The 56,986-nt window shown below is 37.1% G+C and carries 60 protein-coding genes and 1 tRNA gene (2 of these 61 cut by a window edge); 33 read left to right on the forward strand and 28 right to left on the reverse strand.

The genetic code is table 11. From position 1 onward, the window contains the following. On the reverse strand, nt 1–2,793 hold the 5' portion of the coding sequence (locus QEN48_RS03590; protein ID WP_280109034.1) for a PAS domain S-box protein. 96 nt of this gene lie to the left of the window's left edge; only the first 2,793 of its 2,889 coding nucleotides appear in the window; its start codon is at nt 2,791–2,793; its stop codon lies beyond the left edge, outside the window. Nucleotides 2,794–2,919: 126 nt separating this feature from the next. Beyond that, nucleotides 2,920–4,299: a PAS domain-containing sensor histidine kinase gene (locus QEN48_RS03595; RefSeq protein WP_280109035.1), complete on the reverse strand. Its 1,380-nt coding sequence runs from the start codon at nt 4,297–4,299 to the stop codon at nt 2,920–2,922. Nucleotides 4,300–4,404: 105 nt separating this feature from the next. Here QEN48_RS03595 and QEN48_RS03600 point away from each other — a divergent pair, with 105 nt between their 5' ends. Next, on the forward strand, nt 4,405–4,809 hold the full coding sequence (locus QEN48_RS03600) for a gamma-glutamylcyclotransferase (RefSeq protein WP_280109036.1): 405 nt from the start codon (nt 4,405–4,407) through the stop codon (nt 4,807–4,809). Between the two features lie 50 nt (nt 4,810–4,859). Here QEN48_RS03600 and QEN48_RS03605 read toward each other — a convergent pair whose 3' ends face one another. The 3 genes from QEN48_RS03605 to QEN48_RS03615 form a co-directional block, all read right to left on the reverse strand. Further along, the gene (locus QEN48_RS03605; protein WP_280109037.1) at nt 4,860–5,621 is read right to left on the reverse strand and encodes a carbon-nitrogen hydrolase family protein; all 762 of its coding nucleotides are present in this window, start codon (nt 5,619–5,621) and stop codon (nt 4,860–4,862) included. Nucleotides 5,622–5,788: 167 nt separating this feature from the next. After that, a complete protein-coding gene (locus tag QEN48_RS03610; protein WP_280109038.1) occupies nt 5,789–5,914 on the reverse strand; it encodes a hypothetical protein in 126 nt (41 codons plus the stop codon). 304 nt (nt 5,915–6,218) lie between these two features. After that, nucleotides 6,219–6,380, reverse strand: coding sequence for a ribbon-helix-helix protein, CopG family (locus QEN48_RS03615; RefSeq protein WP_280109039.1), 162 nt, complete (start codon nt 6,378–6,380; stop codon nt 6,219–6,221). A 142-nt stretch (nt 6,381–6,522) separates the two neighbouring features. On the opposite strand from QEN48_RS03615, the gene QEN48_RS03620 reads away from it, so the two are divergent. Next, entirely contained in the window at nt 6,523–6,978 is a 456-nt protein-coding gene (locus QEN48_RS03620) for a hypothetical protein (protein WP_280109040.1), read from the forward strand. Nucleotides 6,979–7,087: 109 nt separating this feature from the next. Here the strand turns inward: QEN48_RS03620 and QEN48_RS03625 are convergent, their stop codons facing one another. Further along, nucleotides 7,088–7,867, reverse strand: a complete 780-nt coding sequence (locus QEN48_RS03625) for an alpha/beta hydrolase (protein ID WP_280109041.1) — start codon at nt 7,865–7,867, stop codon at nt 7,088–7,090. Between the two features lie 151 nt (nt 7,868–8,018). Further along, nucleotides 8,019–9,020, reverse strand: a complete 1,002-nt coding sequence (locus QEN48_RS03630) for a uroporphyrinogen decarboxylase family protein (protein WP_280109042.1) — start codon at nt 9,018–9,020, stop codon at nt 8,019–8,021. Nucleotides 9,021–9,327: 307 nt separating this feature from the next. Between QEN48_RS03630 and QEN48_RS03635 the strand changes: the two genes are divergently transcribed. The 3 genes from QEN48_RS03635 to QEN48_RS03645 all read left to right on the forward strand — a co-directional run bounded on the left by QEN48_RS03635 (nt 9,328) and on the right by QEN48_RS03645 (nt 13,024). Then, nucleotides 9,328–9,576, forward strand: a complete 249-nt coding sequence (locus tag QEN48_RS03635; RefSeq protein ID WP_280109043.1) for a winged helix-turn-helix domain-containing protein — start codon at nt 9,328–9,330, stop codon at nt 9,574–9,576. Nucleotides 9,577–10,607: 1,031 nt separating this feature from the next. Continuing rightward, complete coding sequence (locus tag QEN48_RS03640) at nt 10,608–12,284, forward strand: PAS domain S-box protein (RefSeq protein WP_280109044.1); 1,677 nt, start codon at nt 10,608–10,610, stop codon at nt 12,282–12,284. Nucleotides 12,285–12,478: 194 nt separating this feature from the next. Then, nucleotides 12,479–13,024: a DUF5828 family protein gene (locus tag QEN48_RS03645; protein ID WP_280109045.1), complete on the forward strand. Its 546-nt coding sequence runs from the start codon at nt 12,479–12,481 to the stop codon at nt 13,022–13,024. A 167-nt stretch (nt 13,025–13,191) separates the two neighbouring features. On the opposite strand, the gene QEN48_RS03650 is transcribed toward QEN48_RS03645, so the two are convergent. Continuing rightward, a complete protein-coding gene (locus tag QEN48_RS03650) occupies nt 13,192–14,283 on the reverse strand; it encodes a putative sulfate/molybdate transporter (protein WP_280109046.1) in 1,092 nt (363 codons plus the stop codon). 431 nt (nt 14,284–14,714) lie between these two features. On the opposite strand from QEN48_RS03650, the gene QEN48_RS03655 reads away from it, so the two are divergent. From QEN48_RS03655 to QEN48_RS03690, 8 genes are all read left to right on the forward strand, one after another. Next, nucleotides 14,715–14,876 carry a hypothetical protein gene (locus QEN48_RS03655; protein WP_280109047.1) on the forward strand — a complete coding sequence of 54 codons (162 nt, stop codon included), beginning with the start codon at nt 14,715–14,717 and terminating at the stop codon, nt 14,874–14,876. A gap of 62 nt (nt 14,877–14,938) precedes the next feature. Further along, the gene (locus QEN48_RS03660; RefSeq protein ID WP_280109048.1) at nt 14,939–15,217 is read left to right on the forward strand and encodes a metalloregulator ArsR/SmtB family transcription factor; all 279 of its coding nucleotides are present in this window, start codon (nt 14,939–14,941) and stop codon (nt 15,215–15,217) included. Between the two features lie 15 nt (nt 15,218–15,232). After that, on the forward strand, nt 15,233–15,979 hold the full coding sequence (gene arsM / locus QEN48_RS03665; protein ID WP_280109049.1) for an arsenite methyltransferase: 747 nt from the start codon (nt 15,233–15,235) through the stop codon (nt 15,977–15,979). A 299-nt stretch (nt 15,980–16,278) separates the two neighbouring features. Next, the gene (locus tag QEN48_RS03670; protein ID WP_280109050.1) at nt 16,279–16,797 is read left to right on the forward strand and encodes an isochorismatase family cysteine hydrolase; all 519 of its coding nucleotides are present in this window, start codon (nt 16,279–16,281) and stop codon (nt 16,795–16,797) included. A 676-nt stretch (nt 16,798–17,473) separates the two neighbouring features. Further along, nucleotides 17,474–17,857 carry a hypothetical protein gene (locus QEN48_RS03675; protein WP_280109051.1) on the forward strand — a complete coding sequence of 128 codons (384 nt, stop codon included), beginning with the start codon at nt 17,474–17,476 and terminating at the stop codon, nt 17,855–17,857. A gap of 579 nt (nt 17,858–18,436) precedes the next feature. Next, the gene (locus QEN48_RS03680; protein WP_280109052.1) at nt 18,437–18,811 is read left to right on the forward strand and encodes a hypothetical protein; all 375 of its coding nucleotides are present in this window, start codon (nt 18,437–18,439) and stop codon (nt 18,809–18,811) included. Nucleotides 18,812–19,422: 611 nt separating this feature from the next. Beyond that, nucleotides 19,423–20,190 (forward strand): hypothetical protein, encoded by a 768-nt coding sequence (locus QEN48_RS03685; RefSeq protein WP_280109053.1) that lies wholly within the window; start codon nt 19,423–19,425, stop codon nt 20,188–20,190. A gap of 38 nt (nt 20,191–20,228) precedes the next feature. Beyond that, the gene (locus tag QEN48_RS03690) at nt 20,229–20,585 is read left to right on the forward strand and encodes a DUF4870 domain-containing protein (RefSeq protein ID WP_280109054.1); all 357 of its coding nucleotides are present in this window, start codon (nt 20,229–20,231) and stop codon (nt 20,583–20,585) included. A gap of 153 nt (nt 20,586–20,738) precedes the next feature. Here QEN48_RS03690 and QEN48_RS03695 read toward each other — a convergent pair whose 3' ends face one another. From QEN48_RS03695 to QEN48_RS03705, 3 genes are all read right to left on the reverse strand, one after another. Continuing rightward, nucleotides 20,739–21,272 carry a DUF2284 domain-containing protein gene (locus tag QEN48_RS03695; protein WP_280109055.1) on the reverse strand — a complete coding sequence of 178 codons (534 nt, stop codon included), beginning with the start codon at nt 21,270–21,272 and terminating at the stop codon, nt 20,739–20,741. Nucleotides 21,273–21,365: 93 nt separating this feature from the next. Then, nucleotides 21,366–21,713: a winged helix-turn-helix domain-containing protein gene (locus QEN48_RS03700; RefSeq protein WP_280109056.1), complete on the reverse strand. Its 348-nt coding sequence runs from the start codon at nt 21,711–21,713 to the stop codon at nt 21,366–21,368. A gap of 19 nt (nt 21,714–21,732) precedes the next feature. Further along, nucleotides 21,733–22,014: a hypothetical protein gene (locus QEN48_RS03705; RefSeq protein WP_280109057.1), complete on the reverse strand. Its 282-nt coding sequence runs from the start codon at nt 22,012–22,014 to the stop codon at nt 21,733–21,735. A 648-nt stretch (nt 22,015–22,662) separates the two neighbouring features. Here QEN48_RS03705 and QEN48_RS03710 point away from each other — a divergent pair. Further along, nucleotides 22,663–22,938: a hypothetical protein gene (locus QEN48_RS03710; protein ID WP_280109058.1), complete on the forward strand. Its 276-nt coding sequence runs from the start codon at nt 22,663–22,665 to the stop codon at nt 22,936–22,938. Nucleotides 22,939–22,992: 54 nt separating this feature from the next. On the opposite strand, the gene QEN48_RS03715 is transcribed toward QEN48_RS03710, so the two are convergent. Next, entirely contained in the window at nt 22,993–23,382 is a 390-nt protein-coding gene (locus QEN48_RS03715; RefSeq protein WP_280109059.1) for a carbonic anhydrase, read from the reverse strand. Between the two features lie 174 nt (nt 23,383–23,556). On the opposite strand from QEN48_RS03715, the gene QEN48_RS03720 reads away from it, so the two are divergent. From QEN48_RS03720 to QEN48_RS03745, 6 genes are all read left to right on the forward strand, one after another. Beyond that, complete coding sequence (locus QEN48_RS03720) at nt 23,557–23,874, forward strand: FeoA family protein (protein ID WP_280109060.1); 318 nt, start codon at nt 23,557–23,559, stop codon at nt 23,872–23,874. Continuing rightward, nucleotides 23,864–25,567, forward strand: coding sequence for a ferrous iron transporter B (locus tag QEN48_RS03725; RefSeq protein WP_280109061.1), 1,704 nt, complete (start codon nt 23,864–23,866; stop codon nt 25,565–25,567). Before QEN48_RS03720 ends, QEN48_RS03725 begins: the two co-directional genes overlap by 11 nt. 104 nt (nt 25,568–25,671) lie before the next feature. Further along, entirely contained in the window at nt 25,672–26,217 is a 546-nt protein-coding gene (locus tag QEN48_RS03730; protein WP_280109062.1) for a methyltransferase domain-containing protein, read from the forward strand. Nucleotides 26,218–26,220: 3 nt separating this feature from the next. After that, a complete protein-coding gene (locus QEN48_RS03735) occupies nt 26,221–27,219 on the forward strand; it encodes a lysylphosphatidylglycerol synthase transmembrane domain-containing protein (protein ID WP_280109063.1) in 999 nt (332 codons plus the stop codon). Nucleotides 27,220–27,359: 140 nt separating this feature from the next. Continuing rightward, on the forward strand, nt 27,360–27,854 hold the full coding sequence (locus QEN48_RS03740) for a metal-dependent hydrolase (RefSeq protein WP_280109064.1): 495 nt from the start codon (nt 27,360–27,362) through the stop codon (nt 27,852–27,854). A gap of 90 nt (nt 27,855–27,944) precedes the next feature. After that, nucleotides 27,945–28,346, forward strand: a complete 402-nt coding sequence (locus tag QEN48_RS03745; RefSeq protein WP_280109065.1) for a DUF5821 family protein — start codon at nt 27,945–27,947, stop codon at nt 28,344–28,346. 61 nt (nt 28,347–28,407) lie between these two features. On the opposite strand, the gene QEN48_RS03750 is transcribed toward QEN48_RS03745, so the two are convergent. Next, a complete protein-coding gene (locus tag QEN48_RS03750; protein WP_280109066.1) occupies nt 28,408–28,881 on the reverse strand; it encodes a winged helix DNA-binding protein in 474 nt (157 codons plus the stop codon). Between the two features lie 106 nt (nt 28,882–28,987). Here QEN48_RS03750 and QEN48_RS03755 point away from each other — a divergent pair, with 106 nt between their 5' ends. The 3 genes from QEN48_RS03755 to QEN48_RS03765 all read left to right on the forward strand — a co-directional run bounded on the left by QEN48_RS03755 (nt 28,988) and on the right by QEN48_RS03765 (nt 31,745). Then, nucleotides 28,988–29,551: a CBS domain-containing protein gene (locus QEN48_RS03755; protein WP_280109067.1), complete on the forward strand. Its 564-nt coding sequence runs from the start codon at nt 28,988–28,990 to the stop codon at nt 29,549–29,551. 1 nt (nt 29,552) lies between these two features. Continuing rightward, on the forward strand, nt 29,553–30,815 hold the full coding sequence (gene hxlA, locus QEN48_RS03760) for a 3-hexulose-6-phosphate synthase (protein WP_280109068.1): 1,263 nt from the start codon (nt 29,553–29,555) through the stop codon (nt 30,813–30,815). 177 nt (nt 30,816–30,992) lie between these two features. Beyond that, a complete protein-coding gene (locus QEN48_RS03765; RefSeq protein WP_280109069.1) occupies nt 30,993–31,745 on the forward strand; it encodes a nucleotidyltransferase family protein in 753 nt (250 codons plus the stop codon). A gap of 181 nt (nt 31,746–31,926) precedes the next feature. On the opposite strand, the gene QEN48_RS03770 is transcribed toward QEN48_RS03765, so the two are convergent. The 4 genes from QEN48_RS03770 to QEN48_RS03785 form a co-directional block, all read right to left on the reverse strand. Further along, nucleotides 31,927–34,425, reverse strand: a complete 2,499-nt coding sequence (locus QEN48_RS03770) for a nucleotide sugar dehydrogenase (RefSeq protein WP_280109070.1) — start codon at nt 34,423–34,425, stop codon at nt 31,927–31,929. Nucleotides 34,426–34,562: 137 nt separating this feature from the next. After that, nucleotides 34,563–35,381, reverse strand: coding sequence for an ABC transporter ATP-binding protein (locus QEN48_RS03775; protein ID WP_280109071.1), 819 nt, complete (start codon nt 35,379–35,381; stop codon nt 34,563–34,565). After that, nucleotides 35,375–36,385 (reverse strand): iron ABC transporter permease, encoded by a 1,011-nt coding sequence (locus QEN48_RS03780; protein ID WP_280109072.1) that lies wholly within the window; start codon nt 36,383–36,385, stop codon nt 35,375–35,377. The genes QEN48_RS03775 and QEN48_RS03780 overlap by 7 nt, the downstream gene beginning before the upstream one ends. Nucleotides 36,386–36,499: 114 nt before the next feature. Next, a complete protein-coding gene (locus QEN48_RS03785; RefSeq protein ID WP_280109073.1) occupies nt 36,500–37,558 on the reverse strand; it encodes an ABC transporter substrate-binding protein in 1,059 nt (352 codons plus the stop codon). A 246-nt stretch (nt 37,559–37,804) separates the two neighbouring features. Here QEN48_RS03785 and mch point away from each other — a divergent pair, with 246 nt between their 5' ends. Further along, nucleotides 37,805–38,707: a methenyltetrahydromethanopterin cyclohydrolase gene (gene mch, locus QEN48_RS03790; protein ID WP_280109074.1), complete on the forward strand. Its 903-nt coding sequence runs from the start codon at nt 37,805–37,807 to the stop codon at nt 38,705–38,707. Nucleotides 38,708–38,710: 3 nt separating this feature from the next. Beyond that, on the forward strand, nt 38,711–39,718 hold the full coding sequence (gene purM, locus QEN48_RS03795) for a phosphoribosylformylglycinamidine cyclo-ligase (protein WP_280109075.1): 1,008 nt from the start codon (nt 38,711–38,713) through the stop codon (nt 39,716–39,718). A 43-nt stretch (nt 39,719–39,761) separates the two neighbouring features. On the opposite strand, the gene QEN48_RS03800 is transcribed toward purM, so the two are convergent. Next, the gene (locus tag QEN48_RS03800; RefSeq protein WP_280109076.1) at nt 39,762–40,259 is read right to left on the reverse strand and encodes an HIT domain-containing protein; all 498 of its coding nucleotides are present in this window, start codon (nt 40,257–40,259) and stop codon (nt 39,762–39,764) included. Nucleotides 40,260–40,292: 33 nt separating this feature from the next. On the opposite strand from QEN48_RS03800, the gene QEN48_RS03805 reads away from it, so the two are divergent. Beyond that, nucleotides 40,293–41,183, forward strand: a complete 891-nt coding sequence (locus QEN48_RS03805; protein WP_280109077.1) for a formylmethanofuran--tetrahydromethanopterin N-formyltransferase — start codon at nt 40,293–40,295, stop codon at nt 41,181–41,183. An 83-nt stretch (nt 41,184–41,266) separates the two neighbouring features. Here QEN48_RS03805 and cobT read toward each other — a convergent pair whose 3' ends face one another. Next, complete coding sequence (gene cobT / locus QEN48_RS03810; RefSeq protein WP_280109078.1) at nt 41,267–42,340, reverse strand: nicotinate-nucleotide--dimethylbenzimidazole phosphoribosyltransferase; 1,074 nt, start codon at nt 42,338–42,340, stop codon at nt 41,267–41,269. Between the two features lie 203 nt (nt 42,341–42,543). On the opposite strand from cobT, the gene dapB reads away from it, so the two are divergent. Together dapB and QEN48_RS03820 are read left to right on the forward strand one after the other, a co-directional pair. Beyond that, complete coding sequence (gene dapB, locus QEN48_RS03815; protein WP_280109079.1) at nt 42,544–43,434, forward strand: 4-hydroxy-tetrahydrodipicolinate reductase; 891 nt, start codon at nt 42,544–42,546, stop codon at nt 43,432–43,434. Further along, nucleotides 43,419–43,922, forward strand: coding sequence for a hypothetical protein (locus QEN48_RS03820; protein ID WP_280109080.1), 504 nt, complete (start codon nt 43,419–43,421; stop codon nt 43,920–43,922). Before dapB ends, QEN48_RS03820 begins: the two co-directional genes overlap by 16 nt. Before the next feature lie 255 nt (nt 43,923–44,177). On the opposite strand, the gene tfe is transcribed toward QEN48_RS03820, so the two are convergent. The 4 genes from tfe to QEN48_RS03840 all read right to left on the reverse strand — a co-directional run bounded on the left by tfe (nt 44,178) and on the right by QEN48_RS03840 (nt 47,011). Beyond that, on the reverse strand, nt 44,178–44,690 hold the full coding sequence (gene tfe / locus QEN48_RS03825) for a transcription factor E (RefSeq protein ID WP_280109081.1): 513 nt from the start codon (nt 44,688–44,690) through the stop codon (nt 44,178–44,180). Between the two features lie 490 nt (nt 44,691–45,180). Continuing rightward, nucleotides 45,181–45,696, reverse strand: coding sequence for a tRNA (cytidine(56)-2'-O)-methyltransferase (locus QEN48_RS03830; protein WP_280109082.1), 516 nt, complete (start codon nt 45,694–45,696; stop codon nt 45,181–45,183). Nucleotides 45,697–45,709: 13 nt separating this feature from the next. Continuing rightward, nucleotides 45,710–46,465, reverse strand: a complete 756-nt coding sequence (locus tag QEN48_RS03835; RefSeq protein ID WP_280109083.1) for a MarR family transcriptional regulator — start codon at nt 46,463–46,465, stop codon at nt 45,710–45,712. A 54-nt stretch (nt 46,466–46,519) separates the two neighbouring features. Beyond that, nucleotides 46,520–47,011, reverse strand: coding sequence for an ArsR family transcriptional regulator (locus tag QEN48_RS03840; protein ID WP_280109084.1), 492 nt, complete (start codon nt 47,009–47,011; stop codon nt 46,520–46,522). A gap of 257 nt (nt 47,012–47,268) precedes the next feature. On the opposite strand from QEN48_RS03840, the gene QEN48_RS03845 reads away from it, so the two are divergent. Beyond that, nucleotides 47,269–47,340: transfer RNA gene (locus QEN48_RS03845), tRNA-His, on the forward strand. Nucleotides 47,341–47,605: 265 nt separating this feature from the next. Here QEN48_RS03845 and QEN48_RS03850 read toward each other — a convergent pair. From QEN48_RS03850 to QEN48_RS03860, 3 genes are read right to left on the reverse strand one after another with little or no spacing between them, the layout of a single operon-like run. Next, a complete protein-coding gene (locus QEN48_RS03850) occupies nt 47,606–47,740 on the reverse strand; it encodes a hypothetical protein (protein ID WP_280109085.1) in 135 nt (44 codons plus the stop codon). 21 nt (nt 47,741–47,761) lie between these two features. Beyond that, nucleotides 47,762–48,925: a tRNA uracil 4-sulfurtransferase ThiI gene (gene thiI / locus QEN48_RS03855; RefSeq protein WP_280109086.1), complete on the reverse strand. Its 1,164-nt coding sequence runs from the start codon at nt 48,923–48,925 to the stop codon at nt 47,762–47,764. Nucleotides 48,926–48,973: 48 nt separating this feature from the next. Beyond that, the gene (locus QEN48_RS03860) at nt 48,974–49,354 is read right to left on the reverse strand and encodes a DNA polymerase ligase N-terminal domain-containing protein (RefSeq protein WP_280109087.1); all 381 of its coding nucleotides are present in this window, start codon (nt 49,352–49,354) and stop codon (nt 48,974–48,976) included. Between the two features lie 383 nt (nt 49,355–49,737). Here QEN48_RS03860 and mtnP point away from each other — a divergent pair, with 383 nt between their 5' ends. The 4 genes from mtnP to QEN48_RS03880 all read left to right on the forward strand — a co-directional run bounded on the left by mtnP (nt 49,738) and on the right by QEN48_RS03880 (nt 54,972). Then, nucleotides 49,738–50,586: an S-methyl-5'-thioadenosine phosphorylase gene (gene mtnP, locus QEN48_RS03865; protein ID WP_280107585.1), complete on the forward strand. Its 849-nt coding sequence runs from the start codon at nt 49,738–49,740 to the stop codon at nt 50,584–50,586. A gap of 63 nt (nt 50,587–50,649) precedes the next feature. Further along, nucleotides 50,650–51,948 (forward strand): amidohydrolase, encoded by a 1,299-nt coding sequence (locus tag QEN48_RS03870; protein ID WP_280107586.1) that lies wholly within the window; start codon nt 50,650–50,652, stop codon nt 51,946–51,948. Between the two features lie 5 nt (nt 51,949–51,953). Beyond that, nucleotides 51,954–53,180: an adenosylhomocysteinase gene (locus QEN48_RS03875; protein ID WP_280107587.1), complete on the forward strand. Its 1,227-nt coding sequence runs from the start codon at nt 51,954–51,956 to the stop codon at nt 53,178–53,180. A gap of 148 nt (nt 53,181–53,328) precedes the next feature. Then, nucleotides 53,329–54,972, forward strand: coding sequence for an NAD-binding protein (locus QEN48_RS03880; protein ID WP_280107588.1), 1,644 nt, complete (start codon nt 53,329–53,331; stop codon nt 54,970–54,972). 127 nt (nt 54,973–55,099) lie between these two features. Here QEN48_RS03880 and QEN48_RS03885 read toward each other — a convergent pair whose 3' ends face one another. Both QEN48_RS03885 and QEN48_RS03890 read right to left on the reverse strand, forming a co-directional pair. Beyond that, a complete protein-coding gene (locus QEN48_RS03885) occupies nt 55,100–56,179 on the reverse strand; it encodes a glycosyltransferase (RefSeq protein ID WP_280107589.1) in 1,080 nt (359 codons plus the stop codon). Next, nucleotides 56,176–56,986 carry the 3' portion of a glycosyltransferase family 4 protein gene (locus QEN48_RS03890; protein WP_280107590.1) on the reverse strand. It continues 188 nt past the right edge of the window, so 811 of the gene's 999 nt are visible here — the last part of the coding sequence; its start codon lies beyond the right edge, outside the window; its stop codon occupies nt 56,176–56,178. The genes QEN48_RS03885 and QEN48_RS03890 overlap by 4 nt, the downstream gene beginning before the upstream one ends.

The following is a 56,986-nucleotide window of genomic DNA, read 5'->3' on the forward strand; positions in this document are numbered from 1 at the left end:
GTTGTAGTGTTTTATTATTTGTTTTACTAGGTATAGTCCGAGTCCGGTGCCTTTGTTTTTTCCTTTTGAGTAGCCTTTGTTGAAGATTTTTTGTTTTTCTTGGTCTGGGATGCCTTTTCCGTTGTCTTCTATGGTTATGGTTATTTTTGTTTTTTGGTTTTTTGTTTTTATTTTGATTTTGTTGGCGTTGGAGTGTTTTATTGAGTTTTCTATTATGTTGGTGAATACTTGGTTTAGTAGTGGGCCGGCGTTTATTGTTGTTTGGTTGGGTAGGTTGTTGTGTATTGTTGTTTGTATTTCTGGGTTTTGTTGTTGGATTTTTTTGAGTGTTTTGTTTAGGTTTATTGGTTTTGGTTTTTCTTGTCTGGCTTTTTGTAGTGATTTTATTTTTTCTGTTATTTTGTTGCTTTCTTTTAGGTTGTTTTGGGCTTTTTTGAGGTGTTCTTTGGTTTTTGGTGGTATTTCTTGTTCTTGTATTAGGTTTAGGTATCCTTGGGCGATTTGGTTTTTGTTTTTTACGTCGTGTCTTAGTAGGTTGTGTAGGAATTTTTCCCAGTCTTTTCTTTTCTTTTGTTCTGTTATGTCTTCGGCGGAGCATATTACGTATTTGACTTCGTTGTCTTCGATTTTTGGTGATTTGGTTATTGATAGTAGTTTTTTTCTCTTGTTTTTGGTTTTTATCCATTCTTTTGTTTGGATTGTTTTCTTTTGGTTGAATACTTTTTTATTGCTTTCTATGCAGGTTTTTATTTCTTGTTTTGTTAGGGGTAGTTGGTGGATTGGTTTGTGTTCTATCTCTTTTTTTCCTTTGTTTAGGAATTTTGCGTGGGCTTTGTTTACTTTTCCGTATGTTTCTGGGTCTTTTAGGTACCAGATTTGGTGGTCGATGTTTTCGAGTAATAGGTTTTTTTCTTCTTCAATTTGTTTGCGTTCTGTGATGTCCCACCAAGCTCCAACAACCTTTATCACGTTGTTTTTTCTTGAAATAACGGTTTGGTGGTTGTTTATCCAGTGATAATCACCATTTTTATCTCTGAATCTATATTCATCGATCGAGCTGTCTTTTTCTTTTATTTTTTGTATTTTTGAGTTGAATATCTCTTTGTCTTCGGGGTGGATGCATTCTTGGTTTAGTTTTCTATTTTCTATGAACTCTTTTGGTTTGTAGCCTAAGACTTCCTGTACTTTTTCGTTTACATATGTGATTTTTTGTTCACCGTCTTTTATTATGTAGGAGTATATAACGGCTGGTGTATTTGATATAAGGGTATCTAAACGTTTTTTATTTTCCTTTATTTCTTTTTCTTGTTTTTTACGGTCTGTTATATCTATTAATTGCTCCACGACATGTTCAATCTCTCCATCGTCGTTGAGTATTGGGTTGCTACGGCAATATAGATATAAATCAAGTTCAGGTACATATTTCTCTATCTGCTCTAACTCCCCGGTATTAACGGCTTTTTTCGTTGCACATTCTTTACATTCTTGTTCCCGACCTAACAACTCATAACATTTCTTTCCTTTAGCCTCACCAGCCTCGATATCTAGTTTTTCGTATCCTGCTTTGTTGTATCGATTGATTGTGTGGTCGGGGTCTTGTATCGCTAATATGTCTGGGATTCCATCTATTATTCCTTTAAGAAGGTTTTTTTGGTTTTTTAATTCTTTCTCTGTTTCTTTTAATTCAGTTATGTCATCTACAATGATTTGAGCACCGGTTATATCTCCATCATCCTTAAATGGAGCGATATATATCTTGCTCCAAAACTTCTCACCCCATTTAGAGGTATACTCCATCTCGAAGTCAACAGTCTCTCCACTATCTAAACAATTCTCTAAAACCTCTGAAAAACCATGTTTTTTCAATAAACTGAAGTCAAGTAGGTTTATCTCCTTGGTTTTATCTATATCTGGAGAGTTTAATTGCTCTAACAACCGATCATTGATATACTCGATCTCCCCCTCCTTGTCACAGGTAAGTATTCCAACAGGGGCTTTTTCAGCAAGCCTTTGATACCTATCCCTACTCTCACGCAACTCTATTTCCGTTTCCTTGATATCTGTAATATCTCTAACCCATTCAACAAAAAACTCAACCTCACCCATTTCATCCAGAACTGGGATAACACGTAGATCGATAATCTCATTATCTGAGAGCCTAACTTGTTTCTTGATCGGTTCTTTAGTTTCAAACACCTCTATAGCCCTACAATCCGGACATACATCATCGAACCCTCGATAGGTCTTATAACACTTTGAACCCAAAACCTGTTTTTCTTCGGAGACAGCACCCCAACCATTCCAATTACTATAAACAATATTCATGTCAGGGTCATGGATTGAGATAAAATCAGGGACCAGACCCAACATTTTCTGGAAACGCTGCTCCCTCTTCTCAAGGGCCCTATCCGTCTCCAAATAATCAACTTCCTGCTCAATAGCCTTAGCAACCAAACTAAACAACGCATTAGGATCACCACCCTTCTGGAAATATCGGTCGGCACCTAAATTCAATGCATCAATAGCAACCTCCTCACGACCCTGACCGGTAACCATGATAAACGGTAAATCCAAACCCCGTTCTTCACGAAGAACCTTTAAAAAATCTAGGCCATCCATCTCAGGCATCTGATAATCACTAACAACAACATCAATAGACCCATCAACCAAATCTAAAGCATCATCAACACAACAAACAGTAGTAACATCAACACAACCCTTCTTCTCCAAGAAAATACTACCTAAATCCAAAAAACCAGGGTCATCATCAACAAACAAAACACTAACACTCATACCAAAACACCAAAAAACAACAGACTACGATACAAACCAAAAACCCCATTACCACCTAACATAAAACATAACAAATATAAAAAACTATCTAAAAACACCACCAAAACAAAATCACAACAAAATGGTTTAGGGTTTCTTTAAATATAAATCGAACCTAACCCCACCATAACTTGAATCCTTTACCTTTACTTTTCCACCATAGCTCTCTAACACCATCTTAACCAGATATAATCCATTACCTGTTCCTTTCTTTTCTCCCCATGAATAACCTTTTTCAAAAACCTTATCCCTAACTTTAGGTGGTAATCCATCGCCATCATCTTCGATAACACAGACCACCTGTTCATCCAAAACCCTTACATCTATATTTATAAAACTACCGTTAGAGTGTTTTATTGAGTTTTCTATTAGGTTTGAGAAAACCTGATTTAGAAGGGGGCCACCTAAGACCATTGTTTCTTCAGATATGTCTAAATTAATCTTCATGCCTCTTCCCTTGTTTTTCTCCACAACCCTTCTTAACAATTGGTTTAAGTCAATTACCTCGGGTTCTTGTTTTTCAACCTCGGTAAGAGACCTTACCTTCTCGATAATTTCAAGAGTTTCTTTAACCCCTTTCCTAGCCTTTTCAATATAACTTTTTACTTCGGTAGGCAGGTCTTGAGTATCAATAAGCTCTAGATATCCACTGGAAATCTGAGTTTTATTCCGAACATCATGTCGGAACAAGGAGTTAATGTATTCCTCACGCATTCTAGCCTTCTTCTTATCAGTTATATCTTTAGAGACAACAATAACCCCCATTAACTCTTCAGTAACCGGATTTTCAACAGGACTATATGTGTTGGCCACCCACTGACCTCCAATAGACCTATGCTCTCTTTCAACCTGCCGACCAGACCTAAACACCTCTTCAACACATTCTTTATACAAATCAGAACAACTATCAGGATATAATCTAAATAAACTTTTTCCAACAACCAACTCTTCATCCACCCTTGAAATCAAGTCCTCACCAACCAACCTTTCTAAATAAGCATTATTAGCAAAAACAAAACAAAAATCCAGGTCCACCATATAAACCGAGTCACCAGAAGCTTTGACACCAACCTCATACCGATTCAACCTCCTCTCAACACGCTCCTTATCCCGCTTTAACCTACTTAAATAGAGGTTCATTCGACCAATAAGAACACTAACCAAAACAAAAATAACAAAAAAAATACCTAAATTCAACAACGAAATAAACAACCGATCAAAAAACAACTGACCATACAATAAAACCGAAATAACAAACAAAAACCCAGTTGCCAAAAACCCAGGAACAACACTCCACCTACCAACAAAAAAACAACTGGTCAAAACCAAAGGCACAAACAACAAAAACAAAGAATAACCATAAACATCAAAATCACCAATCAAAACAACAAAAACACCAAAAACTAGAAACACACCAACAGAAACCAACAACCTCCCAACAAAACCTAAATCCCTAACAGAAAACAAAAAATCACCTAAAAACATCCAAAAAACCAATACAGAAATAAAAACCCAAAAAACATAAAACTAACCACCCAAAAACCCAAAACAAATAGAACCAAACAAAATAAAATGACCTACAACCTATTCGTATACGGAACACTCATGACCCAATACCTAGACCCAACCACCAACCAAATAAAAACCCATCCAAGACACCAAATACTCAACAAACACCAAAAAGAGATAGTAGAACTCAAAGAACACTCATTATACTGGCATCCAAACCAAACATACCCATTCATCATAAAAGAACCCAATGGAACTGTGATAGGTGAATTATACTACAATATAAATAAAGAAACCATCAAAAAAACCGACAAAATCGAAAATACAGACACCAAACTATTCCAAAGAAAAACAATAAAACTAAAAACAAAATCAAACCAAAACCAAGAAATACAGGCCCAAACCTACATCGCAGGCCCCAAACAAGCCATAAAACTAAAAACAATAATCCCACAAAAAAACAGATAAAACCCCATACAAACAAAATACAACAAGTTTATTTTGGGTTTTTTGTTGTTTTAGATGTTTAAGTCTTTTTTGAAATCTACTATTGCTTTGAATTCATCTTTTTTTATATAATCAATTTTAATTATCTCTATCTCTCTTGAACTATTTAACTCGGTTATTGTTTCTCCATATGGGTTTGTAACCCTGGATTTACCGAAATATGAGAATTCACCAACACTACCAACCCGATTAACTCCAACAGTCCAGAACTGGTTGTCAAGGGCTCGAGCACTTGTAGCCACCCTCCAAGCCTCAATGAATGGAGCCGGCCAATTCGATGGAATAAAAACAAGATCCGCCTCCTCTTCCCCCAGAAACCTAGATAGTTCGGGAAAAATAGCATCATAACAAACCATTAACCCAATCCGCCCAAACTCAGTCTCAACAACAGGCGGCTTATCAACACCAGGAGTTACGACATCCCTTTCATCAACAAATAAATGAACCTTCCGATACTTACTCAACAACCCATCAGGCCCAACAACCACCCCAGTATTATAGAGCTCCCCACCATCACTCTCAACCAGAGAACCAATTAAATAAACATCATCTCTAACCGCAATCTCAATCAACCTATCAACTGTAGGTCCAGGAACCGATTCACCAAGCTCATTAAACCGATCAGGAACACTACCAGTTGAAAAATACTCAGGCAAACAAACAAAATCACACTCACCAGAAATATCACCAACCACCCTATCCACATAACTCAAATTAACCTCTTTATCCCCCGCCTCAATATCCATCTGAACCAAACCAACACTAACAACCATAAAAAACCACCAAACCAACTTTAAATAAACAAATATAAATACATACCTCAAAACCAACCAAAAAACCCACTAAACCAAAAAAATAAAGAACCAGTCCTCAAACAAACCCCTAAATACCTAAAACCCCCACAAAAACATCAAAACAAGTATATCAGAAATATAACTCTTTAATCCTTTTTTGTCTCTTTCTGTTCATTATGATGTATTTCTTTATGCAATCTATACTCTTCATCTGTTTCAAAGTAGTTTCCACACTCCCTACAAATAATCCCATCAATAGACCTATGAGGCATATTTCTCCCACACCAACAATATACAACAAAGAACCTATTAAATCTCCCACCAAAAACCCCTCTCTTTAACCCCCCCCTATACAAAAAATAACATCATACACCAAAAACATCTCTAAAAACCTAAACCAATAAGCCAGAACAAAAATAGAGAAAACAATATAAGAAAAAAGGCGAAGAAATGGATTTAGAGAGACCTTATCTGACGGAAAGGGAGTCTTAGCCCTGAGTAGATAAATAGAAAGTGAAATAAAGTTTTTAAAATAAGTAAAAATATCCCTAAAAAGAGGTTTTACTAAGCATTTTTTTAGTTTTGGTTTTCTATGGTTTTTAGTAGTTTTTTAACAGCTGTTTCTATGACTTCATCTTTACTTGAGTATTCGGTTGTTTCGATTAATTCCTCTATTCTCTCTAAAACTTTTTCATTAAACTCAATATCAATTTCTACGTATTCAATAGATCTATTCATAATAAAGTTTTATTGTATAGATGTTATAGATAAATCCATCGATTAGAGAGACCTAAATAATTAAAGAGACATAGAAATTTTGGTTTTTTATTTGGTTAGCTTTATCTTTTTGGAGCATTTATTTTGGTTTAGGTGTGGTTTAATGCGGAAGACTTGGGTTGTTTTATTGGTTTTGTTGTTGGTGGGGGCGGGTGTTTTTGTAGCCGGCTGTATAACTGATAGGCCTGAAGATACTGTCGAAAGTTTTTATTTAGCAATTGAAGAAGAAGATAGTGAAAGGTTTGAAGAATTGCTACATGAAGCCAGTCCATTGCAACCTGAATTCATTGAAGTATTAGGGTTTTTGAACGTAACAGTCGATGAGATTGAAGAAATTACGTTGGAAGAAGTTAAACAAGATACACCACTCTTAGATTATTTTTTCGATGACCCTGAAGAGTTCGAACAATACATCGATATGGCATTAAACGAAACCGGATTAACCGAAGAAGATGAAGAATACGCAATTGTAACAGCAACAATAACAATAGGTAACGAAGAAATAACAGTTCAACACATACTCATAGAACAAAACGATGAATGGAAAATCTATATCTAAAAACCTAACTAGGTTGATAGACTTAACTAAATAAAAAAAGAGTATTTTTTTTAGTTATTTTTTTATTTTTTTTTGTGGTTTGAGTTGTTTTATTTGTTTGTTTTTTTATTTAGTGGTTTTTTTGTAGGTAGGTTTTTATTGCTTGGTTTGTTTTTTCTGGGTTATCTTGGTTTGTTAGGTGGCCTGCATTGGGTATATTTTTGTTTTCTCCGTTTGGGAGTGTTTTTAGCCATTTATCTGTTTTTTTAGTTAATGTTTTGCTTTCGTTTTGTCCTGTTATTATTAGTTGTGGTTTGTTGTTTTTTGTCGGTTTGGTTTGTTTTATTGCTTGTATTAGTCCTTTTTCTTGGTTGATTATTGTTTTTTTACCGTTTTCTAAGGCTTTTTGTTTTGAGTATTGTTTTGTTTTTGGTTTGTTAGAGGTGAAGTTGCTGAATATTGATGAAAATAACCTATGGGGGGTTATTTTGAGTAGGTAGGGATGTAGTTTTATGAGGTTTGTTTCTATTTTATTAAATCCATGTATGGGTGCTCCACCGATATGTATTAACCCACTAACTCTATCTGGATATTTTTTAGTGGTGTGTTGGCTTATCATGCTTCCTAAGGACTGGCCTACTAAAACTGCTTCACTTACCTCGATTTCGTCAAGTAGGCCTATAATGATCTTGCTTGCTTCTTCGAAAGATAGAGTTCTGTCTAGTTTGCAGGATTTTCCACATCCAGGTAGGTCCCAAACTACGACAACGTTTTTTTTAGAAAACTCTTTGACTTGTTCTCTAAATGTTTGGTGGTCTAAACCTAAACCATGAGTGAAGACTAAGGTCCTTTTGTTTTTTGAACCGTAAACCCTGTAATATATCTCTCCAAAACTACTTTCATAAAACAAATAAAACAACTCTCTTGCAACTCTATTAGGTGGATATGGTTTTCTAACTACTTAACTACATATAGACCTTAATGAGGTTTATTTAGGTTTGTTGTTGGATTAAAGTAGGTAGTTATTTTTGTGGAAATTAGGTATTTTTTGGTTTTTTTGGTTATTGTGTTTGTTTTGTTGTTTTTGTCATGGTTTGTAGGTTTTTTAGTTTGGCTGTGGATACTACTCCGTCGTATGGCTCTATGAAGTCGATTCCTCGTTGTATGGCTTTTTTAACTTCTTGTTCAACTTTTTTTGGGGTTGCGTTTGCTTGGCTGTCTGGTGAGATGTCTCCGAGTATTTTTAGGTTGTTTTTGGTTTGTTTTTTGGTTTTTATTGGGTTTATTCCTGAGTGTATTGTTATTGCGTTGTATCCTGCTCCCGCGATCTCTGGTATTATTTCATCTATTTGGCCGCATATGTGGAGTATTGTTGGTGTGTCTGTTTTTTCTGCTATTTCTTTATGGATTGGGTGGGCGATGTCTTTGTAGGTGTTTGGTGGGATCATGTCGTTTGAGCAGGATGGCTCTATAACCTGTACTACGTCACTTCCTGCATCACTGTATAACGAGATTAGTTCCAAGGTAACTGGTTTAACTCGCTCTACTAAATCTCTTATTAACTTGGGGTCTGTTAATGTTTTTCTTAATAGGTTTTCAGTACCGATCAACTCTCCAACCAAGGTTATTGGCCCCATAACGGTTGACCCGATAACTACATCACTCAGTTCTTTATCTAGCTGGCTTATGCATTCTATGATCACTGGAATACGTCCTAGAGTGGTTATGTCATCTGGGATTTCAAGCTCTAACGGGTTTTCTGTATATGGATATTTAGTTATATATGGATCGGTTTTTTCATCCCCCCACTTAACTTCGGCACCCAGGGCTTCAGGCTCAACACATGCATCAAAAGGTACTCGTACATTTTCAAAACCAGTTAACTCCATACTCTTCATAACTAAATCCGTCATCAAATCAGGATCTTGATGGGCTTTTGGCCAAAAAACACCGGTTTTCTCTTGTATTTCAACCGGAGTCATGCCCTGACAACCGGAAAGAGAAACACAAACAGCCCGATCAGTCTCCCCACCCCTCAACATATCCATGATAACCCCCTTCATAAACAACACCAAATAAAAAATACACACCAACAACCAATATAGATTTACCCCAACCCACAAAAAAGAGGTTTTTTGAGGTTTTTCCAAGTAGTTATTTGATTATGTTTTTTCTTAACATTTTAAAGATACTCACATGTTTAATATCATCACTACATACAGTAAAGTGTAGTAACTAAAGTTAGTGTCTATAATAGTTTTTTAGAGGTGGTATATATAATTAAATTGTGGAATGGTGTTTAGTATAGATTCGATGTTTGAGTTTGTGTTTGTTGTTGAATAGAAAGTGATTTAGTTTGTTTGAGTGAAAATGAAGAAAAGAAGTGAATGGGATATATACCTGGATATACTTGAATCGTTAAGCCAAAATGGATCAATGAAGAAGACAACTGTAATGCATGATGTCAACATGAGCTGGAAACCATTTAACAACCATTTCAGTTATTTAACAGAAAAAAAATTCACCATAGAAAACAATAACGGATACCAAATAACAGAAGAAGGTAAAAACCTCCTAAAAAACCTGAGACAGGTTAAAAAAACAGTCAAAAGCGCTTAACAGGTATAAAAAAGTTGTTATAATGGAGTTGATCACTATACTAAGAATGGGAATAAGTTTTGGAGGGGAAGTATAGTATTTTTTTTCAAATACTTACCGATAAATACAAAAAAAGTTTTCCAATTTGATTCACTTTTAAATCCTTTTTTAAGGGTTTTATTTGTTTATCTATATCTGATCTATCTATACTTATCTGTAAATTATATTTTTCAATCTATTTCTTTCGACACAGGTATCCATGGTTATACTTTTGCAGTCGATTTAGGTTATTGATATCGATGTAAATGTGTCTACCCTAATAATTGTATTGTTTTTTAAGTTAGAGCAGGTTTGTTTGATTTTCAGAGCCTTATAACACTAAAGAACTTGTTACTGTGGTTAAAACTAAACAGTGGTATAACGTCCTACCTTGACTTGGATAACGGGGTTTTATAGGTTTATTGGTTGAGATATCATTATTTTCTGTGATTTTGTCAAAACTAATTATATTTTCTTAATCCAAGTATCAAGAAATATGTTCTCCAATAAACTGAACACCTAGAATTACCAGTTCACCCAACCATATATTATAAATTCTATTTATCAACACTGAACCAAAAGGTAAAACCCCTAGCAAATAATTGATTTTTCAAGCGATTGTAATCGCTTTTAAAACCGATCTGACCTAAAAAAATAGAGAGTAGTCATATAAAAACAGCCCTAAAACACTCTAAAACAGAATAATTAACCGAACCTAAACTATTAAACAAATATCAGGGCCTCACTGAATGGAAACCATCAATTAAATATATTTAAAAAAGTGATTTAAGAAGAATATTATACTAAAAAAAATAACTCGATTGAAAAAATAGATCATATATCCTTTTTTTTAACGCTTTCATAGCTATAAATAGCCTTAAAAATCTAAAAACCTGTATCTATTGGTTTTTTATTTTTTTATTATTATATTTGATAATTGTACTGAGTTTTTATATATCTATTATTTCTTTTTTCTATATGGGTTTGAGTAAATCGGAATATGAGGGTTTTTTATGGATATTGAATTTGAGGAGATTGTTGCTTACCTTGATGTTGATCATCAGGTTGTTTGGGTAAATGAGGCTTATTCTGAAGTTGTTGGTTTAAGTTTAGAGGAGATTAAAAGAGAGAAATGTTATGAAGTCTGGATGGATAGAGATCGACCTTGTGACGGATGTCCCTTAAACAGATCTATTGAAACAGAGCCATCCAGGATGGAGATGTCGCAGCCGAATAGAGAGGAAAATTGGTTCGTGCAGATAAATCCGGTTAGGAATTGGGAGGGAAAAGTTATTGGCGCTATAGAAACCGCTGTTGATATGACTGAGATAAAAAAGATGGAAGAGAACTACCAAATAATCAACAAAGCTTGCAGCAATGGAATCTACATTTACCAGGACAAAGAATTCAAATTCATCAATGAATCATTACTAAAAATCCTTGGATACACCCAGGAACAGATCCAGGAAATAGATTATTTTGACTTAATCCATCCAGATCATAGAGACGAAATCAAAAGAGCTATAGAAAACGGATTAGAAAACGGTTCTTTTGAACCTAAAGAAAAATACGAACATCGAATTTTAAATAAAGAAGATAAGTACATATGGGTTCGGTTAAAACCCAAAGTTATAGAGTACAATGGAAATAAAGCAGTTTTAGGTAATTTAACCGATATCTCCGAAATAAAAGAAGGTAGGGAAAAATATCGCTCATTGATAGAAAACCTAAACGAAGTCATATATGTTTTAGATAAAAACGCCCGAATACAGTATGTTTCACCTAATGTAGAGGAAATAACTGGATACTCTACCAACGAATTATCAGGAAAAAATTATATAGACCTCGTCCATCCAGAGGATAGATCAGGGAGAATCAAATATTTTAAAAAAGCCTTATCAGGGATAGCGGAGCCAACAGACTACCGGTTCATCACAAAAACAGGGGAAATACGGTGGGTAAGAACACAAGCACGTCCCGCAACCAATAAAGGAGAAACAGTAGGAGTTCAGGGAGTATTAACCGATATAACAGACCTGAAAGAAACAGAAAAAAGAGAAGAATTCCTACACAGCCTACTAAGACACGACGTAAAAAACAAAATCCAGATAATCCAAGGATACAACAAACTCCTCAAAGACCTAGAACTACCCAAAGAAGCAAAAGAATATATTTCAAAAACCCAGAAAAGCGTTGAAGAAGCCACTGAAATCATCAACAAAATCACAACACTAAAAAAAGCAAAAGAAGAAGACATACAGCCAATAAAAATAGACAAAGCCCTAAAAAAAGCCACCAACCTAGCAAAACAAATCGCCGAAACAAACCAAATAAAAATAAAACACAACACACCAAAAAACATCAAAGTCCTAGCCGGCCCCCTACTCGACCGCCTATTCTACAACATAATAGAAAACTCAATAAAACACTCAAACTGCAGCGAAATCAAAATAAACCTCAAAACAACCAAAAACAAAACAACATGCACAATAGAAGACAACGGAAAAGGCATCCCAGACCAAGAAAAACAAAACGTCCTAAAAAAAGGATACACCACAAACCAAACCAACGGAACCGGAATCGGAATGTTCCTAGTAAAAACCCTACTAGACACCTACAACGGAAACATCGAAATCAAAGATTCACAACAAGGAGGAGCCAAATTCAACATAACCCTACAAAAACCATAACACAAACAACACCCAAAACCCAATAAACACCCTATCAACAAACCAAATAAAAAAAGAATAAACAACACCCTAACCTAAACCATACCCCCACTCAAACACCTTCTTATAAGGTAGACAGCGTCTTAAATATTTTTTTATCCATTTTTGTTTTTTTACGAAGTGTTTTATGTCTCTATGTTGAATATAATGTACTTATGGAGGAGCAGGAAACTTTTCTTGGAATTAAGATAATGGGTGAGTGGCACGAGGTTACTGTTGAGTCCGAGAAAGCTTGTGAAGTTCTGAAGAAACATCTTGGTGAAGAACGTGTCAGAAACTTCGAAGAATGGAAACCACAAATAGATGAAGACCTAAAAGAAGTCAAAAAAAGAACAATCCAAAACAACCTAACAAACCAATCAAAAATAGAAAAAAACGGAGAAATCCAAGAAAAAGCTAAAAAAGGAGTAGAAGAACTTAAAAACGGCGACGTAAAAAACGGATCCACAGACCTCTTCAAAACCATAGACGCCACCATAAGAAAAACCTTCAGGCCAATAGAATCATTTATCTACAACCAAATCATCGCAAGATTCAACCCACTTTTCTTCAAAGACGATAAACTAGAATCCAACATACAGAAAAAACATAACGGCTACGAAATGGATATCGCCGTAAACGACGACAAAGCTAGAAAAGAACTAAAAAAAGAAATGCTAAAAAACAAACCAACCAAAGAAACAAACCAAAAAGACAACTAACAAAAAAACCAACAAACACAAAACCCCAACCCATACCCACCTAAACCAACAAAAAACAACTACTTCCCCCTTTTTAATATAGTAAGTCATCTAGCCCCCTCCCATATCTCAAGGGGTTTTTTTAGGTTATCAATTTCACTCTAAATGATTAGCTAACTCAAAACATTTCAGTATTTTATTTTTTTAAGTATTTGGTGGGTGGTTATTCCGATTATAAATGCTATTCCGAGGTTTGTTATAATTGTAAGCACTCCGATTAGTATCGAGATTTTTAGGTCACTGGATTTTAATACGTTTTTTCCAAGTGTATATGCGATTATGAGTAGTAGTACACCAAGTATTGATATTGGGAATGCTTTTAATAATGCGGTTGTTGCGAAAAAACCTGCTATTAGATAGAATAAACCTAGTATTATGTTGTTACCACCAGTCTTTGCCCCAAATTCATGTTTACCTGCCACGCCATCACAACCATGACACATCGGTATACCACCTAATGGAATTCCCGTGAGATTCATAACCCCCATGCTTTTTGAAAGTTGATCTGGAGAAACACTGGCTTTATAAAAGTCCTGCAGCATCAACGAGGTTGCAAGGGCGGCATTTCCAATTGTCATTGCAAACTGTGCAAAAACCCCTTCAGTCATACTCCATGTAAACGAGGTAGTTAAAGGTGGTAGTGACGGCAACCCAGGTGTTTGAGGCATAGGCAACCCAGTAATGAAGATTGCAACCAAAACTCCAATAATCAATATAGTAATTGCTGTAATGTTCTTATAACCCAATAACCCCAGCACTATAACAACTATTATCCCAGTTGAAGCAAACAATGGATCCACTAATGTTAATTCAAGCCCAGTCTCCAACAACAATAACCCAACCGCAAACTGGACACCCCTGATAACAGGCTCCCCAATCCATTTCCTAGTTTTCTCAAGTGTCTTTGTAAGCCCGATTGCCAGAAGTAACACACCAAGTATCAGGCCAGCAAGCGCTAACTCTCCATAATTAATTGTCCCAGCAATTGCAAGAGCTGCCAAAGCCTTCATAGGCTCTACAGACACTGGATATCCATACCAAACACCCCAAACAACCTGGAAAACAGCGAAAACAAATAGAACATGAGGTAGAGAAATATCGGTTAATAGGGCCAAAGCCACAACAATTGGTAATGTAGTTATAGCGTCACCAACAGCTCCTGTAAACTCATCTCTATCAAATTTAATAGAACCATTCGACCTATCGATACCTAAATTCAAATATATACCAAAACCCTTTTAAATCTAAATGATTTTTAATTTTTTAATGTTTATTATTAGTCTTTTTTGTTTATGAACTTCATATCATCTTATTCGTGAAATAATTCCTATTTTTCTTCCGTCAATAGACCTATGAAACATATTCAAACCAATTCCAAAAAAACTAATATAAACATAAATTTCCTTATAATTTTAATTTAAAGACCTAGTTTACTAAATTGAATGTGGATGGTTGAGCCTAGATTACTGTAGATATAGCATATTTTGGCTGAATATCAGGAACTGCATGCATTGGTTGGCTTTAAAAAAAAGAGAGTTAAGGTTGGGGGTGGTTAGGGTTTGAGAGACATTAGAATAATTTAATAGGTCTTAATACGGAGGGTTTTAAAGAGTGTCGGCCTTTTAAAAAAACGTTATGATGACTTATTGGGTTGTCTAAAAATCATAACTCACCAATCAAAGAAGTTCTTTCTTTAAGTTATTTATCGAAGGAACTCAAGGAAGCTAGGGTTGATAGAGATAAAGCTAAGAGGTTTGTAGGTTTGAGTCTTCTAGACCGATTAGTTGAGGTGGAGATAAATTGTAATCGGTAGGTAGGTTTTTTTATTTTTGTTTGGATAATATTTAAGTATGTACATATGTCAATATGGCATTAATGGTTGAAGATATGGTTAGGTTTTTTAAGGCTTTAGGTAATGAGACAAGACTTAGGATTTTGGGTCATTTGCTGGAACAGGAGCATTGTGTTTGTGATTTTGAAACTAAGGTTGATAAGGATCAGACTACTATTTCCCGGCACTTGAAGATCCTAGTTGAGGCTGGTATATTGGAGAAAGAGAGAGATGGGAGATATGTTGTATACAAAATTAGGAACGGCGATTTAAAGGAAACTTTAAGGACGTTGGGGGTGGATAGGGTTGAATCTTGTTGCTAAAAAGAGGTGGATATATTGAAGAAAGAAGAACTTAAAGAATTTATAAATAAAGAGTATTCAGAAATTGCTAGAAATAATGATGGTTGCTGTCAATCTTCTTGTTGTGAAACCGACCCTGAGACATTAACCAGGGAAGTAGGATATTCTCAAACTGAGTTACAGAAAATTCCTCAAAAATCGATTAGAGGATTGGGTTGTGGGAATACAGTAAAACATTTAGGTTTTGAGGAAGGTAAAGAAATTCTTGACCTCGGTTCAGGCTTAGGGATAGATGTATTTCTAGCTGCTGAAAAAATTGGTTCCGAAGGCCGTGTAGTAGGTCTAGATTCGTCCAAAGAAATGGTTCAAAAAGCTTCTAAAATAGCAGAGGAAAATCATTACAAAAATGTAAGTTTTGAACACGGGGAGATGGAAAAAATCCCTTTTGAAGATGAAAGTTTTGATGCAGTAATCAGTAACTGCGTAATAAATCTATCTATAGATAAAAAACAGACATTCCAAGAGATATACAGAGTTTTAAAACCAAAAGGAAAGATATTAATATCTGATATCGTAACAGAAGATGAACTTCCCCAAAAAATAAGAGAAAATCCAGAAAAATGGTCATCATGTATTGGTGGAGCAATACCAAAAAAAGAATACCTAAAACTGATAGAAAATACAGGGTTCAAAGAAATCAAGACAATATCCCAATCAAAACACATACCTAATCAAAAAATAGATACCAAACTACATAGCCTTCAAATAGAAGCACATAAATAAAAAATAGTGGACAAACCAAATCTATCCAGAAAAACATCTATTATCCGGTTAATTGTCTACTTGATTTTTTGTTTATTACAAACACCACATGAGTTCATGTGTTGATTGTTGATTTCACTGCCACAATCTGTTTTACTAAGTAAATTCTTCGAGAAGTTTCAATTGTGACTCACTTTTTTATTGGGTTAGGTGTTGTAGGATATTTGGTTTGTTTTTCCGGTTTTGTTTTTGTTAGGTGTCTCACTTTTGGAGGTTGGTGGTAAGTTCTTTATGATATCTACATCTAATTATTTTATATTATGAAGGCTGTTCTTGTTGTAGATATGCTTAAGGATTTTGTTGAGGAGGGTGCTCCACTTGAAGTTGAGCGAGCTAGGGAGTTTGTAGGTGATATTAACTGCCTATTGGATGAGGCGCGTTCTCAAGGAAACCTGGTGGTTTTTGTTTGTGACAGGCATAGGGAGGATGATCCTGAGTTCGATGTTTTTCCAGAGCATTGTGTAGAGAGTACTGAGGGTGCTGAGGTTCTTGATGGACTTGATAAACGTGAAGAAGATATTGTTATACCTAAAAGACGTTTTTCGGCTTTTTTCGGTACTGATCTTGACCTCACGTTGAGGGAGCATGGGGTTGATGAGTTGGTTGTTGTTGGTATTCTCACTAATATATGTGTGTTGTATACGGTTGCTGATGCGGTTCAGAGGGGGTATGAGGTTACTGTTTGTTCAGATCTTGTTACCTCACCGGACCAGGAGGCCCATGAGTTTGCTCTCGAGCAGATGGCTGATGTTTTGGGAGCCGATGTGACTAAGTGTTAGTCTCGGTTTACTCTCTCACTTCCTATCTTTTTTTATTTCTTGTTGTGGTTTTTTTATTTTGGTTTTCTGTGGTTTTTTGTTGCTTTAATTGGTTTTATTGTCTTTGTTTATTTTTTAGGTGGTTTTTAGGTGGTTTTGTGTGGTTTTTTGTTTTTTTTTGTTTGGGTGTATTTTTTTGACTTTTGTTTATAATTTTTTATTATTGTTGTTTTTGATATATGTTTTTTTGTATGTTTTTTTAAACTTGTTTTTTATAGATATTGTTGTGTTTTTTTGTATGTTTTTTTTAGTGTGTTTTATGTTATGTTGGTTGTTTTTTGTAGATCCTGGATAGTTTTAGAGCTGGGAAAGTAGGTGGTGAGTTATGGTGTTTTCACCGTCTTCACCCCTAGGGTTGTGTGTTCAAAACCCCTAAACCCGGGTTTTTTGGTTTACTATATAAATGGGGTCTGTTTTTTGGTGTTTTAGGGTCTAACTTGGGGTTGTTCTGATGTTTGTTGGAATGGTTTTGGTTTTTGGTGTTTTTCGTTGGTTTTTGTTCAATAGTTTGTTCCAAGTTTGTTAGGAATATGGGGTTTCTGTTGCATGTGGGTATCCTTCAACACAAAAAAACACCCAAAAACCACAAATCCAACAACAACAAGATATTTATTCCAACAAACATGTAACTTTAAATATGCCCAGAAAAGCAAAAGAAGCCCGAAAAAGCACCACAACAATACTAATCAAAAAAAGAAAAAAACACCGCATAACACTCTCCAGAGACCCCATGCTAGAACTCTGCAAACGCATATTCAGAAGCAGAAAAAACACCAAACGAGCAAAAAAATTCCTCAACGACGTAATAGACCGAAAAAAAGAAGGAAACCCAATAAAAACAAACGAATGGAAAAACTACATAGAAAAATGGCAAATATCAAGATCCTCCTTCTACAACATGAGAAACCAACTAATCGCAGCAGGCCTCATAGAACTACGCAAAGGCGAATACCACCCCTCAAAACAGTTCTCCAACGACCTAAAAGACATGGCTGAATGGTGGGAAACCCAAACCCAATAACTCACAAAAAAACCAAAAAACCACCTAGATACCTACCTAGATGCAACTAAAAAAACACACCATCTAATAGATAACACCTAGATGCATCTATAGATACAACACCATCACCTAGATACATCTACCACCATCTACAACAACCAAAAAACAACCAACACAAAAAAACAAAACAACAAAAACAAATACACCAAATAACCAGGAAAAATAAACTTATTAAAAAATTGTTACTATATTAAAACAACCTAAAAAAGATAAAATAACCAAAAAACACAACAAAATATAAAAAAACCCTGGCAAAAAAGACTTCAACCAATATTCACCCTCAAAACCCACTAATGTACTCTATCTTTCATTTAACAATTTCCATTTAATTTGTCTAGAGATCAAATATAATATAGAAAACAAAAAGTGAGAGAGGTTGGTGAATATAAGTTCCCTATATTTAATGTAGGTATAACGGGCCTAGAAGGTCTTAAAAACCATATAAGAGCTCTGATTCTTGTTTTTGTTAGCTCTGATTCTTTTTTTTGTTTTTAGATAGTTATTTAAACATTAGGTGTGTAGTTTTTATTGGTGGTAGTGGTGACAAAAGTTGATTGTATTAAACAAGTACTCGAAGATGAGGTCTGGCCGTTTGTTCTTGGCTATTTAGAGTATACCGATAGTTCCTTGAAACCTGTTTATACCGACCGTAGTATATTGGCAGAAATTTCAGAAGAAGAGTTTATTGATGAAGTTAAAAAACATTTTTTAGATAAAATGGGTTACTACAGGGATAAAGAATTTCTTGGACTTGGTCCCTGGGGTGCAACAGCCTATTCATTTAAAAAAAGTATAGTAATCATTATGGAATTAGGTGGGGGTAAAGGCGTAATTATATTGTTGGATAAGGATTTTTACACAGAACGTATGCCAACCTGTGATCTCCTAGATGAAATAAAAGACAATTGTATGTAACATCTCTTTCAGGCCTAATAGACCTATTTAGTTTAGAGAAACTTCAGCCCTAATAATAAAGAGAGGAAAAAGACATTAGATTACTTCTTGAACCGATATCTTCATGGATGTTGGGGTGGAGAGATGTCTGGAAGTAAAGGTAGGTTTATGCTCCTGAAATAGTTTCAAACATACTTGACTGTTTTTTTAGTCGTTTGTGGACACCTTTTTACGAATTAAGAAAGTTAGTTGTGTGGGTATGTAATCTGAGAAATAGAATGGTTTTGAACTCTAAAAACTTCTCTGGAACCCCGATTTAGATTGACTGATGCTTAACTTCTTTTTTTATTTTTTGTATTTAGGGGGTGTGTAGAGTTATTTATTAGTGTATTTTTTTTGTTGCCGTGGGGTTATGGTTATTTTTGGTTTGAGGTTTTTTATGGTTTAATAAACCCTTTGTTGGTTGTTATTTTGATTTTGTATTTTATTGGGTGGTTTTTTATTTGTTTGGGGGATTTAGGGATGTTATTTTTTCAGTACATTTATAACTCTTAACTTTATACTATTAAGTAGGGAAAAGGTATTTATCTGGTTTCGGGTGTTTTTAGCCCTTTTCCAGGTAGGAGGATGAAATGGATAGAAAATTATTGATGTTGGTACTGATTTTGGTGGCGGCGATTTCTGTGGCTGGCTGTGTAAACGGAGAAGGCCCTGGTGATATTTCGATTCCAGCTGATTATGAAGAAGAGACCTCTCTTGAATGGGGGGACTATGCTGTGACTCAATATCTTGTTGATAGTGATAATGCTGATGAGGTTTTAGATGAGCTTCAGGATAGTGCTGAAGATGCTGGGTGGGAAGTAACTGCTGATTGGGCATGGAGTGTGCCTGGATATAATGTTGCTGTTGCATTGGAGAAAGATGATGAAGTGATGGGTCTTCATGCTACTGGAATAAATGGTGAAGTTAGAGCCACAGTTATAACAGGCCCACTTGATACTAATGACGTTGACAATGGTGAAGAAGATACTAATGATAATGATGTGGATCAACCACCTACTGAGGATGTTGATGGAGAAGACCTTGAAGATGTACCCAGATACCCTGGCTCAGTCCTAATAGAACATAGAACAGGTACTTATAATGATGATTTTGCTGCAGAACTTCTGTATCTAACTGAAGATCAAGGAGATGAGGTCTCTGATTTCTATGAAATAACACTTGAAGATGAAGGGTGGGAGAACATTAACACAGGTAGTGAAACTGTTGATGGTGAAACCGAGTACTGGGTAGCTAGTTACATGCAAGATCAAGAGGTCGGTATCTACATATATCCAAGTTCTGACTGGGAAGACCACACCATAATTGACATAACATACGGAGAGGGACTATCTATTTAACAAAGCTATTACCTATTTAGTAGATGAGGTATTGAATTATGAGTACTAGTATTGGTTTGGATGAAAATGTTGCAGGAGCCTTGGCTTATTTGTTTGGCTTTATTACTGGCATTATTTTGTTAGTGATGGAGAAGGACAGTAAGTTTGTTAGGTTTCATGCGGCTCAGTCTACGGTTGTTTTCGGTGCTATCTTCGTTTTATTTATTTTGCTTAGCATTGTCTCGACGGTGTTGGCTTTCGCTGGTCTTGGTATTATAACCTTTGTATTTTCGTTGATTAGCATGTTGGTATGGCTTTTAGCGGTACTTTTATGGCTGTACTTGATGTTTACAGCTTATAAAGGCAATGAAACTAGGGTGCCTGGTGCAGCAGGGCTTACAGAGAAACTACTCTAACTTTCCCTTTTTTATTTTTTTTATTTTTAGTATTTTTCTATAGATTTGGTTCATGTTGTGTTTTTTTTGGATTGTTTGGGTGGTTGGAGTTGGTGAAGTCTGGTTTTAGGTCTGGTTTTTGATGTTGTTTTTGGGTTTTTTATTCTATTATTGTTATTCTATTAGTAGGAATGGGTATCTGTTCATTTTTTGGTTGTAGTCTGTTAGTGTGTTTATTGGGTAGTTGTGTTTTTTTGCTGTGTTGTATACGTCTATTGCCATTGCTTCGGCGGATGGTCGTGCTTTTTTGGGGTGTCTGCATGTTTTGGGTGTTCCTGTGCATTCTTGGCATAGTTTGCATGGTCCGATGAATAGTGTGTATGTTTTGTGGTATCCGTTTAGGAATAGTTCGTTTTCTATTTCGATTAGTTGTTGGTTTATTTTGTCTGTCCATTCTGGGTGTTGGTTTGGGTCTTTGAGTGTTTTGGTTATGTGGAATATTACTGCGGTTTTGTATTCTTTGAAGAATCTTTTGCTTCTTTGTACTGTTGGGGTGTGTGGTGGGCAGTGTGCTGCTGTTCCGTAGTTTGGGCAGTTTTGGCATTTGATTCGAACCCATTCACGGATTTCTATGTCTTTTGGGTTGATCCATTTGTATTCTTTGAATCCTTTTTGGTGGAATATTTCTTCTATTTCTTTTTTATTCAATTAAACCACTTTAAATTGTAGTATTGAATGGTTTAGTAAATAGTTGTTGGAAAATAGTTGTTGGATAACTGTTTTTTGTGTTGGATTGTTGTTTTATTTGTTTGTGGTGTTTTTGTTTGGTATTAGGTTTATCTCTATTTTTTGGGTTTTGAGTTTCCAGTTTTTTTCTGGTGCGCCTTGGCCTTTTTCTTTGTAGTTGTTGACTTTTATTATGTTGGCGTTTTTTAGTTCTGATAGGTGGTAGTAGAGTGTTGGTTGGGTGATTTTTTGTGTTTTTTGTAGTTGTTTTTTTATTTGGCTGGTGGTTGCTGTGTCTGTTCCGATTATTTTGATTATTTTCCAGCGGGTTTGGCAGTGTAGGGCTTTGGTTATTTTTTTTAGTTTTTTTATGTTTTTTGTGGGTTGGTGGTTGCAGCAGTTTTCTTGTTTTTTGTTGCACAATTCAGATCTATATATTTTTTTATTTTAGTTGTTCTATTTTTTCTTCGACAGCCATTAATTCATATTCGAGTTCTTGTTTGTATTCATGTAGTTGTTGGATTTTTTCTTCTTTAGATACGAATCTTCTCCAGTTATGTTGGGGCATATGTTCTTCACAATTACATTGGTGTTTATGGTTGGTGGTATGGCAGTTGCAGTGGCATGTGCAGTTACTGGAATGGTTGTGTTTTTTTTGTTTGTGGTGTCTGTTTTTTGATTGTTTTTTGTGTTTTGTTTCGGTTTGGCAGTTACATTTTGTCATATTAAAAAAACCTATTATAGTAATTGACTATAATATTATAAAAAACCATTGGAACAAACCTCTGTTTTAATAAGCCAAATAAAAAAACTTCTTTATTATGGTTTGAATATAGGTATGTTTTATAAAAACATCTCTACGACACATAACTGAAAAACAGTATAAATAGTTTTGTTACAGAAGTACTACCCAATAAAGGGTTTTATAAACATAATAACTCTAGATATCTCCTTATATATAGTAAATCGATATCTCTATGCAATGTGAAATTAGATGTTTTTTAAAGAGGATTTATTCAGCGTTTTGAGGATAAAGTGATGGATTTGCTGCGGGAGCAAGAACCTTCGTTTATTTCAGATACAGTGAACAGGTGGATGGAGTGTTTTAAGCAGGTATTATTGATATAATGGTTAAGGACGGAAATAAATTAACAGAAACGTTCGGTTTCGATGAAAAAGGATATAAGTGTAACCATGGGTGTTGATGGTGTTGATGTTGATGGTGGTTTTTTGGTTCTGAGGTTATTTTTTTGGGTTTTGGGGATGGAAAACTTTTTATGTCTTATTTAGATAGTTCTAGTTGATTAATATGTTGTCTTCTATTGTTGCGATTTTGGCTGGTTTGGTGTTGTTAACTGGTGTAATTGGTGTGGTGCCGGCGCTTGGACCGTATTTGAAGAAGTTTGCTACTTGGCTTGGTGCTTTTCAGGGGTTTATCGGTATTGTTGCGATTATAATTGGTATTCTTGATTTCGGTACGTTGGAGAGTTATCTGTTGATTATTGCTGGTTTGGTGTTGGCTGCTGGTGTTTTGGTGGCTATACCAGTGTTCGGTAAGTATCTTGAGAAGATAGGTCTGTGGCTTGGGAGTGTTCAGGTAATTATCGGTATTGTTATTTTGATTGTTGGTATACTGGGATTACTTTGATTGACGGTAGGTGGTTTGCGGTCTGTTGTTGATTGTCGGTCCTTTTTTTCTTTTTTATTTTTTAATTGTGTGTGCTTGCCAGCTTTTGTCTACCCAGAGGCCGATTGTTTTTGTGTTGTATCCCCATTTTTTGATTGTTTTTATTGATTTTTTTATGTCTTTTATTTGGCCTTTTTTGTTTTTGGGGGTTCCTGCGCAGTCGTAGTGGCCTACTATTGCTATTAGGTTTGAGTTGTGTTTTTGTGTTGAGATTTTTAGTTCTTCTTTTATTGTTTGTATTTTTTGTTTGTCTTTGTTTTGGGCTATTGTTAGGCTTGGTCCTGGTATTGTGAGCATGTCGACGTTTTGTGCGTTGTAGTCTTCTTTTAGTTTTTTTAGTACGGGTTCTTGGACTCTTCCGTCCATGCAGTTTATGGCTGTTACGAATTTTGGGATTTTGGACACCTTGGTTTTGTTTTGGTTGGGTTTTATTAAATTTATAGTGTTTTTGTTTGTGGTTTGTGGTGTTTTTAGGTTGGCCGAAACTTTTATAGGTTGGTGGGTTTATTGAATAGTTAGAAAGTTAGGTTGCCCTAAAAAAACGGTGTTTTGTGTTTGTATGTTTGGAGGTGAATATTGATGTCGACTGGAACGAGGTTTTTGAGGTTTGCTGTTGGGTTGTTTGGTTTAGGTAGTGATGGTGGTGAGGTGGGTAGTGATGGTGTTGTTTCTTTGGATTGTTTAGATTCTGGTTGTGTTGGTGTTATTAGGGAGGCTCCGGATCATTCTTTGTTGGCTCCTCTTGGTCTTCGGGTTGGTAAGGAGGTTAAGGTTGTGTCTAGACAGGTTTTTGGTGGGCCGGTTGTTGTTGAGGTTGATGGTAGGGCTTCTGCTGTTGATCGTGGTCTTTGTTGTGAGATAAAGATTGAGCCTCTAGACGATTTGCATGTCAGTTGATCGTGTTTTGTTGGTTGGGCCTCCGAATGTGGGGAAGAGTGTTTTTTTTAATCGTTTTACTGGTCTTGATACTGGTATTGCTAATTATGCGGGTACTACTATTGAGTATAAGGTTGGTTCGGCTGTTTTTGGTGGTTGTGAGGTTCGTTTGATTGATGTTCCGGGTGTTTATTCTCTTGATGCTACTAATGAGGCTGAAGAGGTTGCTATTGAGATGCTTGATAGTGATCCGGATGGTGTTGTCTGTGTTCTTGATGCGGATAATTTGGAGAGTAGTCTTTATTTGTTGATGCAGGTTTTGGAGCGGGGTTTGCCTGTTGTTGTTGCTGTTAATCGTGTTGATTTGTTGAGGGAGCGTGGAGGTTCTATTGATTTTGGTTTGTTGGGTGAGAGGTTGGGTGTTCCTGTTGTTCCTACTGTTGCTATTAGGGGGGAGGGGTTTGATCGTGTTGGTGAGTTGGTTTGTGATTTATTGAGTGGTGGTGGGGTTGGTTTTAGGTCTGATGTCGATGGGGTTGGTTGGGGTGGTGTTGAACGGCTTGTGGATGGGGTTTTAGATCGTGGGGAAGAGGGTCGTTTGGATCGTGAGAGGTTGGGTGATTTGTTGGTTAAGCCTTGGCCTGGTTTGCCTGTTGCTTTTTTGGTGTTGGCTTTGTCTTTTGGTGTTGTTGTTGGTGTTGGTTTGGCTTTGCGTCAGTTTTTGTTGTTGCCTTTTTTTGAGGGTTTGGTTTTTCCTCCGATTGTTGCGGGTGTTGAGGGTTTGTTTGGGCCGGGTGTGTTTCGTGATATCTTGATTGGTGAGTATGGTTTTTTGATTAAGGGGTTGGAGTGGCCTTTTGCGTTGGTTTTGCCGTATGTTTTTTCGTTTTATTTGGCGTTGACTTTGTTGGAGGAGTCTGGTTATCTGCCGAGGTTGGCTGTTTTGTTGGATGGTTTGTTGGGTAAGGTTGGTTTGTCTGGTGGTAATGTGATTCCGTTGTTGTTGAGTTATGGTTGTGCGATTCCTGGTATTGCTGCTACTCGTACGGCTGGTTCGCGTAGGCGTAGGGTTGTTTTGGCTACTATGATCTGTATGGCGGTTCCGTGTATTGCTCAGACTGGGGCTTTTATTGCTTTGTTGGCTGAGGCTTCGGTTTTAGCTGTTTTTGGTTTGTTTGTTTTTCATTTTGGGGCTTTGGTTGTTGTGGCTTTGGTTATGGGTCGGTTGTTGGGTAGTGGTGGTTCGATGGATGTTGTTGAGTTGCCTGCTCTTCTTTCTCCTGATTTAGGGATGTTGTGGAAGAAGTGGGTTATGCGTATGAAGGGTTTTTTGGTTGATGGTGCTGTTCCTTTGGTTGGTGCTGTTGGTGCGGCGGCTGTTTTGTATGAGACGGGTGTTTTAACGGTTTTGGGGCGTGTTATTGAGCCTGTTGTTACTGAGTGGTTGTTGTTGCCGAGTGAGGCTGCTGTTCCATTGATTTTGGGTATTGTTAGGCGGGAGTTGACTGTTTTGCCTTTGCTTGAGATGGAGTTGACTGTTTTACAGTTGTTTGTTGGAGCTTTGGTTGGTTTGTTTTATGTTCCGTGTATTGCTGTGTTGGCGGTTCTTGCTAAGGAGTTTTCCTTTAAGATGACTTTGGGTGTTTTGTTGGCTACTGTTGTTGTTGCTTTTGGTGTTGGTGGTGTTGTTGCTCGTGTTGGATTGTTGTTTTAAATATTGGGGTGTTTGGTTTTGGAGTGGGTAGTTATGGAGATAAACACAGGTTTAAAGGTATTTTGTATTTATTAAATTATAGTTGATTGTTTTGGTGGTTTAAGTTGATAAAAAAAATATCAAGAAAACTAGAGAAAATATTCAGTGAATCATCCCTCTACTTCAAGATCTATGCCGCACCATACCATAGAGTAGTTAAGAGAGAGATAGAGCTAACAAAAAAACACGGTAACCTAAAACCACCATTGTTAAACATTGGTTGTGGCAGCATGCCGTTCACCACATACTACTTAGCCAGAGAAACAGACCTCGAAGTAGTTGCAGTAGACCAAGACAGTGAAATGACAGATCTAGCTAAAAAAACAATCAAAAAACTGGGTCTGGAAAACAAAATAACTGTAATAAATAAAAAGGCAAGTGAAATCGATTTCAAGGAATACCAAGCCGTATACACAGCGCTGCACCTAAAAAATAAAAAAAAGGTCTATAACCAGTTTATGGAGACAGCCCCCCAAGGATCTAGGTTTTTAGTAAGGGAACCTAGAAAGACCTTCAAAAACCACTACGAAGAACTAAATAATAACTCGGTCGACCTTGTTAAACATAGATTGGTTACATTTGATAGAACCTGTCTGTACATTAAAGATTGAAGGATGGCGTTAGGTTTGGACAAAAATTTGAATAAAAAAACGGTTTTATGGATCTTCGGCATCTCAGTTTTGATGGGGTTAACGGTTTGGGCCGGCTGGACTGAATTGATTGAAGCCCTCTATAAGACCGACCCCCTATACATGTTTTTTTTGCTATTACTACAGTTCTCTACAACATTGTTGGTAAATTACCAATGGAAATATATTATTGAGAGAGCTGGAAACTACATTGGTTTTTGGAAGACCTATATATTGTTGCGGGCTGGTTATTTCGTTGAGTTGGTCACTCCTTCTTCAAAGTTGGGTGGTGAAGCTGCTAAGATAATTCTTTTTAGACATAACACGGAGATGGGGTATACCGATTCAACTGCGGTGATGCTTGCCCAAAAATATATCTCATTGATACCGTTTCTAGCTATTGCATCAATCTTCACTTTCCTCGGCTATTTTATGTTTGGATTACCAGAAATAACGTTTTTAGGCCTCGGTTTTCTAGCCCTAATTGTCTTGAGTTTGGTTGGGTTGGCAGTTTGGTCTAGATATTGGGATGAACCGGTTGTTGAAGCCGGGGAGGGCCTGATAAATAAAGCTGTATCAGCACTTGGTTTTTTGAGGGAAGCTTCATATGAATCCAGTAAAATATTATCCAAAAAAGATTTCACCTTACTTTTCTCTATATCGATTTTTATATGGCTTTTGTATCCAGTTAAGGTATGGATAGTTGGTTATATGTTGGGATATGAAATCGGGTTCGTCTTTATAGTGGTTGTAACCTACGTAAGTTATCTGGTTAGCTTGCTTCCAATAACTCCAGGTGGTTTAGGTACTTTTGAAGGCAGTATGGCGGTTTTTTTCAGTATAAATGGATTTTCATTCGCTGAAGGCCTTGCTATAGCTCTGGTTTCACGGGTTGTAACATACTGGTTCCCACTATTAATTTCTTTTTTAGCTTCAATCTATTTATCACGGGGTAAAGAACTACCAGTTTATAGAAAAACCTGATAGAGTTGTATTTGATTTTTTTTAGGTTATAATAATAGTTATTTTATTCCGATATCTTTTTCATTAGCTTGTATCTATTTTTAGAGTTTTTAGATAGCCTTATTTTGTATTAAAACAAATATATGTTTGGAGGGGATGGTTTGTACCAAGAAGGACATATAGGTATCGCTTTATTATTTTATGGACCCGTAGCCTACATCTACCTAGAATTAGGGACACCATGGCTTGTTTTATTTTTCACAACCCTAACCGCCATCACCCTCGCAAACCTACCCGACATAGACCTAAAAACCCGTTTTCTAAGCCACCGCGGCTCCACCCACACAATCCTATTCGCATTAATCATTGGATTATTCACCGCATTCACATTCTTAGGCGTAATCTCCCTCTTCAAACCACTACCCACTGAAATAAGAATTGGAGCCTGGATACTTGGATTCCTAACCGGTTTCACCCCAATACTATCCCATATATTCGGCGACATGTTAACCCCAATGGGAGTAAAACCATTCTGGCCCATATCAGATAAAAAAATAACAACGAAGATGTTCAAAGCAAGAAACCGAATCGCAAACACATCCTTCCTAATAATCGGTGTATTCATATTCACATCGATTATATGGCTACATATCTAACAAAACTCGTGTTATAAAATACACCACAGAAACCTTTAAACCATGAAAAAAAATTTATGAATCTATTACTATAATGAACTAATGATTTAAATGAAGTGTGTAGAGATAGTTGAGACAATGTCGAAATACTTTGAGAAACAAACAGTAATAGATTTCTTACTACTTAACAGAAAATTCGAAGGAGAAAAATACCGAGTCTGTAATGAGAAACTAATAGACGTTATCTCCATCGTTATATTATCAGCTGCAAACAACGAAGAAATGTTTCAAGACATAATCAAATGGGGAGATAAAAACAACATCGCCTCTCCAGCAACCTTTTCACGCAGAAAAAACTTCCTAATAGAACTAGGGCTGATAAAGGAAGAGAAAATAAAAGAAGGAGTAGGTAGGCCCAAATTACTTTTAAAGATAGATCGAGAAGTTTTTGAAGACACATTCGGTAAAACATTCTTTAAAAAAGAAATAGAAGACAACGGAGACCTAAACTAAAAAACTGATTTATCTTGGTTCAGGCCTTAAGACATTTTTCTCTTCATGGAGAGAGGGGATGTCACTTACTTAACTGGTTCTTCAACTCCATTACTTCATCCACCCTGTTCTTAGCCTCAACTAACAAATCATCATTAACTTCCCCTTCAAGTTTACTTAACTCTCTTTTATAAGGACCAAGCCTTTTACCGAGATTACGAGCCTTATCGCTAGATATCTCATCTTTACCCTTAAGTTCCTGTCTATATATCATTTCAACCTTATCCAATATCCCCTGGACCTTTTCATCACCAACATCATCAACCTGGTTGTTATCTGAGATATCCAATATATCCGAGATCATTTCAGCAACCTCCCGGCCCTCATCGGTCAAACAAACCACCTTACGCCTACCCAAGACCTCTGATTTTAACAAACCAAGCTCTTCAAGCTCAGATATAGTCTTAACTATATGGGAATAACTCCCTTCAGTTCTATGCGAAACCTTCGTTGGATAAGTCTCTCCATCATGATAGACAGTTAGCAAGATCTTCACTGGAACCTCTTTGAACAAAGCACGTTTTAATTCCTGCATTAAACATTCATTTAGAGACAAAGTATAAAAAACTTGATTATAAACCCGATAAATCTATTTCTTTAAGATGAACTTACCAAGCTTGGGAGACCTAAAAAGGCTAAGAAAAAAAGTTGGGATGACACAGAGCGAACTTGCCGAACGGGCAGGAGTCTCCCAACCATTAATAGCCAGAATAGAATCACTCGACATAGACCCACGTTTCTCCACATTCAAAAAAATATACGAAACACTACAAGAAGCGGAAAAAGAAAGAATAAACGCTGGAGACGTAATGCACACACCAGTAATAACAGTAAAATGCAACCAAGAACTAAAAGACGCAATAAAAGTAATGCGAGACTCAGATTATAGCCAAATACCCGTAATAGACAGAAACGGAGTCCCAATCGGAAGCATATGCGAAACAACAATAATAAACGAACTAGACTCAACCTCACCAGAAAACATACGCGACAAAAAAGTAGAAGACGTAATGGGAAGCTGCTTCCCAACAGTCACACCAGTAACAGACCTCGAAGTCGTCATAGGAATGCTAGAATACACACCAGCAATACTAGTAACCGAAAAAGGAAAACTCAAAGGAGTAATCACAAAACACGACATCATGAAAGTAGCAGAGGAAAAATAACATGACAAAAATCCAGGTAGCAATAGACGTAACAGAACTACAAACCGCCCTAGAAATAGCAGAACAATCAATAAAAGGCGGAGCCGACTGGATAGAAGCAGGAACACCACTAATAAAAAGCCAGGGCCTCAAATCAATCCAAAAACTCAAACAAAAACACCCAGAAAAAACAGTAGTAGCAGACATGAAAACAATGGACACAGGAAGCCTAGAAGTCGAAATAGCAGCAAAAAAAGGAGCAGACATAATATCAATACTAGGATCAGCAGCAGACAAAACAATAGAAGACGCAATAAAAAAATCCAGAGAATACGGCACCAAAATAATGACAGACCTAATAAACACAAAAAACCCAGTACAAAGAGCAATAGAACTAAAAAAACTTGGAACAGACATAATACTCGTACACACAGGAATAGACCAACAAATGGCCGGATCAAACCCACTAAACACACTCCACCAAGTAACAAACCAAATAAAAAACACACCAATAGCCGTAGCAGGAGGACTCGACAAAAAAACAGCCCCAAAAGCAGCAAAAAAAGCCAACATAATAATCATAGGCGGAGCAATAACCAGATCCAACAACATACAAAAATCAACCAGAGAAATAAAAAACGCAATACAAAACACCACACAAAAAACACCACAAACCACAACCACCAAACCAAAACCAAACAAAATAACAACATGCAACCTCGCCGACGCATTAAACAACAAAGGAATAATAAACAAAATCAAACACATAAGCGGAGAAAAAACACATGGAAGAGCATTAACAGTCAAAACAATGAACGGAGATTGGTCCAAACCAGTTCAAGCAATAGACCAAGCACAAAAAGGAGACATAATCGTAATCGACGCATCAGGCGGAGACAAAGCAGTCTGGGGAGAACTCGCAACAAGATCAGCAATCAACAACCAAATCAAAGGAGTCATAATAAACGGCGGAATACGCGACATAAAAGAAATAAAACAACTAGAATTCCCAGCATGGGCCAAACACACAACACCACAAGCAGGAAAACCCAGAGGACACGGAGAAATAGGAACCAAAATCCAAATCCAAAACACAACAATAGAAACCGGCGACTACATATACGCAGACCAAAACGGAGCAATCGCAATAAAAAAACAAGAAACCAACTACATACTAAACAAAGCCAAACTAATAAAAGAAAACGAAGACAGAGTACGCAGCCAAATAAAAAAAGGAAAAACACTATCAAAAACAATCGAACTAAAAAAATGGGAAAAAAAATAAAACAACCCCAACCCAGCCAACCATCTAAAAAATATATCCTAACAACCAATAAAAAACCAATAAAAAACCACCCAAAAACACTAAACCAAACTAAAACAGACCTAAAAACAGCTAAAAACTAAAATAAACCAAAATAGTTATTTTAATTGGCTTTAAGAAGTTTATGTTGTGATATTAATGGTTGAAAGAGCAGTTATTCCAGCAGCAGGAAAAGGAACCAGATTAAAACCAATAACAGACGCTATACCCAAAGAAATGATTAGAGTAGGTAGAAAACCAACAATCGAACACGTATTAACAGTATTAAAGAAAGGCGGTATCGAAAAAGTATTGATTATAGTTGGCCGTAAAAAAAGCGCTATAATAGACTACCTAGGGTCAGGAGAGAGATTGGGAATAGACGTCTACTACAGAGTACAAGAAAAACCAAAAGGAACAGCCCACGCAATATCCCTCGCAGAAGACTTCATACAAAACGACTTCGTTATAATGTACGGAGACAACTACATAACCCCATACAACACAATGGAAGACATCATAAACTACCACGAACAAAAAAACAGCCAGGGAACACTTGTTCTAGATAAAGTCGAAGACCCCCGGAGGTTTGGAATCGTCGACATAGACCAAAAAGGAAAAGTCCACGGAATGATAGAAAAACCAACAATGGAAGAAGCAAAGCCATACAAAAGAAACGACCACTGGCTAAACATCGCAGGCCTAATGGTAATGAACCCAAAAATATTCGATTACATAAACCAAATCAACCCAGGAAAACAAGGCGAACTCTGGCTCACAGACGCTATAGAAAAAATGAGAAAAAAAGAAAACAAGCTCTATGGCTACATATTCAATGGAACAAGATACGACATAGGAACATTCGAATCACTAAAAAAAGCCGACATACAAGCACAAAAATCAAACAAATAAAAATCAACCTAAAAAAACTGAACTCCCCACCCACTTTTTTTCTCTAAAAAAACCCTATAACTCAAATTTCTGTAGAATATTTTCAATGGCAGGATTTTAAAGTTTTTATAGGACTTGATATTTTTAGATAAAATATAGGTGGAGGGCCCTTGTCTCTAGTTTTGGATTCCAAACTGTAGGGTTACCAGCAGATTCCTTCACATCTGTCGATTCTACGTCCCTCTATGCATGGGATGTTGATATCGAGGTTTTTGTATTCTCTCCAATCTGTTAATATTAGACATGCGTCTGCGTTTTTAATTGCTTTTTTTGGTGTTTTACTGTATTTTATGTTTGGAAACTTTTTTTTCATGTTTTTTGTTGCTTTTGGGTCGTGAGCAGTTATTTTGGCGTTTTTTTGTTTTAATTCTTTGATTATAGGTATCGACCTACTTTCTCTTATGTCGTCGGTTCCTGGTTTGAACGCCAGTCCTAATATCGCTATATTTTTGTTGTTTAAGTCTCCGATTTTTTGTTCTAATAAATCTATTATCTTTCTTGGTTGTTTTTGATTTATTTTTAGAACCGAGTCGAGGATTTTTGGTTCAATGTTTTCCCTTATGGCCTTTGATTTTAATGCTCGAACGTCTTTTGGGAAACAGTTGTGGACAATTAAGCCATAACTGGTTGTGAATGTATGGTTTTCAACTACCTCCATAGAGTAAACATCCATCTTTTCTTTTCTACTGTTTAATTTCGTTATACGGTCAGCCTGGCCATCTTGTCTGTTGTTGGTTTTTCCTTCCTGTTTCTCTTTAAAAATCTTTAGTCTTTCTTTACGCGATATCTTGGGGTCTTTTTTAAAGACCTTTCGGCCGACTGGATTGTTTTGCTTTTTTAACAACGGTGTTTTAAGGTTTTTTTCATTTGTTTCTATTGTGGTTTTGTTTCCAAGACTTCCAAGTAATATTATTGTCTCTTCTCCAAGCTCCAAACAATCCTGGCTGGTGATTAACTTAAGTTCGTCTTCATTCTCGGGTTTTTTGGAGAACATACCTTCTAGAAACGCTTTTTTGTTTGCATTTTTCTCTAGATATAGGGGGGTAGGTATTTTTTTACGGCTTTCAGAAACGCATAGTTCCTCTATCAAGCCAGTTAGCACCCGGTTTTCTAGAGTTAGTTTTTTTACAGAGCCTGGTGTGGTTTTATAAGGCAGTTCGAAGTTCTTAAGAATGTTCTCTATTTTATTGATTTCATTGTTGTCGGTTGATTTGAAAACAGTTTTATCCATTTCTGTAAGTTTTTTTATATCTCCAAACTGGATATAAAGACCTAATAATAGATATAGATCTTTATCAACAGTTATAGGTGATTCGATGACACTTTCGTCTACTAAATCCTTTATCCTACATTGGATATTACTTGGAATTTCACCTAATTTATTTTCCAATTCTTCGATTGAGACCCATTCATCTTCATTGGTTTTTATTTCTTTATCTATGGTTTCAGTTGGTTTAATTAAGAGATCACTGTATTTTCCTTTAACGATTTGTAGTAGATCTATAGATTCCTTTGGTTTTTCTGGGAATTCGTTTGCATAAGGTATTTTCTCATCTATAGTTAGATCTCTAGCTTTTTTTACTTCCCAGCCATCACTAATAGTTATGTAGGGATGGTCTTCGGTTGTTTCTAAAATTCTTCCGTTACTGGTTTTTACCTCTATTAAACTTCCTTCATACTCCCGTTTGGTTAATGTAGATATTTTATTAAAACCGTGTTCTCCTGTATCTAGGTTAAGGCTATATGCCTCTAACTTGTTTTCTGTATCTTTTGCGATTTCAAATATTTTATTTATCGAGCTGTATTTTAATTCACCGTTAACCCTAACCAATACTTTTTGTTCTGGAGTTAGACAACTTCCACCGAAACCAATTCCGCTGTCTAAAAAACTTCGTTCAACTCTTTTATCCAACCCTACTCCATCCATTACTTCATATGAATCTATTTCAAGTTTTTTACAGATATTTCCAATTTCATTTGCGAAACTGATTTTAGTCGCTAATAATGAGTTGCTTACATACTTGATCATTTCAGCTGTCTTTATATCGGTTTTAAATATATCTACACCATTATCGATCAAGGGTTTGTAGAGATTTTTGAGGTTTTCAATAGCTTTGCTATCTCCACCTAAAACGATTCGATCCGGATCCATAAAATCATGTACAGCTGTCCCTTCACGCAGGAACTCAGGGTTGGAGGCCAATAACAAGTCATCTGAATTCAACCCACTTTGTTCTAAAACAACCTCACCAATCTTTTCAGTACTACCTGGTAATACAGTGCTTTTAACAACAACCTGATGGCCTTCTTTATCTCTTAAGTGTTTCCCTAGCTCTCTTGCCCCCTCTAAAGCGATAGATAGGTCTAGAGAACCATCCTCATTGCTGGGGGTGGGTAAACAAATAAAAGTGATGTCGGTTTTCTTTACTGCTTGGTAATCGGTTGTAGCTTGAAACAAGTTACCTAAATGTCGGTCAAGAAGTTCTTGAAGACCATCTTCATGGATATGTAAAAAACCATTGTTCAGGTTTTCAACAACCTCTGGATCGATATCTATATTGATAGTTTCATGACCCAATTCAGATAGACATAAAGCCGTAGTAGTACCAACGTAACCAGAACCAATAATACTGACCTTCATACAACGTATTATCTATTCCTCACAAAAGATAGAGCTAACGGATGAAGTCCCCCTCTAAAGACGGGGGGGTGTTAAGCCTGAGGAAATAATAAAAAATAGTTAGATATTAGGTGTTTTTAGGTAAACTGTTTTTTAGTTTATTTGGTTGTGGGTGGGATTTTTTCTGGGTCTTCTTCATAGAGATGTGGGGTTTTCTGTTCAGAATGGGGTATTATTATTTTATGTCCATCTATTTCTTTTATTTTTATTTTAACTTGATAAACCGGCTCTATATTCTCTTTGTTTAATTTTTCTGGACCACCTTGAGCATATACCTCTCCTTCTTTCATTATGATAACTTGGTCGCAATACCTAGCGGCGAGGTTTAGGTCATGTATTGCGATTAGGACAAGTATATCGTTTTTGGATTCTTTTTTTGCTATGTTAAGCATTTCGATTTGATGTTTGATATCTAGATTGTTTGTTGGTTCATCTAAAACAAGTATTTTAGGTTTTTGGGCTAAGGCTCGTGCTAAAATAACTTTTTGTCTCTGTCCGCCACTTAATTCATCTAGGCCCCGCATTGCTAAATCTTTTAACTCGAATTGATTGATTAAGTTTCTCACTATTTTTAGGTCTTTTTTACTTGGCTTCCAACCTAGATATGGTTTTCGACCCATCAATATTGTATCGAAAACTGTTATCGAGAAGTTTACTTCTTCAGCCTGTGGTACATATCCGATTGTTCTAGCCCTATCGGTGTTATCAAGTTCTGGGAGACTGTATCCCCCGATCTCTATATCTCCTTTGCTTGGAGTTAGAATGCCAGATATGCATTTGAGGAGTGTTGTTTTACCACAACCATTTGGGCCGAGCAAACCGATTACCTGGCCCTTGTTTAGAGTTAGTTCTATGTTTTTAAGCGCTTTAAAACCATTATAGTTGTAGTTTACGTCTTTTACTTGGATTGTTACCAATTTCGTTTCCTCCTTTTAAGTATTAGGTATAGGAACAATGGTACACCTAGGAATGAGGTTAATATGCCTACTGGAAGTATCTCTGGATATATAACTGTTCTGGCGACAGCGTCAGAAGCAACAAGTATTATGGAGCCTACAATGGCTGATGCAGGTAATAAGAATCTGTGGTCGGTTCCGAAGACCATTCTGGTTATGTGTGGTGCTACTAATCCAATGAAACCGATGGTTCCTAGGAATGCAACTGCGGCTGCGGTAATTAAGCTTGCTATGACCATTCCGTATATACGTATTTTTTCAACATCAACTCCGAGGCTAGAAGCGGTTTCATCACCGAGCATCAATGCATTGAAATCCCAGGTCCATTTAACTAATGGAATTAACATTATTAATAAAATAACTGCAACTATACCGGTATTCATCCAATCAGCTTTTCCAAGGCTCCCAAAAAGCCAGTAGACTATGGCAGTTACTTCGGATTCGTCTCCAACATACTGTAGTAGGGATAATCCTGCTGAAAAGAGGTACATCATTGCGATACCTGCTAGGATTAGGGTGGCGCTATCGGATCCCTTCATCTTTGTAATTCCAATTATTAGGAAAGCTGGGAAAAGAGCGAAAATAAATGCACTGACTACCAATAACCATTCTTGAGTGATGAAAACCTGTAGACCTAGGAAACCGCCTGTAACGATTACGAGTGCTGCTCCAAAACCTGCTCCTGATGCAACACCAAGTGTGTAAGGAGAAGCCAGAGGGTTTTTAAGTATGTTCTGCATAACGACTCCGGCAACTGCAAGTGCAGCGCCTGCAACGATTGCCATGAATAATCGGGGCATCCTTAGGTGCCACACAATTGTTGATTCTAAGTGGCTTGAACTGAAGGTTGATGGAAAAAACTTATTTAAAACTGCATTAAGAGCTTCAACTATTCCAACAGTTGCAGTTCCAGCTGAAAGTGAGGCAATTGAGGTTAGAAAGAGGAGTAGGAGGCTAGATGCCAATAATAGATATTTTTTGTTTATCTGTTTGGCGTATCCATCCTCAGAATCCCAGTAACTTCTTTGTTCAATCCCCATTTCTCTACCTATACGTTTAGTTAAATTTTTTCATTTTATTTATTGGATATAATGCCATATCCCTTCATGCTCTATGCCATGGAATTTCATTAAATATTCTTTATGCACTTCTTCTGGATCTATGTCTTCAAATATGTTTGGATAAATGAAATCTGCAATTATCAAGGCTCCGATAGGGTTTTGCATCGTTGATAACACGTTTTGAGATACAAGTATTAGTTCATCGTCTTGAATTGCGGTGGTGTTTGATAGGCCTTTTCTGTCAACAATCTCCTCGTACATTTGTTCTGCCTTTTCGGTAGAATTTACTTCATAACCAAGTGTATTGGAATCTTGAACGATCTTTACCATTACATCAGGGTTTTTTTCAAGAACCCATTCATCACTTACTTTTGGATAAGTGGTGTCAAACTCTTCAGCTATGTTTTTGGCTCCAACCAACTCGATTATTTGATGGTAGTTTGTTTCGTTAGTTGCAGCTGTACTCCACTCTTGATAACCCTCAATGTAGACTTCTTTAACGTCACTTGCATTGAGGTTACTGGATAGGTCTTTTATTTCATCTAGGTGTTTGTTGTAGAAATTAAGTAGCTCTGTTGCCTCATTCTCTTTATCAAGTATTTCTCCTAACAACTCAATCTCTTCTTCCATTTTATCCATCTTATAGAAATCAAGTCTAACGACATCTATCCCGAACGGCTTGAGGTCGTCCTCTAGGTCTTCAGACCAATCGGTGTATGTAATAACTATATCGGGTTTTGGTTCAAGACTGGCTATCTCTTCAACGTTTGGACTGAAAATAGTTCCAATACTATTTTTTTCTCCAATATCTCCCCAGAAACTATCTCCAACCATATACTCACTTATGCCAACTATTTTGTTTTCAGCGTCTAGGGCTCTCACAGCCTCCGCTGAATCACTGGTTAAAGTAACAACATTTTCAACAGGATAGTTTATTTCAACCTCATTTCCTGTAGAATCAACGATAGTTATTTTTTCTTTATCACTTTCAAAGTAATCAACACATCCACCAACTAATAAAACCATAGAAATTAAAACGACAATAGAGATAACCTTAATATAAAATTTTTTTTCCAAATTATGTCCTCCTTTAGCAATTTAAGCTATCTGGTTATGTGGAATTCAACACGAAAAACAATAAATATTACTATTAAGCCTAAGTTTAATAAAAAACGTATAAAAAAACAAGAAAAGTAACAAAAATTCTAGATAACCAAAAAAACACGAAAACCAAAAACGCTCTTTGAAACAAAAAACAATTAGATAAATAAAGACAACGAATAGCAAAGAGAATTTTAAACCAAAAATTTTCGGTGTCCATGAATGAATATTAATGATACAACTGTCAATATAGTAGAAGAGATGATCGGGTGGGGCGAAGAGATAGGTATAGATATAATTCAGGTTGGCGATGCCACTTTAATCGATTGTTCAAATGGGGGGTATGACGCTGGAGCGTATTTCGCTATGGCCTGTCAAGGAGGGCTGGCTACAACTGGATTCACAGAAATGAATGTAGGAGGCAGTAAACTTCCTGCAACACAAAACTACACAGACAACCCCGCTCTAGCTTGTATAGGCTGTCAAAAAGCAGAGTTAGAGATTGATGGTGCTATTGGTTCAGGTCCAGCTAAACTACTCACCTCTAAATGTGAAGTCGGTTGGAGTGAAGAATCAGATTTCGCTGTAGTTACTTTGGAGACAAACAAAAAACCAACAAGGGAGACAATAAAAGAGTTTGCAAATAGTTGTGGAGTGCAAGAATCATGTCTATATATATTGACAGCACCTACAAACAGCCTTGTAGGAAGTATACAGATATCTGCAAGAACGATAGAAACAGCACTCTATAAACTTGAAAGACTGGGATACCCAACTAGAGAAGTATTATCAGGTTTTGCAACCACCCCAATACCACCAGTAGCAGACAGTCCTGTAAAAGCGATGGGTCGAACAAACGACGCAGTCATATATGGAGGGCAAGTACACCTAACCGTAAAGAAAGACAGCGACAAATTCAATGAACTACCCTCAAAGAAATCAGAGAAATACGGTAAATCAATGCTTCAAGTATATAAAGAAGCAGGTAACGACTTCTACAAAATAGATCAAGACTTCTTCGCACCAGCCGAAATAACCATCAACACAATTGAAAATGGAAAACTCAAGACCTATGGAGAAATAAACCATAGCCAACTGAAAAAATCATTCGATATGGAGGAATAAAATTTGGGATTAAACTACAAGGAAGCTGGAGTAGACATAAGCCAGGAAGAAAAAACTATAGAAGCATTAGCAGGAGCATTAGCAGGAACAAAAAACACCAGGAAAGGAGAGTACCAACCACTCAATATAGAAGGCCATTATGCCGGCTTGATTGAAGCAGGCAACAAAATAATGGCCATGGCAACAGATGGAGTTGGGAGCAAACTCATTATAGCCAAAGAAATGAACGACTACACAGGACTTGGAATCGACTGTATAGCTATGAACGTAAACGACATCATCTGCACAGGAGCCGAACCCGTCGCATTCGTAGACTACCTAGCATTCGAAAAACCAGACCCAAAAGCAGCTGAAGAAATTGGTGAAAGCATAAAAAAAGGCGCAGATAAAGCAAACATCTCTGTATTAGGAGGGGAAACAGCTACACTACCAGAAATAATAAAGGGCTTCGATATCGCAGGGACCTCCGTAGGTTTCACTGAACCAGAAAACCTGGTTACAGGCGAAAAAATCCAGGCTGGAGACAAAATAATAGGAATAAAAAGCTCTGGAATACACAGCAATGGACTAACACTCGCCCGAAAATCAATCGAAAAATCAGATATCACATACCAAACAGAAATAGATGGCGAGAAAATAGGTAAAACCCTACTAACACCAACCAGAATATACGTAAAAGAAATACTAGAAATCAACCAAAAATGCAATGTAACAGGACTAGCGCACATAACAGGTGGAGGCCTAAGAAACCTAAACCGACTTGGCGAACATAGATACAACATAAAAAACCCAATAAAACCACAGCCAATATACAGCCACATACAACGGCTTGGCGAAATAACAGACCTAGAAATGTACAGAGTCTTCAACATGGGAACAGGGTTCTGCATAACCACACCAAACCCAACAAAACCACTTAAAATACTAGAAAAACACGATAGAGAAGCTAAAATAATCGGAGAAGTGGAAAAAGGAAAAGGAGTAAACATTAAAGGAATTGGAGAGCTCTAAACCCATATAATAGACATTAGAGCTTAAAAAAGTTTTTTAGGAGCTAGATCTCTAGTTCTTTTTTTATTTCATCATAACTGGATTTTAGGTCTTGAGAAATCACCCTCGTCTCACCGATAACAGGCATGAAGTTCGAATCCCCCTCCCACCTAGGAACTATATGTTGATGGATATGTGTTTCGATCCCAGCTCCAGCAACACGCCCAAGATTCGTACCCACATTAAAACCATCAGGTTCAAAAACCTTTTCAGCCGCCTTTATATAACCCGACAATATCCGTTGACTCTCCAAAACCTCTTCCTCCGTCCTAGAAGTATAATCGGAGGTATGGCGGTAAGGAGCAACCAATGCATGTCCAGGGTTGTATGGATATTTATTCAACACCAAAAAACACTTCTCCCCCCTATAAAGAATTAGATTCTCCCTATCACGATGTTCATCTCGAGTAGGTAAACTACAGAAAACACAATCAACATCACCTTCTTTTGCCTTCCTAACGTACTTAATTCTCCACGGAGCATATATTCGTTCCATCATCATGAATTAATAACTTGGACCTGTATTATTTTTTTGATGAAAAAAATCAACGATGTTTTAGTTGAGGACACATACTGCGAAGCCTTTGATGGCCTATACACCAGATTGATGGTGACCGCTATAGATGAAAAAAGACTCCATCAAGCAAGCCAAGATTCAACAGCACTACCCTGCACAGTATTCAATGAATCTGAAGGCGGAATCGAAAAATACCTAAACAATAAAGAAACAGTTGATGGAAGAGAAGGCTCCATAATACAGATATGGGTCAACAAAACCGCTGGAAAACCCAAACTAGAACATGAAATGGCTAAAAGAGTGCGACAAGGAATCCTAGTCGTACCAGGAACAAGAGTCTATAACCACAGCAACTCAGAACAAAAAATAGATACAATGGAGAAAATAGGCCATTGTGGAGATGGATATGAATGGATCGAGGAAAGAAATGGTAGAGAAATGATAAACATACCAATAATGATGGGAGACTTCCAGATAGAGAAAAAAATCGGGTATGACACCGGAGTCATGGGTGGAAACATATGGTATTACTGTGACTCAACAGAAACAGCAATAAAAGCCGGTGACGCCGCAATAAAAGCAATAAAAGAAATAGAGGGAGCTGTAACCCCATTCAAAATATGTTCAGCCGGCTCAAAAGTTGAAACAAACTACCCAGAGATAGGGCCAACAACAAACCACCCATACTGTCCAACACTAAAAGATAAAATAAAACAATCTAAAGTTCCCAACAAAACCAAATCAATACCAGAGATAGTCATCAACGGAATAAACCAAAAAACCGTTAAAAAAGCAATGAAAAAAACAATAGAAACAGTAACCCAATACGATGGAGTTCAACGTATATCAGCCGGAAACTTCGGAGGAGAACTAGGAAAACACAAAATATATCTACACGACATCATCTAAAAAACCCAAAAAAACAGTAGAGAAACAAGGCAGTCAAAAAATAAAGATAGAAAGAGGTGTGAGAAACCCATCAATCGATGGCTTCAATCTCTATCCGAAACCTTAGCCTCTTCAAAAGTCATCATGTCAGTTAAAACTCTGCATGCAGACTGAATAACCGGCATAGTTAAAGCAGCACCGGTTCCCTCACCAAGCCGCATATCGAAATCAACAAGCTCAACCAACCCAATATGATTAAGAGTTACCGCATGGCCAGATTCAACAGAGTTATGACTAGCTATCAAATAATTCTCTATCTCAGGCTCGATTTCATAGGCCAGTAATGCAGCTGCACCAGAAATAAATCCATCAACAACTACAGGGACATTATTACTTGCAGCAGCTAAAGCAACTCCAGCCATACCACCGATCTCAAAACCACCTACCTTGGATAAAACATCTAAAGGGTCATCTGGATTTGGATCATTAATCTCCAATGCCCGAATAATGGTCTCAACCTTTTTTTCATATCCCTCATCATCAACACCGGTACCCCTATCCGTAACCCTCTCAACATCTGAACCGGTAAAACAAGATATCAAAGCACTGCTAGGAGTCGTATTACCTATACCCATATCACCGATAGCAACCAAATCAATCCCGTCTTTATTATACTCCTCTTCAAAAATCTTTATACCTGACTCAACAGCCTTAACAGCTTTTTCACGAGACATAGCACGGCCTTCAGCCATGTTATCCGTTCCAGCACCAAGACTCATGTCAACTAGCTCTGGATGATCGATATCAGCCTTAATCCCCATGTCAACAACAATAGAGCGAGCACCTGCTTCACTAGCTAACACATTGATCGCAGCACCACCATTCAAGAAATTCATCACCATCTGGCCAGTAACTTCCTGAGGATACGCACTAACACCCTCTTCAACAACACCATGATCCCCGGCCAAAGTAAAAACAGCCTTACTCTCAATAGATGGCATACTACCCATAATACCAGCAACTTGAATTGAGAGTTCCTCCAATCTACCCAAACTACCACGTGGTTTAGTCAAAGAATCCTGTCTCTCACGAGCCTGCTGCATAGCCTTCTCATCAAGAGGGTTAATACTCGAAACGACACCTTCTATATAATCACTTTCAATACTTACATTCTTCATAAATAACACCAACGAACAATAAACTCAATAAACCAAATTAAATACCTATAAATAAATAGATACCCAAACGTAAATCAACTGTAACACAAAGTACGATAAAATTCACAAAGACAACCGAAATAAAGAGAAGCAGAGATAAGAAGAGTAGTTCATCAAACATACTATTTAGGACACGGACATATCAAACTTCAAGGTGATTAAATTTGAAGATTGCAGTTACCGGTTGTCTGGGAAACATGGGTTCTAGAATTGCAGAAGCAGTTATTGAGAGTGAGGATGAAGTAGTTTTTGCAGTTGAAGCCCCCGACCATGAAGATATAGGTAAAGATTTAGGAGAAACCCTTGGGTTTGGAGAAATCGATGTCCAGATCTCATCGGCAGCCGATTTTAAAGAACTACTTGTTTCAGAGAAACCAGATGTAGTAATCGATTTCACAATGCCACAAGCAACCCTCGGTTTTGTTGAGGATTGCATTGACGTAGGTATAAACATCGTTGTTGGTACAACAGGTTTCACAGACGAAGTTAAGGAAGCAATGCTTGGAGACATACAAGAAAGCGATATATCTGCTATAATATCACCAAACTATTCAGTCGGCGTAAACGTTTTCTGGAAACTGGTTTCAATGGCCGCAAGAACATTAAACTATGACGCAGAGATAGTTGAAGTTCACCACAACCAGAAAGTTGATTCACCAAGTGGGACAGCAATGAAAACAGCAGAAATAATAAAAGAAATGCGTGGAGAAGGTGAGTTTGTATATGGTAGAAGCGGCGTACACGAAAGAGAGAAAAACGAAATAGGCGTTCACAGTGTTCGAGCCGGAGATGTAGTTGGAGACCACACAGTATATTTCAGTGGAACAAAAGCAGGTGAAAGAATAGAAATAACCCACAGAGCCCATGACAGACAGGCATTTGTACAGGGAGCCCTGATGGCAGCAAAATATCTCTTAGACCAACCACCAGGCCTATACAGCATGGACGACATACTTGGTTTTGGACAACAAAAAGGAATAGAAGAAGAAGTAGAGAAACCCAGAAGATGTAAAAAAGGTGGAAGGCCAGGTTTTGGAGGATGTGGAAGAAAGTAGAATCATATTTCGAGAGCTACCCAGCTCAAAAAAAAGTAATGCAACTCCTCTTAAAAAGAGGCTTCAGAATAGACAAAGACGGCAAAATACGTTCAGGAAACATAAGAATCCCTAAAGCACAGATAGCCAAAGAAGCAGACGTAGACCGTAAAGCAGTTGACGCAACAATCAAAAGAATAAAAAACAACGAATTCCTAAAAGACATATTCTACAACCTAAAATCAATGACATTACTAGAAGAAGTAGCCCCAAAACTAGGATTAGGAATAACAATCATCACACCAACAGACGCCGCAAAAAAAGGAATACTTGGTGATGTTGCAGCAACAATATCAAAAAAACAAATAAGCATTTACCAAGCAATAGCAGACGACCCCAACCTAACCGACAACCCCAAACTAACAATAATAACAGAAAAAAGAATCCCAGGAACAACAATAGATGAATTAAGAAAAATAAAGGGAGTAAAAAAAGTAACAATCTCCTAAACCAGACAAAATAGCTATATCTACAGATCACGAGGGAGAGTACCTTGGGGCTAAACCTCGAGCCAGTTCACTTAATGAATGGAGAGATTGCGTGATAGCTAAAGCCCCACAAAAGAGGAAAAAGGGTTTTTTCATCTTGTTTAGTACCCCCGCTTTAAATCCCCTGTCTTTTATTTTGAAGGAAATTTAGTTGGAGGAAGGGGGTTTTATCTTGATTCAGGGCTAAGACCTCTTCTCTTTAGGGAGAGGAGGATGTCACTCTTTAAGTCTTTTTATCTCGTTTTTAATCTCTTCTATAATCTCTTCGTTTTCGTGATGCATTAATCCTTCACCACACTCTGGACATTTGAAGTTTATATCGGTTGCTTCTTCAAAAGTGAGTTTTACGTGGTTTTCAGGACATAAATAGAAGACGTTTTCTTCTTCAAAAATAAGTCTTTGTTCTAGTTCTTCTATTATCTGGTCTTTCCTTTTTTTCATCACGTTTTCCGCATTGTCTAAATCAAGTTTCCAAGTATAGGTTATCCATCCAGTGTTTGAGTTTCTACTTCTTGTATACTCGGCCAAACCATTTTGATACAGTTGATAAAGTATCCTTCGGACATCATTGAGCTCAAGCTCAACGTCTTCAGCCAACTCTTCATCTACCGCCGTACCTTTTTCCTGCAGCTCTCGAACCACTTGAAGAGCTTCCTCACCAGACACTTGCTTTATAAAATCTCTAATCGAAGGATCTTCCAGTTTATTATTACCATCAGAACTTGACAAAATAACACCACTTAACCAATTTTTAAACAATTTATTTTACTTTATTTAGAACAGGAGGCCTAAACCATTATAAAACCGTTATTGAACGACATATTGAATAGACATATATTTGGATTGTTTCTGTGGATTATATCTATTGAAACAGTTTTTTTCATAACTTTTTGTCTTGATCGAATTCAATTCTTGATCGAATTCAATATATTTAGTTAAACAACGCCAACAAGTTAGCTAACTTACCTCTCTTTATTTATGTGTGTTCAGGCATCTTAAATTCTTCTATTATAAAGGTTGTGAACTGTCTCGGGGTTTAGTTCCGAGGTTTTTTCCCGTGGATTAACTGTTGAATACTCCAGTTCCATCATCGACCGTATCGGCTGGGACGGTGGAGTGGGTCAACGGATGGGTTGTCCACAGGCCCCGATGCTGACCGTTGCAACTCTCCCTCCTCCTCTGTAGAGATATTATTGGAAGGCAAAGCTGGTATAACAGATTAATCGAGGTACTCTACCTTTTTACCGTTTTTGGATGGGATAACTTTGACTTCTCCATCAAAATCTTGGTTAGGTTGATAACCATCGTGTATTCTATCTAAAAGGATTGATAAGGCCGCTATCTCGGAGTGTGGTTGGTTAGTAACTGATAGGTTATAGTCGGCTTCATTGTAGACTTGGCCGGGTACTTTCTCAGCACCTACAACGATCAATATGTCATCGGTTATTGATTGGAGACTACTTGATTTATTTTTTAACCTCTCTCCATACATAGTTAGGTGTATTATTGTCCCGCTCCACTCTTTCAATGTTTTATGCCAATTAACATCGATTTCAACGGTAAATTTTCCTCCAAAACGTTTGGAGACGTCATCTATACTTTCCTTTACCTTTCGGTCATTAGAGGTTAAAAACATTCCGTCAGCGCCAAACGCCCTACCAACCAAACCAACATGTGTGGTGATTCTCTGGTCTCTTTGAGGCCTATGCCCCATTCTAAGAATCTTGATAGTCATAAGAACCCCAAAATCAATCGTTATCTAAAACGGTGTATTCGATGTTTGACTCCTCTAAGGATTCAAGTAGTTCCTGAACTTCATTATGGCTGCAGAAAACAAAAACACTTAATCCATGGGAAGCTGCGTGAACAACCCCGTTTTTAGCTCCAAAAAACAAGTCAGGCTCTCCATTATTTTTACGCATCGCAACAAGACCTGGTAAACCGATTGCAGCGGTTAAATCGATTTGTTCTCCAACTTTAACTTCATACCCTATGTCGGAACCACCTTCTTGTTTAGGCGGAACTTTAACAACAATAACCTCTCCAGGATCCATATCTATTATTCCAGAGATATCCTTAACGTTAACCTCATCTCCCTTACTGGCGTTTGATGTTGCGATACCTCTGGCGGAACCTTCTCCAGAACAACCGGCTTTCAACAACCCACCATCCATATAGAGATTTACTTCCATTCCTTCTTCAATCTCTGTAGCGGCAATAGCTGTGAAGTATGGAATCTTATTCAACACATTCTTCTGAACATCTTTATAGAAACTTTTAACAGACTCGGATTGATCTATTATTTTCTGAACTCCCTCCATTGTAACATAATACCCTTCCTCACCCTCCTTAATCAATCCATCTTCTTTAAGGGTCTTTATGCTTTCAGAAACAGCTTGGGGAGTTATTCCAAACTTCCTAGCTATGTTCGTCTGTTTCACACCAGGCTGGTTCCTAGCCACTTCTACAAGAATCTTAAGTTTGGTATCAATAACGTCATCCATCTTATCCATCTTCAGTTTTAATCAATAATTAAACATTTAAATATTTGATGGATTTTATTTCCTCTCAATCTTGTTACCACGTATGTAGACGGAGTCACTACGTCTAGCCATCGCCCTAACAAGAACTTCACTTTGATCAAGTTTCTCAGAGAGATCAGAGATAAATTCACTACCATTCTCAATCATGCCTTCAAGCGCTTCTTGATCCTTTTCAAAAAACTCATCAGAAAGCATCGATATATGAAGTATCTCTATAATCTCCTTCAAATCACACTCAAAATTAGCCTTGAACCTTGAATATGAGGTTTCGTATTCTTTAACCGGGCTACCATTGTTCATACTCCAATTAGACTTCACAAGCCCAATCGAGTTAAGGAGATCCAACATTTCCTCAGCCTCTTGACCATACTTTTCCTCCAATTCGGCTTGCGAAACATTACCATCATAGACCTTCCTAAATATCTCCGTATACCGATCGTTCTTAAAAACGTGGAGAAGAGGAACCAAGTCAGCCGGATCATTAATAATCTTGGTATTACTACTCATAAATACACCAATTCAGATTAAACAAAATCACTGTTAACTACTATTATGGTTACTCAAAATTAAAGTTTACTGTTATTCTTTAGATAAAAAGAAAACACCGCATAGTTAAAAAAACAATCACTACAAAAACTTAAATAACCACCAAGGCCATAAATACTTCGGATTGCTTGACGGAAATAATCGTGGGAGATAATGTCGATATCCACCAAGACTATATTAACTTTCGAGAAAGTTACTTATTAACTGTTTTTTTTGTGGCCGGGGTAGGGTAGTGGCTATCCTGTAGCCCTGTGGAGGCTACGATCCGGGTTCGATTCTCGGTCCCGGCCCTCATAAACCAAACAACAACCATTTTTAGTGATAAAAGGATTCAGTCTAAATTCTAGAAGTTTTAGAGAAAAAACATTTTATCTTGATTAAGGCCTTAAGACCTCTCTTCTTTATGGGAGGGATGTCACGTAAGTGTACTATTAATTATGTCTATCGAGGGTTGGGGGTCTTATCATGGCTCTCTATTGGTAGTGTTTATAGTTTTGGTATGGAAAGAGATGGATGAGTTGGGGGGGGTTTCTTCTCTTTAGGTTGGGTGGGAGGTCAGATTTTAAGCCAGCTTCCGTCTTCATGTGGGTCTGGGCATGGCCAATCTTCGTCTGGCTCTTTGCAGTTACATTTTCTCTTAATTTTTTTACGAGTGGTTTCTTTTTTTGTTTTTTTGTTTTTTTGTTTCATTTTTTTGCTCCAGAAATGGTTTTAGGGCGTTAAGGTTTGTTTTTTGGTTGTTTCTTCGATTATTTGTTCAATGTGTTTGTTTATATTCATTTGGTTTTCTAGTTTTTTTATTTCATTTATGTTTGAGATTGTACTGACTTTATTTGGTAGTATTGGGCAGTCGCCAACGTCTTTTTTTGATTCTTTGTATAGGCCTAGTCTTATTGAGATTTGTTGTGTCTGTGTTTTGTCGAATCCGGTTAATGGTCTGTAGACAGGTAGTTTTGTGGATTCATCTAGTGTCATGAGGTTGTCTAGTGTTTGTGATGCTACTTGGCCTATGCTTTCTCCGGTAACTATTCCTTTAGCTTTTGTTTTTTTAGATATTTTTTCTGCAGCTTTGTACATTGCTCTTTTGCAGATTATGCATGTTTTTTTTCCAGCATTATTTTTTATTTCGTTGTATATGTCTTCAAAATCTATTTGGATGTATTTAATGCCGTTTGGTGTGTATCTAGATAGTTTTTTAGCCACCTTAACAGCTCTTTTGTTTTCTCTTTTATCTCCATATCTTCCTTTGTCTATGTAAAGGGCTATTGGTTCACAACCTCTCTTTATCATTAGGGATGTTGCGACTGGACTGTCTATTCCTCCGGAGAAAAGGGAGACAACTTTGCCTTGCACTCCATATGGAAGGCCTCCTAGACCTCTGTAGGTATCGATGAATATGTATGTAGTTTCGTTTCGAACTTCGATGTTGACGGTGAAATCTGGGTTGTCTAGATCAACTGTTGAGTTATATTTTTTTCTTAAGTGGTTTCCGACTGTATTCTCTAGGTCTTGGCTTGTGAAATTATGGTCTCCAATTCGTCTTGCGTTGACTGCAAAACTAACCTTATCTTTTAGGTGTTTTTCACCAATATTGATTGAGGTCTCTATTATTTTATCTATATCTGTGGGAACTGTTATGCATGGACTGTATGAAACTATTCCTGATACGTATGAAAGTGCTTCTAAACTCTCTTGGATATTATCTGTTTCTAGAAAAATACGTCCTCTTGGACTTCTTAATTTATATTCACTTATACCATTTTGTTTCAGTGATTTAATTATATGAGACTTTAGTTTCTCAATCAATTGCCTGCGAACATAACTACTTTTAAGAGCGATCTCACCATACCGAATCAATATTAAATCCCATTTCATCTAACTACCTCTTAATGCTCCATGGATTTAGAACTAACAACTATTTATTTATTTTTTCTTGAAAAAAAGCCAGTTTTCTGGGTTTTCTTCAGGTTTAAACCGAATTAAAACATACTTACTGTCTAATTTATCTCCATTGATATCTATCACTATCTCATTTTTCTCCCACTTAATTGGTTGATAACTGCCTCTGTCCCACAAAACAACTTCACCCGCACCATAATTTCCTTCCTCTATCTCTCCCTCATAAAACGCATAATCAATATCATGGTCTTCAGTCTCTATGGCCAGTCTTTTGACTCCTGGGTCTTTTGAAGGGCCTTTTGGAATAGCCCAACTTTTCAATACACCATCCCTTTCAAGCCTTAGGTCATAATGCAAGGTTGAAGCGTCATGTTTTTGTATAGAATAAATCAAGTCTTCCGACATCTAAATCCCCTTAATGAAAACATCAAGCTTCAATTTAGAAGTAATTTGCTACAACCAATATTAGCTTAACCAATTGGAGATAATTTATTAATTGACCTCTGGCTCTCCATAAGGATAAAAGGACCCTAGCCCTGAGTTAGTATAAATCAGTTTTGGTTCGTTTAACATCCTAAGAATGATAAATAACTAAGGGCAATAACTTTAATCAGGATTGTAATGTTTCGGAGAGTTTGTGTTTTTGTGGTGAAATGAAGTATTGTTGTTGGGTTTTTTGGGACTGGTTGTTCGGTGGAGATATTTTTTAGGTCTCTTGGTTCATTTAGTTAGATTATGAGCGATGTGTTTATGTTTGATAGGTTTTTTTGTAGTTTTGGTGGTTTTGTATGAATAGGATTGGTATTATCGGTGGAAGTGGGATTTATGACCCTAGTTTGTTTGAAGATGTTGTTGAAAAAAAGGTTGAAACGCCTTTTGGCGCTCCTTCAAGTGAGCCCTTAGTTGGGTATATTGGTGACCGAGAGGTAGTTTTTATTCCTCGTCATGGTGAGGGACATAGGTATAGTCCCAGTGAAGTTAACTATAGGGCCAATATCTATGCATTGAAGAAGCTTGGTGTTGATAGGATAATTGGTGCTAACGCTGTGGGGAGTTTAAAGGAGGATGTTGAGCCTCTTGACATAGTTTTACCTGATCAGGTTTTTGATAGAACTAAAAAACGGGAGAGCAGTTTTTTTGGCGATGGCGTAGTTGCGCATGTTGGTTTCGCCGACCCTTTTTGTCAACAACTTTCTAACTATATAGCTGATGTAGCTAGGGATGATTATTCAGTTGTAGAGGGCGGGACCTATGTAACTATAGAGGGCCCTATGTTCTCGACAAGAGCAGAATCCAATTTTTATAGAAACCAGGGATTTGACATTATTGGTATGACTGCTGTTCCAGAAGCAAAGTTAGCTAGAGAGGCAGAGATGTGTTACTCGATAATAGCGACAGTAACAGATTATGATGTCTGGCATGAAGAAGAGGAAGTAACTATGGAGTTGGTTGTTGAAAGAATGCAGCGAAACGAAAACGCCATCAAGGACATAATCTCAAAAGTGGTTCCAGAGATACCAATGAAGCGAGATTGCATCTGTAAAACCGCTCTTGAGAACACAGTGGCTACAAACCCCGAAAACATACCTAAGGAGAGAAAGAAAGAACTAGACCTATTGATAGGTAAATACCTATGACTCCATTTCCTGAAACGAAGTGGTTGTACTTGTTTGTAGGAATCAATTATCTCTGTGGTTTATATGGAAGTTGATTTAATACTTAAAGATGGGGTTGTTGTACCGGTAACAAAACCTCCTTTTCAGGGCTCGATAGCTATAAAAGATGGAGTTATTGTAGATATCGGCGAGAATAATTCAATCATAGATGAGTATGTAGGCAAGGTTATCGAGCTTGATGGATCGATCGTTATACCTGGACTCATCAACACACATACCCATCTAGCTATGACGTTGTTTAGAGGTGTTGCCGATGACTTACCACTTGATGTCTGGCTGGAAGATTATATCTGGCCGCTGGAAAACCTTCTTGAACCAAGACATGTATATGCTGGCTCGATGCTTGGATGTCTTGAAATGATAAAAAATGGAGTTACGTTTTTCGCAGACATGTATGTCGAGCAGAAAGAGGTTGCTAAAGCAGTTGACCAATCTGGTATGCGTGCAGCTCTTTCCTTCGGTTTGGTAACTATAAACAAAGATGAAGAAGGAGTTAAAGAAGAACTCAGAGAAGGCATGAAGGTATATAATGAGTTGGATGGAGCGGCAGATGGCCGGATAATAACTACTTATGGCCCCCACTCACCCACTACTTGTTCTAAAGAATTCCTTGAGGAAGTTCGGGAAACTGCTGGAGATTCATTGATACAGATACATCTTGCTGAAACCAAGAAGGAGGTTCTTAGATCTAAGGAGTTATATGGTATGTCCCCAACGGAATTACTTCATGAAGTGGGGTTGTTGAATAAAAACACAGTGTGTGCCCACGCGGTCCATTTAACTGAGAAGGACATAGATTTGATTGCTAATTCTGGAGCAATAGTTTCACACAACCCTACAAGCAACATGAAACTTGCTTCAGGTATAGCACCAATTCCAGAGTTATTAAGTAAAGATGTATCGATAGCTCTAGGAACAGATGGTGCGGCTTCAAACAACTCCCTAGACCTTTTTAGTGAGATGAAGTTAGCTGCATTGCTTCATAAATCCAGTAAGATGGATCCGACAACCGTTCCTGCAGAAGAAGCACTTAAAATGGCAACAATTAATGGAGCAAAGGCATTCGGTTTGGAAGACAGTTTAGGATCAATAGAAGTAGGGAAGAAAGCCGATCTTGTAATAATTGATTCCGAATCACCAGGGATGACACCAAGACATAATGTTATTTCAAACCTGGTTTACTCCACAACAAACCGAGATGTAGAAACTGTAATAATCGATGGAGATATAGTTATGATAAATGACGAGATACAGAGTTTAGATGAAGAAAACGTGATTAAGAATGCAGATAGAATGAGTAAAGATCTAATTAATAAGAAGTGAGAAAGATGGATGGAGAACGAAAAATCAAGTGGGCAAGAGACCACATGCCGGTTATGAAGAAAATACGGAGAGAAATGTCAATAAAAAAACCACTAGAGGGAAAGACAGTCGGAATGGCACTACACGTCGAACCTAAAACAGCAGTTTTAGTAGAAACACTTAGAGACCTAGGCGCCAACGTATACATAACCGGCTGCAACCCATTAAGCACACAAGACGATGTCTCAAAAGCACTAGACAAACAAAAAGGAATAACCAGCTACGCAAAACATGGAGTAGATCGAAAAGAATACTACAAAGCAATCGACAACGTAATAGACCAAAAACCAGACATAACCGTCGATGATGGAGGCGACCTCGTATTCAGAATACACAAAAAATACCCCGAACTCATAGAAAAAATCCAGGGAGGCACCGAAGAAACAACAACAGGAGTACATCGATTAAAATCAATGGCCAAACAAAAACAACTAAAATACCCAGTCATAGCAGTAAACGACACACCAATGAAAAGACATTTCGACAACATACATGGAACAGGTGAATCAACAATATCCGCAATAACAGCAACAACAAACATACAGATATCTGGAAAACAAGCAGTAGTAGCCGGATATGGATATTGTGGACGTGGAGTAGCCCGAAAACTAGATGGAATGGGAGCCAGAGTAATAGTAACCGAAACAAACCCAAACAAAGCCCTTGAAGCAGTAATGGATGGCTTCGAAGTACAGAAAATGAATAAAGCCATACAGAAAGCAGACCTACTAATAACAACAACAGGAAACCGAGACGTAGTCCGTAAAAAACACCTAAAAAAAGTTAAAGACGGAGCATTACTCGCAAACTCAGGCCACTTCAACGTAGAAATCGACTTAGATGCCGCAGAAGAACTGGCCACCGAAACAAATGAAACAATAGAGGGAGTCGTAGAATACAGACTACCAAACAACCAAAAATTCTACATAATAGCAGAAGGAAGACTCGTAAACCTAGCAGCACCACAAGGACTCGGACACCCAATAGAAGTAATGGACCTCAGCTTCGCAATCCAAGCACTATCCGTACAATACATAAACCAAAACAAAAACCTAAAACCCAAAGTCCACAACGTCCCAACCAACATAGACAAAAAAGTCGCAGAAAACAAACTAGAAAGCATGAACATAGAAATAGACCAACTAACAGAAAAACAAAAAAAATACCTCAACTCATGGGAAACAGGAACATAACAAAACCAAAACCAAACCCCAATAACCCAGAAAAAAACAATGCAAATAACCAAAAACCCAGAAAGAAATATCACTCCAAACCAACCCGACGCCGAAACAACTAATACTGGTAATTAAATAAACGATATAAACACTTTGAGGTAAACCGATGAAATGGTGGCTTAAAAGAATAGGAAAGGCCTTTATTGGCGCAACTGCTTTAATCTTAGTTTATTCATACCTCTATCAATGGGGAATGTTTTATTTCGAGGGTCAAGAACGAACATTCTATCAATCATTACAGATTGTAGTAGAGATATTAACAACAGCTGGGTTTGGTGGAGACACAGAGCACTGGACAACGCTTGGAATGAACACAATCGTAGTAACAATGAACCTAACCGCTGTACTCCTTGTATTTGTCGGTTTACCGTTATTTGTAGTACCTATATTCAAAAGAGCATTCCAAAGAAAAATACCACGTTCAAGCGACCTAACAGACCACGTCATAATATGCAGCCACTCACCAAGCGACGAAATATTAACAGAAGAACTAAGAGACTCAGATATCCCATACCTCTTTATGGACAAAAACCAAGAGACAGTTGAAAAACTACTGGACATGGGTCATGACGCCATCGTTGGAAACCCAGAAGAAGTAGAAGCTTTAAAAGCAGCAAACGCCCAAAAAGCCCGGGCAATCGTCACCGACGTAAGCGACGCAACCAACCCAACGATAATACTCTCAGCTAAAAAAGCCAATCCACGAATACGAGTAATCAGCATGACAAGAGAAGAAGGAGAAGAAAGATACCACATGTTGGCAGGAGCTGACTACGTAGTAAAATCAAGAAAAGTATTAGGAGAAAGCCTAGCAAACAGGGCACTAGCATCTGTAGCAGAAAAATTCAGTGAAGCAATAACAGTAGACACAGACATAAAGATAGCTGAACTACTCGTAGAAGAAGAAAGCCCCTTAATCGGCCAGAAAATAAAAGACATAGATGACTTTAAAGACAAAGAAATCACGATAATCGGTCTATGGACAGGCGGCAAATTCATAGTATCACCAGAACCTGAAACAAAAATAAAAGAAAACGCGATACTCCTAGTGGCAACACCAACCCTATATTTCGGAAACCTAGAAGTACGTCAAATCAAAAGTTATCACGACAAATCAAAAAAAGTACTAGTATGTGGATATGGAACAGTTGGACCCTCCACAGTGCGAACACTAGAGCAAGCAGGCCTTGAAGTACAAACAATCGACATAAAACCAGGAGAAAACATCGACATAGTCGGAGACGTAACAGATGTAAAGACATTCAAAAAAATCGATTTAAAAGACATGAGGTCAGTCATACTAACACTAGACAACGACCCATCATCCGTCTACGCAACACTAGTAATAAAACACGAAGCACCAGATGTGGAGATAATAGCAAGAGCAAACAGCCCAGAAACGGTATGGAAACTTTATAACGCTGGAGCCGACTTTGTACTGTCACTCCCAGTAGTAGCCGGCGAAATAATAGCATCATTATTAATAGAAGACCGAACCATACTAACACCAAGAACAAAACTCGAGTTCGCAAGAATAGAGACACAGGGACTTGAAGGCAAAACAATGAAAGAACTAGACATAAGAAAAAAAACAGGAGCAACAGTAGTAGCAATAGAAAGAAAAGACAAATTACTAACAAAAATAGACGGAGAATTCACACTAAAAAAAGAAGACACAATGATATCAGTTGGAGAAAACAGAAACATACGTAAACTACATAAATTAATCGAAAAACAAAAAACCAATTAAAACACTAACAAATAAGAGTCTAGATACTCAATCAACTCAATAGAGAGATCTAAAATATTTTTAGGAATATAGATTTCAATAAATATTTTTTCTATATAAAAGAGATATAGAGTTTTTATTTTACTTTTTATTCGTTTTCTCGATAAAGTTCAATGATTTCTTCACTCATTTTTTCTGAAGAATATTTCGAGGCATGAGATATGCATTTGTCCTTTAGTTCGTTTTTTTGATTAACACAATATCTGATTTTCTCTTCCAACATATCTATATCACTGGGGTTGTAATGGAAACCATTTTCTCCATCAATAACACTGTTTTTAAGACCTTTGGTATTAGCTGCTACAACAGGTGTTCCACAAGCATTAGCTTCCAAGGCAACCAATCCCTGTGTCTCCCCGGTTGAAGGAAATATGAAGGCATCAAGTGTGGAATAAAAATGTGGGAGTTTTATTCGCGGTAAGAAATCGTAGAAAACGACGTTGGATAGTTTTTTAGCCATCTCTTCATATCGCTGTCGATAAGGACCTTCTCCAACTATCACGACTTTATATTCTTTTAATTTTTCTGCAACTTTTATTAGGTCCTCAATGTTTTTTTCCTTACTATGTCTACCACTGTAACCAATAATTGGGCCTTCGAATTCGAGGCATTTTTCTTGTTTAGGATTGAAGAACTCTAGGTCCACACCGTTAGGAACTACTTTTAAGTTTTCCACACCTTTCTGGGCCATTTCTTTTTTTATTTCAATTGAAGGGACTGTTACTGTTTCGGCCGAGTTTAGAAATCTTTTTTCCCAACCTCTATAGATATACTTTAGAAAACGTTTTATGGGATTGAATCTTGTTATGTAATCTACATAATATTCAGGACATGTATGAACAGTGCTTATGTGGGGGGCTTCTTTTTTCCTTGCGATGTAAGCACCTAAACCCCCTAGTGAGAACTGTGTGTGCGTATGGACAACATCAACCTCTCCTAAACGTTTTGAGATACTTTCTGGGAAACCAACTCTATAGCCTTTGTAGAATGGTAATGGAATTGATTTTATTCCGATTTCACTTTCAGCACCATTATACTTACTTGATTCAGGAAAAACCACCTTTACATCAATATCTCTTTTTTTAAATTCCCGTTTAAGGAGAGATATGGAGTATGTGACCCCATTAATCTGTGGAAAGTAACTGTCTGTAAATAAAGCAACCTTCATTTAGAGTTCAAGACCTCCTTATAAATTTTAATCAATTTCTCACCAGTATTCTCAAGTGAATGGCGGTTCGCTAGTTCCAACCCATTTGAAACCAATCTGTCTCTCAAATCCTTGTTTCGGGCAATTGAATCAATATGTTTTTTAAACTCCTGTTCACTCTCGCCCTTTAGACACTCAGTTTTATCTCTACAATACTTGAATCCCGGTATATCTCTTAAGATTAATGGACGTTCACATGCAGCTGCTTCTAGGACAACTAGACCTTGGTTTTCATTATAGCTTGGAAGAAAGAATATATCTCCTGCTGAATAAGCTCCTACAACATTATCAACTTTACCGGTGAACTTGACGTTATCTGGAGGGTTCTCTATCAACTTACGTATTGATTTTTTCTGAAGTTTTCTTAATGGCCCAAACCAAACAAAACTATATTCAGGCAATGTTTTAGCAACTTCAATGAAAGTTTCAACACCCTTTCTCTCAAATGGTGAGCCAACAGCAAATACAACAGTACCGGTTAAACCATATCTATCCCTATACTCTTTTCTCAATTTTTTATTAAAACTATATTTTTCGAGATCCACTCCATTTGAAACGACTATAGGGTTATTTACATTATATTCAAATAGTTTTTGTTTCGTGTATTTTGAAGGACATAGAACAACATCTCCCTTGGTGTAATAGAAACCTAGATATTTCTTTAGAGGTATCGAAACCAAATCACTAAACATAAAACTCCCTTTAAAATCTTCACCAGTTGTATGGGAGTGTAGAACAACTGGTTTATTTTTTCTTTTAGCTCTAAAA

Source organism: Methanonatronarchaeum sp. AMET-Sl (assembly GCF_029854155.1).
Classification (GTDB): domain Archaea; phylum Halobacteriota; class Methanonatronarchaeia; order Methanonatronarchaeales; family Methanonatronarchaeaceae; genus Methanonatronarchaeum.

What these genes read in the sequence shown, in the direction of transcription:
- QEN48_RS03600 (WP_280109036.1), top strand. Translation starts at nt 4,405, where the DNA reads ATGACCTACAACCTATTCGTATACGGAACACTCATGACCCAATACCTA.
- QEN48_RS03605 (WP_280109037.1), bottom strand. Translation starts at nt 5,621, where the DNA reads ATGGTTGTTAGTGTTGGTTTGGTTCAGATGGATATTGAGGCGGGGGAT.
- QEN48_RS03610 (WP_280109038.1), bottom strand. Translation starts at nt 5,914, where the DNA reads ATGCCTCATAGGTCTATTGATGGGATTATTTGTAGGGAGTGTGGAAAC.
- QEN48_RS03615 (WP_280109039.1), bottom strand. Translation starts at nt 6,380, where the DNA reads ATGAATAGATCTATTGAATACGTAGAAATTGATATTGAGTTTAATGAA.
- QEN48_RS03620 (WP_280109040.1), top strand. Translation starts at nt 6,523, where the DNA reads ATGCGGAAGACTTGGGTTGTTTTATTGGTTTTGTTGTTGGTGGGGGCG.
- QEN48_RS03630 (WP_280109042.1), bottom strand. Translation starts at nt 9,020, where the DNA reads ATGAAGGGGGTTATCATGGATATGTTGAGGGGTGGGGAGACTGATCGG.
- QEN48_RS03635 (WP_280109043.1), top strand. Translation starts at nt 9,328, where the DNA reads ATGAAGAAAAGAAGTGAATGGGATATATACCTGGATATACTTGAATCG.
- QEN48_RS03640 (WP_280109044.1), top strand. Translation starts at nt 10,608, where the DNA reads ATGGATATTGAATTTGAGGAGATTGTTGCTTACCTTGATGTTGATCAT.
- QEN48_RS03645 (WP_280109045.1), top strand. Translation starts at nt 12,479, where the DNA reads ATGGAGGAGCAGGAAACTTTTCTTGGAATTAAGATAATGGGTGAGTGG.
- QEN48_RS03660 (WP_280109048.1), top strand. Translation starts at nt 14,939, where the DNA reads ATGGTTGAAGATATGGTTAGGTTTTTTAAGGCTTTAGGTAATGAGACA.
- QEN48_RS03670 (WP_280109050.1), top strand. Translation starts at nt 16,279, where the DNA reads ATGAAGGCTGTTCTTGTTGTAGATATGCTTAAGGATTTTGTTGAGGAG.
- QEN48_RS03675 (WP_280109051.1), top strand. Translation starts at nt 17,474, where the DNA reads ATGCCCAGAAAAGCAAAAGAAGCCCGAAAAAGCACCACAACAATACTA.
- QEN48_RS03685 (WP_280109053.1), top strand. Translation starts at nt 19,423, where the DNA reads ATGGATAGAAAATTATTGATGTTGGTACTGATTTTGGTGGCGGCGATT.
- QEN48_RS03690 (WP_280109054.1), top strand. Translation starts at nt 20,229, where the DNA reads ATGAGTACTAGTATTGGTTTGGATGAAAATGTTGCAGGAGCCTTGGCT.
- QEN48_RS03705 (WP_280109057.1), bottom strand. Translation starts at nt 22,014, where the DNA reads ATGACAAAATGTAACTGCCAAACCGAAACAAAACACAAAAAACAATCA.
- QEN48_RS03720 (WP_280109060.1), top strand. Translation starts at nt 23,557, where the DNA reads ATGTCGACTGGAACGAGGTTTTTGAGGTTTGCTGTTGGGTTGTTTGGT.
- QEN48_RS03725 (WP_280109061.1), top strand. Translation starts at nt 23,864, where the DNA reads ATGTCAGTTGATCGTGTTTTGTTGGTTGGGCCTCCGAATGTGGGGAAG.
- QEN48_RS03735 (WP_280109063.1), top strand. Translation starts at nt 26,221, where the DNA reads ATGGCGTTAGGTTTGGACAAAAATTTGAATAAAAAAACGGTTTTATGG.
- QEN48_RS03745 (WP_280109065.1), top strand. Translation starts at nt 27,945, where the DNA reads ATGAAGTGTGTAGAGATAGTTGAGACAATGTCGAAATACTTTGAGAAA.
- QEN48_RS03755 (WP_280109067.1), top strand. Translation starts at nt 28,988, where the DNA reads ATGAACTTACCAAGCTTGGGAGACCTAAAAAGGCTAAGAAAAAAAGTT.
- hxlA (WP_280109068.1), top strand. Translation starts at nt 29,553, where the DNA reads ATGACAAAAATCCAGGTAGCAATAGACGTAACAGAACTACAAACCGCC.
- QEN48_RS03765 (WP_280109069.1), top strand. Translation starts at nt 30,993, where the DNA reads ATGGTTGAAAGAGCAGTTATTCCAGCAGCAGGAAAAGGAACCAGATTA.
- QEN48_RS03770 (WP_280109070.1), bottom strand. Translation starts at nt 34,425, where the DNA reads ATGAAGGTCAGTATTATTGGTTCTGGTTACGTTGGTACTACTACGGCT.
- mch (WP_280109074.1), top strand. Translation starts at nt 37,805, where the DNA reads ATGAATATTAATGATACAACTGTCAATATAGTAGAAGAGATGATCGGG.
- QEN48_RS03800 (WP_280109076.1), bottom strand. Translation starts at nt 40,259, where the DNA reads ATGATGATGGAACGAATATATGCTCCGTGGAGAATTAAGTACGTTAGG.
- QEN48_RS03805 (WP_280109077.1), top strand. Translation starts at nt 40,293, where the DNA reads ATGAAAAAAATCAACGATGTTTTAGTTGAGGACACATACTGCGAAGCC.
- cobT (WP_280109078.1), bottom strand. Translation starts at nt 42,340, where the DNA reads ATGAAGAATGTAAGTATTGAAAGTGATTATATAGAAGGTGTCGTTTCG.
- QEN48_RS03820 (WP_280109080.1), top strand. Translation starts at nt 43,419, where the DNA reads ATGTGGAAGAAAGTAGAATCATATTTCGAGAGCTACCCAGCTCAAAAA.
- QEN48_RS03830 (WP_280109082.1), bottom strand. Translation starts at nt 45,696, where the DNA reads ATGACTATCAAGATTCTTAGAATGGGGCATAGGCCTCAAAGAGACCAG.
- QEN48_RS03835 (WP_280109083.1), bottom strand. Translation starts at nt 46,465, where the DNA reads ATGGATGACGTTATTGATACCAAACTTAAGATTCTTGTAGAAGTGGCT.
- QEN48_RS03840 (WP_280109084.1), bottom strand. Translation starts at nt 47,011, where the DNA reads ATGAGTAGTAATACCAAGATTATTAATGATCCGGCTGACTTGGTTCCT.
- QEN48_RS03850 (WP_280109085.1), bottom strand. Translation starts at nt 47,740, where the DNA reads ATGAAACAAAAAAACAAAAAAACAAAAAAAGAAACCACTCGTAAAAAA.
- thiI (WP_280109086.1), bottom strand. Translation starts at nt 48,925, where the DNA reads ATGAAATGGGATTTAATATTGATTCGGTATGGTGAGATCGCTCTTAAA.
- QEN48_RS03860 (WP_280109087.1), bottom strand. Translation starts at nt 49,354, where the DNA reads ATGTCGGAAGACTTGATTTATTCTATACAAAAACATGACGCTTCAACC.
- mtnP (WP_280107585.1), top strand. Translation starts at nt 49,738, where the DNA reads ATGAATAGGATTGGTATTATCGGTGGAAGTGGGATTTATGACCCTAGT.
- QEN48_RS03870 (WP_280107586.1), top strand. Translation starts at nt 50,650, where the DNA reads ATGGAAGTTGATTTAATACTTAAAGATGGGGTTGTTGTACCGGTAACA.
- QEN48_RS03875 (WP_280107587.1), top strand. Translation starts at nt 51,954, where the DNA reads ATGGATGGAGAACGAAAAATCAAGTGGGCAAGAGACCACATGCCGGTT.
- QEN48_RS03880 (WP_280107588.1), top strand. Translation starts at nt 53,329, where the DNA reads ATGAAATGGTGGCTTAAAAGAATAGGAAAGGCCTTTATTGGCGCAACT.
- QEN48_RS03885 (WP_280107589.1), bottom strand. Translation starts at nt 56,179, where the DNA reads ATGAAGGTTGCTTTATTTACAGACAGTTACTTTCCACAGATTAATGGG.